A 57,671-nucleotide genomic window follows, 5' to 3' on the forward strand; every position below is an offset into this window, starting at 1 on the left:
AGATAGGCGATCAGAACGCCGTTGAAGGCACCAATGGCGAGCGCGGTGGCGATCGACGCCAGGATGCCGACCTCGATCGAGTAGCCGGCGTGCATGGTGACGGCCAGCACCATCGACGACAGGCACAGCACCGAGCCGACCGACAGGTCGATGCCGCCGGTGATGATGACGAAGGTCATGCCGAGCGCGATGATGGCGACGAAGGTGATGTTGCGGGTGATATTGTAGAGGTTCTTCGATGTCGCGAAGGCATCGGTGGCAAACGACAGGAACAGGCAGGCGAGGATGACCGCGATCACCACCCAGAAGGTCTGGCTGGCAAACAGCCTTGCCGGCAGAGATTGCTGCTTGTGTTCGATCGGCTGGTCAATTGTCAGTGCCATCGTTGGCCTTCATCTGCTGCCATGGTGAAAACGCTTGAAATCATACCTGTTCGATGGCGCCGGTGATCAGCCCGGTGACTTCCTCGGGCGAGCTCGACGCAATCGTCTTGTCGGCGACCTTGCGGCCGCGCCGCATGACGATGACGCGGTCGGCGACGGTGAAGACGTCGGGCATGCGGTGGCTGATCAGAACGACGGCGATGCCCTGGTCGCGCAAATGGCGGATCAGATTCAGCACTTCGGCGACCTGCCGCACCGAGATCGCCGCCGTCGGCTCGTCCATCAGCACGATCTTGGCTTGCGACAGCATGGTGCGGGCGATCGCCACCGCCTGCCGCTGGCCGCCTGACATCTGCTTGACGAGGTCGCGCGGACGGGTCTCGGATTTGAGCTCGGCGAAGATCTGGCCGGCGCGCTTGTACATCGAGGCGTAGTCGAGAATGCGGAACGGGCCGACGCCGCGGCGCAATTCGCGACCGAGGTAGACATTCGCCGCTGCCGTCAGATTGTTGCAGAGCGCCAGATCCTGGTGGACGATCTCGATGCCGTGCTGGCGCGCCTCGACCGGCTTGTGCAGCACCAGGTCCTTGCCGTCCATCTGCATGGTGCCATGGCTCGGGCGGAAATTGCCGGCGATCATCTTGACCAGCGTCGACTTGCCGGCGCCGTTGTCGCCCATCAGGCCGACCACCTGCCCAGGCTCGATCGACAACGAGACGTCGTTGACCGCCTGGATGGCGCCGAAATGCTTCGAGATATTGGTGAGTTCGAGAACTGCCACCAGCCTTCTTGCCTCCCCGTTTTTGCGGCCTGCTGCTGTTCCCGGCATGAATGCCGGCGCTGCTTTGGCCTCGCTCTCCCCAGCTCCTCCCGGAAACAGCGTTAGCGTTCTTTTACGCAAAAGCCGGCGCGCGTCAATCGCCGGATTATTTTAAAAATCCGTTTTGTAGGACAAATAGCATTGACGTTGGTGTCGAGCCGATATTAGCTAAGCGTCGGAGGAGATTATGCCGATCCCGGCTGGCGGTTCGCCGGGTGGAATCGGCGGAGGCTTATCGGTCGAGGATTCGGCATGCTTGAGCCGGTCTAACGCCGCATCTGGAAATGCTTATCGACCTGTCTGGCGACACGAGCGTTCGCGAAACGACCTCTGTCATTGCACATCCGGGTTGATCTGTGTGGCGGGCACGCCGTGTCCGTCTGTTTCAAGGGAGGACTGACATGAAAAAATCACTTTTGCTCGCCGCCGTCGCCATGATGGCGCTTGGCGCCGGACCGGCTTTGGCCAAGAAACAGCTCGTCATTGTCGTGAAAGGTCTCGACAATCCGTTCTTCGAAGCCATCCACCAGGGCTGCGAGAAATGGAACAAGGAAAACGCCAGCTCGGAATATGAATGCTTCTACACCGGTCCGGCGTCGACTTCGGACGAGGCCGGCGAGGCGCAGATTGTCCAGGACATGCTGAGCAAGGCCGACACCGTGGCGATGGCAATTTCGCCGTCCAACGCGCCGCTGATCGCGCAGACGATCAAGACCGCCAATCCGACGATCCCGATCATGACCGTCGATGCGGACCTCAGCAAGGAAGATGCGGCGCTGCGCAAGACCTATCTTGGCACCGACAACTATCTGATGGGCAAGAAGATCGGCGAGTACATCAAGAAGGGCAAGCCGAATGGTGGCACGATCTGCACCATCGAGGGCAATCCTGCGGCCGACAACATCCTGCGTCGTGCGCAAGGCATGCGTGACGCGCTGTCGGGCAAGGAAGGCCTCGCCGCACTTGCCGGCGAAGGTGGCTGGACCGAAGTCGCCGGCTGCCCGGTGTTCACCAATGACGACGGCGCCAAGGGCGTGCAGGCGATGACCGACATCCTCGCCGCCAACCCCAAGCTGGATGCGTTCGGCATCATGGGCGGCTGGCCGCTGTTCGGTGCCCCGCAGCCCTATCGCGATCTGTTCGGCCCGCTCAAGGACCGGATCGCCAGCAACGACTTCGTCATCGGTGCCGCCGACACGATCGGCGACGAGGTGGCGATCGCCAGGGATGGCCTGGTGACGGCTCTGGTCGGTCAGCGGCCGTTCGAAATGGGCTACAAGGCGCCATCGGTGATGATCGACCTGATCGAAGGCAAGGCCGTCGCTGATCCGGTGTTCACCGGCCTCGACGAATGCACCAAGGACACGGTCGACACCTGCATCCAGAAGTAGGGTCCTGATTTCGGGGCGCTCGGCAACGGGCGCCCCGTCAATTCCTGAACGGGACGCTGTGGTTGGGGCAACAGGCTCCGGCTTTGGCGCGTCCGTGGTCTGGATTTTTCGGCAACGAGATCGGCGCGCCGTGCAGGTTCGGACCAGTCCGGACGACAGACGGCCGACGCATTGGAACGTGGATGCCGGACGAGAAGTCAAAGAAGCAAGCCGACCGGGCCAAGGCACAAGCCAGCCGCCGTCCGGCTGTCATGCGCAGGGCTGGTGCCGCGCACTTTCCGGGAGCGAGCGTCCATGTCTCGCTGGCCAGCGAGATCGGTCTGCGGATCGTGCGCGGCGACTATCCGCCTGGCACCATCCTGCCCAACGAGGCCAAATGGGCCGAGATCTTCAATGTCAGCCGTTCAGCGGTGCGCGAAGCCATCAAGATGCTTATGGCCAAGAGCCTTCTGGCCTCGCGTCCCAAGATCGGCAGTTGGGTCGAGCCGAAAGAGCGCTGGAACCTGCTCGACCGTGACGTGCTGGCCTGGTACGCGACGGCGCCCGACCGCGAGGCCTTCCTGCGCACCGTGCAGGAGTTTCGCCATATCATCGAGCCGGAAGCGTCGGCCTTTGCCGCCATGCGGCGCAGCGACGAGGAGATGGCCGAGATCAGCCAGGCCTGCCGTGAGATGGGCGATGCCTTGAGCCTGCAGGAGCGTATCCGCGCCGACACGCGTTTTCATCTCGCCATCCTGCGCGCCTCCGGCAACGATCTTCTGGTGCCGCTCGGCGTGCTGATCGAATCGGCACTCGACCATCTCTTCGACTTCACGACGCAGCGAGTTGGTGATCAGCGGCAGGCACAGAAGCTGCATGAGGCGATCGAGAAGAACATACGCCTCCAGCGTCCGGCCGCCGCACGCAACGCCGTGCACAGGCTGCTTGAAAACACCGATGAAGGGATCGGGCGGTCAAGGCGGTGACTGGCGCATTTTATGCGCGTAACCTCCAGCCGCCCTTCGCAGGCTCAGGGCGTCCGAACTCAAAAAGCCAAGCAATTGGCTTTTCGTCCGCTGCGCGAACCGCTTCTCGCCTCAAAGCGTCTGTTTCTTGCCATCCTTCATCGGCATCAGGTCGACGCCGTTGACCTTGCCGATATGCGTCGCCAGCATTGGCACGAATTGCTCGGCCGGGCCGGTGGCGAAGGCGCCGGCGAAGGAGTTCTTGGTGGCGTTGCCGAGTGGGTTGGCGATGCCGGCCGCACCGGCCATCGATTCCAGATAGGTCAGGTCCTTGAAAGCGTTGGCGATGGAAAATTTGTGGGCGTCGCGGTCGCCTTCCAGCGTCCAGCGCATGAAGGTCTGGTAGAAGCCGCAATCCATGCGACCATTGCGGATGACGCTGTCGAAGCGCGGCGGCGAGATGCCGACCTTCTGCGCCAGCGCCAGCGCCTCGGAATAGATCGCGGCATAGCCGAGCGAGATGAAATTGTTGAGCAGTTTCATGCGGTGGCCATCGCCGGTGTCGCCGATATGGACGATGCGGCCGGCCCAGGTTTCCAGCACCGGCTTCAGCCGGGCAAAGACGGCGTCCGGCGCGCCGACCATGGCGTCGAGCGTGCCTTCCCAGGCCTCCTTCGGCGTACGGCTCAGCGGTGCGTCTACATAATCGATGCCAAGCGCCTTGAGTTCGGCTGCCAGTGCAATGGTCGAGACCGGATCGGAGGTCGAGCAGTCGACGACGACCGAGCCCTTTTTCAAGCCCTCCTTGAGGCCGCCGGGGCCGCGAACGATGGCTTCGACTTCGCGCGAGCCGGTGACGCAGATGAAGACGATGTCGGATGCCGCAGCCACATCGCGCGAGGTCGACGCTTCCCTGGCACCGCGGCCAAGCAGGTCTTCCGCCGGTTTGCGGTTCTTGCGGCCGAGAAAGGTCAGGCTGTAGCCCTTGTCGACGATATTCTTGGCGATCCCGTGTCCCATCAGGCCAAGGCCGATGAAGCCGATCTTTTCGCTCGCGGCAGTCGTGTTCATGTCTTCAAGTCCTGTTGAAATGATTGATGCCAGGCGCTGCCGTTTTTGCAGGCGAGGGTGGTTGCGGATTGCGATATTGTCTGACAATACACATAAATCCCAGAGGATGTGGAGAGCAAAATGACCAAGCGGATCATGTTCACCGGCGGCAGCGGCAAGGCCGGACGCCATGTCGTGCAGTATCTGGTGGAGCAGGGCTGTCAGGTGCTCAACATCGACACCAAGCCCCTCGACAATCCCAAGGTGCGCACCCTGATCACCGATATCACCGACAGCGGGCAGGTGTTCAACGCGCTGTCGAGCTATATGGGCCTGCACGAATTCGACCCGTCGCTGCGCGCGCAGCCGGTCGACGCCGTTGTGCATTTCGCGGCCATCCCGCGCATCATGATCACCACCGACAATGAAGTTTTCCGCATCAACGCGCTCGGCACCTACAATGTCATCGAGGCGGCGGTGAAGCTCGGCATCCCCAAGGTGGTGATCGCCTCCAGTGAGACGGCCTATGGGCTGGTGTTCGCCAATGAGCCGCGTGATCCCCGGTATTTCCCGCTCGACGAGGACTATGATGTCGATCCGATGGACAGCTACGCGCTGTCCAAGGTCGTCAACGAGAAGACGGCACGCGCCTTTGCGCAGCGCAACGGCACCGATATCTATGCCTTGCGCATCGGCAACGTCATCGAGCCGCATGAATATTCGCTGTTTCCGAAATGGTTCGCCGATCCGGGTTTTCGCAAGCGCATCGCCTGGAGCTATGTCGACGCGCGCGATCTAGGCCAGATCACCTTGCGCGCCATCGAGAAGGATGGCCTCGGCTACCAGGTGTTCAATGCTGCCAATGACGACACGTCGTCGGATCTGCCGACGGCCGAACTCTTGACGCGGTTCTATCCGGGCGTACCGGTCAAGGCCGAACTCGGCGAGTATGAGACGCTGCTCTCGAACCGCAAGGCGCGGGACGTGCTGGGTTTCCGCCCGGAGCACAGCTGGCGCAAATACGTCAAGCAGGCCTGATCCGCGGAGGCAATCGGGGCTGATCTGTGCACAGCGGCAGGCTTTGCGCCCCAAGCCGCTTGCCGCGCTTGACAGCCTCTTCAATCCGGACTTTCTGGAGCCTATGCGGGACGCGAAGCCGAACAAGGAAAAATCGCCAGCGAAAGCGGCCTCCACGGACCGCCAGGCCGGCGTTCGCCGACCTGACGCGGCGCGCATTCCAGGCTCGAGCGTTCATGCTTCGCTGGCCAGCGAGATTGGCCTGCGGATCGTGCGTGGCGACTACCCGCCCGGCACCATCCTGCCCAATGAAGCGAAATGGTCGGAGACCTTCAGCGTCAGCCGTTCGGCGGTGCGCGAAGCGATCAAGATGCTGATGGCCAAGAGCCTGCTGGCGTCGCGCCCCAAGATCGGCAGCTGGGTCGAGCCGAAGGAACGCTGGAACCTGCTCGACCGCGATGTGCTGGCCTGGTACGCGACATCACCTGATCGCGAAGTGTTCCTGAAGACCGTGCAGGAATTCCGCCACATCATTGAGCCGGAAGCAACCGCCTTTGCCGCCATGCGGCGGACCGCCGAACAGATGGCTGAAATCAGCCAGGCCTGCCGCGATATGGGTGAGGCAGCCAGCCTGCAGGAGCGCACCCGCGCCGACACCCGCTTTCACCTCGCCATCCTGCGCGCCTCCGGCAACGATCTTCTCGTGCCGCTCGGCGTGCTGATCGAATCCGCTTTCGATCATTTGTTCGCCTTCACCACCCGGGCCGTGGACGATCTCAATCATGCGCAGAAGCTGCATGAGGCGATCGAGAAGAACATCCGCCTGCAGCGGCCGGACGCGGCGCGCGCCGCGGTGCGCAAATTGTTGGCCAACACCGACAGCGTCATCCGATCGCGATAAGGGCCGACCGGGTCGCGGCTAATCGTCCGTCTCACGCCCGAAGGCGGCGCGCAGTTCGTCCTTGGCGTCCTCGAGCACCTTCTTGCGCGTGGCAGGCAGGTTCTTGCCGGCGCGGTTGATGTAGAAATTCAGCGTCGACATGGCGGACTGGAACGGCTCGGCCTTGCGCCGGTCGCTGTGATCGGCGGATCGTTTGAGCGAGGCGGCGATCTTTCTGGCGTCATCGGATTCGAAGACGTGGTCCTCGAGATCCATCGCGTCGCTGTGCTCGGTCACCTCGGCCGACCATTTCTTCTTTGCGGTCATGGCAGAACTCCTTTGCAGGGTGCGTTGCCGGGAAACTCTGCACCTTGGCATCGGTTCCCGTATTCGTCCTGGGTCTGGAGCCACGGATTTGCTTGCTGTGGCGCTGCTGCGTGCCGGGAATGCGCCGATAGTGGCGCAAACGGCAGCCGATTTTCGGGACCGCCGACAGGAAACGCCTTGACCCGAACCGACCTGAGCCGGCCGAGCCCCGGCATCGACAGTACCTATGCCTGGATGCGGCTCGCCATTTCGATGCTGCTGGCGACGATCGGCGCCGTCGGCATGTGGGCGGTTGTCGTCGTGCTGCCCGCCGTGCAGGCCGAGTTCGGCGTTGATCGCGCCGCGGCGTCCATGCCCTACACCGCGACCATGGTCGGTTTCGCCGCCGGCAACGTGCTGGTCGGCCGTGCCATCGATCGTATGGGCTACTGGATCCCGGCGCTCATCTCCTCGATTGCGCTCGCCGCCGGCCTGCTGCTCGCGGCGCTGTCGACCTCGATCTTGCAATTCACCCTTGCTCAAGGGTTGCTGATCGGTGTCGGTACATCGGTGATCTTCGGGCCGCTGATCGCCGATATCTCGCACTGGTTCAATCGCCGGCGCGGTGTCGCGGTGACGGCAGCAGCCGCCGGCAACTACCTTGCCGGAGCGATCTGGCCGACCATCATGCCGACGCTGATGAAGGCGGAAGGCTGGCGCTTCACCTATGCGGCAATCGGCATCTTCTGCCTGGTGACCATGGTGCCGCTGGTGCTGATGCTGCGGCGCGGTGCCCCGGCGGCGGCCGCCGCCGGTTCGCCCGGAAGCCGGCCGGTGCAGTCGATTTCGCTGTCGCCGGCAGCCTTGCAGGTGCTGCTGGTCGTCGCTGGTCTCGGCTGCTGCGTCGCGATGTCGATGCCGCAGGTGCATATCGTCGCCTATTGCATGGATCTCGGATACGGCATGGCGCATGGCGCCGACATGCTGTCGATCATGATGGCGGCTGGCGTCGTCAGCCGGCTGGCGTCCGGTTTTCTCGCCGACCGTATCGGCGGCGTGAAGACGCTGCTCATCGGCTCGGTGCTGCAGTGCCTGTCGCTGCTGTTCTACATCCCGTTCGACGGGCTCGCCTCGCTCTACGTCGTCTCGCTCGTGTTCGGCCTGTCGCAAGGCGGCATCGTGCCTTGCTATGCGATCATCGTGCGCGAATACATGCCGGCCAGGGAGGCTGGGCAGCGTATCGGCATCGTCATGATGGCGACGATCTTCGGCATGGCGATCGGCGGCTGGATGTCGGGCTGGATCTACGACCTGACCGGTTCCTACGCCGCGGCGTTCCTCAACGGTATCGCATGGAATTTGCTGAATATACTGGCGATCGGGTTGTTGTCGTGGAAGGCAAGGCGACGTGTTGTGGCGATGGCCTGAACGGGTGGGGCCGGTTCCCTTTGCTTGACAAGGACGACAGGCTGCGCGACGCCAGACGATGAGTGGGTGCGGCAAAGCGGGCCGGTGAGATGACGACAGCAAGGACGATCGTATCGCGACCGCGCCTTGACGGGTGCTTTTCCGAGCGGGCGCGTCCTTGATCAAGCCGCGCTCGCGCCGGGGCGGCGGCCGCCCGACCATTGCCGATGTCGCGCGCAAGGCTGGCGTCGGCGCCATTACCGTGTCGCGCGCCTTGCGCGAGCCGGAGCGTGTCTCGGAAGAGCTGCGCCGCCAGATCCAGGCCGCCGTCGACGAACTCGGTTACGTGCCGGACCCGAATGCGCGGGCACTGGCCTCGGCGCGTGCCGAGGTGTTCGGCGTGCTGGTGCCTTCGCTCACCAACAACGTCTTTGCCGAGGTGGTGCGCGGCATCTATGACAGCCTGTCGGCCAGCCCGTTCCGCATCCAGCTCGGCAACACCCATTATTCCGGCCTCGAGGAAGAGCGGCTGCTGCAGCTGTTCGGTTCGCAGCGGCCGGCAGCGCTGATCGTCGCCGGCATCGACCAGACACCAACCTCGCGAAAGCTGCTGGAAAGCGCCGGTTGCTCGGTGGTGCAGGTCATGGAAACCGGGCCCGATCCGGTGGACATGATGGTCGGCTTCTCGCATTTCGACGGCGGCAGGACGGCGACCGAGCATCTGATCGAGGCAGGCTACCGCCGCATCGGCTTCATCGGCGCGCGCATGGACCCGCGCTCGCAGCGGCGCCTGGCAGGCTATCGCGCGGCGATGGAGGCCGCCGGCCTGTTCGACCCACGCCTGGTCACCACCACGCCGGAGTTGTCCAGCGTGCCGCTCGGCCGCGAAATGCTGCGCGACGCGCTGGCCAAGGTGCCGACGCTCGACGGTGTCTTCTGCAACAATGACGACATTGCGCTCGGCGTGTTGTTCGAGTGCCATCGCGCCTCGATCGCGGTGCCGAAGACGATCGGCATTGTCGGCTTCAACGACCTCGACATGATGCAGGTGGCGTTCCCTTCGATCACCAGCATCCGCACCCACCGCTATGAGATCGGCAGGCGAGCGGTCGCCATGGCCCTGGCGGCAATCGCCGGCAACAGGCCGGAACAGCGGATCGTCGACCTCGGTTTCGAACTCAAGCGCCGCGAGAGCACCGCCCGTTGAAACACACAGAAGCGAGTGTGTAAAAGCCGGTTTACACAACGGCATGGTAGCGCTACCAATTGCCTATTGTAGAAACTCGCGGCGAAAGCCAGAGCTTGTTTATTATACATAAGCGACAGCTGATACTTGTTTATTATGTATAATATGATAGTTTTCGTCTTCGCTTGAGGGGCGACAAAGGAGGGGATCGGGTCGGCGTTCGGCCACCTGAAAGCGCGACCGGCAAAGGCGGGAGGTGCCTGGCCAGACGCGTGAATTGTACTTCAGCCGACAACAATCAGAACTGCAACTGGGAGGAATATCGATGATCAAGTCACTCGTGGGTGGCATCGTTGCCGCCACTGCATTCGTCATGCTCAACTCGGCCGCAATGGCCGCCGGCCCCGAAGTCGTGCAGGGACCAGCCGCCGAGGCGGACTGCTTCGCGCCCTGGGCCGCAGATACGCAGTTCTTCAAGTTTCCCAAAAAAGATGGTCCATACCGGATCGCGCTCGCCAATGGCTATATCGCCAACACCTGGCGCATCCAGATGATCCAGACCGCCAAGGCTTACGCAGCGCAAAAGGACGTCGCCGCCAAGCTGAAGGAATTCAAGGTGGTGTCGACCGGCGAGGACGTGCCGGCGCAGATTTCGGCGATCAACAACTTCATCGATTCCGGCTATGACGCCATTGTCGTCAACGCGCAGAACCCGACCGCTTTCGCTCCGGTCATCAAGCGCGCCAAGGAAGCCGGGGTCGTGCTGGTCGCCTTCGACAACATTCTCGATACCAAGGATGCCATTAACGTCAATGTCGATCAAAAGGGCCTCGGCGAACTTTGGGGCAAATGGCTGATCAGCCATATACCCGATGGCGGCAAGATTCTTGAAGTGCGCGGCGTCGCCGGCACGTCGGTCGACACCGATCGCCACAATGGCATCCATGAGGCTCTCGACGCTTCGGGCAAGAAATGGGACGTCACCGAAGTCGCCGGCAAGTGGGACGATCCGACAGCGCAGAAGGTCACGGCCGACGCGATCGCCACCAATGGTCCGTTCGTCGGCATCACAGGCCAGGGTGGCGACACCGGCATCGTGCAGGCGATGATCGACGCCAAGCATCCGTTCGTACCGTTCGGCGGCGAAACAGAGAACGGCTTCCGCAAGTTCTGCGCGGCCCATGCAGCGGACGGGCTGAAATGCTCGTCGGCTGGTACCGGCCCGGCCCAGGTGGCGGTTGCCATCAAGACGGCGATCTCAGCGCTTGAAGGCAATGTCGTCCCGCAGTCGGTCAAGCTGCCGCTTGCGATCGTCGAGGATCCGAACTTCAAGGCAGGTCAGGATTTCTTCCCCGATCAATCCGACAATTTCTTCGTCGGCAATTCCTTCCCGACCTGCGGCATCAACTTCACCGCGCAGGAAATCATGGGTCAGACCAAGGCGGACCAGTAGGCTGCATGTCCGGCGCCGCGGGAGATCCCGCGGCGTCGATGGCTTTCCACCTCAATCGCAAAATTGTCTCGGAGCGTCGATGGACGGTGCGGTTCCGCTCTTCCGGATGGAAGGCATATCCAAGCGCTACGGCGGCGTGCGGGCGCTGGAGAAGGCCGAGCTTTCGGTCGTATCCGGCAGCATCCACGCCATCCTCGGCGAAAACGGCGCCGGCAAATCGACGCTGATCAAGGTGATGGCGGGCGTCGTCGCGCCCGACGAAGGCCGCATGACACTAGATGGCCGCGAGGTGACGTTCGCTTCGCCGGCTGCTGCCAACCAGGCCGGCATCGTCTGCATCTTCCAGGAGCTGTCGCTGGTTCCCGAACTCAGCGTCGCCGACAACATCGTTATTTCCGACCCGCCGACGCGGTTCGGCATGATCGACCGCAAGGCACAACGCCGCATCGCGGAGGAAGCGTTGGCGCGCGCGGGCGCCGCAGACATCCATCCGCTGGCGCTGGTCAAGGACCTGCCGCTGTCGCGCCGCCAGATGGTCGAGATCGCCAAGGCGCTGGCACGCAAACCGCGCATCCTGATCCTCGACGAGGCGACCTCGGCGCTGACCGCGACGGATGTCGCCAAGATTTTCAGCGTGCTGAAGCGGCTGCGCTCGGAAGGGCTGGCACTGCTCTATATCTCGCACCGCATGAACGAGATTGCCGAACTGGCCGACCAGTGCACGGTCTTTCGCAACGGTCGCAATGTCGCCAGTTACGCGGCGGGCACAAAGAGCGACAATGAAGTCGTCGAACTGATGATCGGGCGCGAATACAGCCACATCTTTCCGCCGAAGCCGGTACGCACTTCGGTTGCCGCCGCTCCGGTGTTGGAGGCACGCCAGCTTTCATGGACCGACCGGCTCGACAATATCTCGCTCTCGGTTGGGGCAGGCGAGGTTGTCGGTCTTGGCGGCCTCGACGGTCAGGGCCAGCGCGAATTGCTGCTTGCCTTCTTCGGCGTCCTGCGCGGCCTGTCCGGTCAGATCCTGATCGACGGCAAGCCAGTCGCGATTGCCAGCCCTGCCGCTGCGCGCCATGACGGGATCGGCATGGCGCTGATCCCGGAAGATCGCAAGACGGAAGGGTTGATGCTGCCGATGACGGTGCGCGAAAACCTTTCTTTCGCAGCCCTCGACCGGCTGTCAAAAGCCGGCATCATCGACCGCGCGGCCGAGCAACGGCTGATCGACGACATGGTCGGCCTGCTGGCGATCAAGACGGCCGGCCTCGACATTCCGGTTGGCGCCCTGTCGGGCGGCAACCAGCAGAAGGTGGTCATCGCCAAATGGCTGATGCGCCAGCCGCGCATCATCCTGCTCAACGATCCGACGCGCGGCATCGATGTCGGCACCAAGCAGGAACTCTATCAGCTGATGCGCAAGCTCGCCGATGCGGGTGCGGCGATCCTGTTTTATTCGACCGACTATGACGAACTGATCGGCTGCTGCGACCGCGTGCTGGTGCTCTATGACGGCGCAGTCAAGCGCGAGCTGGTCGGCGCCGAGATCACCGAGCGGGCGCTGATCGCCAGCGCGCTCAACATCCATGGCGAGGAGAGCCCTGTGAGCCTGGGAGCAAACGCGTGAAGGATTGGCGTTACTGGCTGGCCGAACAGCGCGGAACCCTGCTGGCGCTCGGCATCTTCATCGTCATGTTCGTGATCTACACCTCGAACCATCCGGCGGGCTTCACTGCCAATGTCGTGCAGACCGCCTCGAACAAGGGCGTGCTGCTGGCCTTCGTCGCCATGGCGCAGACTCTGGTGGTGATCACCGCTGGCATCGACCTTTCCGTCGGCATGATCTTCACCCTGACCAATTGCCTCGCCTCGTGGCTGGTGATTGGCACCGGCATCGAGACCGCCTTCGGGGTGATTGCCGTGCTCGGCACCGGGCTGCTGTGCGGCGCGATCAACGGTGCCATTGTGATTTATGGGCGGCTGCAGCCGATCGTCGCCACCATCGCCACCGGCGCGGTCTACTTCGGCATCGCTCTGCTGCTTCGGCCGTTTCCCGGTGGCTCGGTCAACGAGGACCTCGCCGACGCGCTGACCGGGCGCCTGTTCGGCGTGGTGCCGGCCAGCCTGATCGTGCTGCTTGCCGTGGTGCTCATCGTCTGGGTGCCGTTCAGCCGCTCGGTACTCGGTCGTGCGGCTTACGCAGCCGGCTCGTCGGAGATGGCGGCCTATATGTCCGGCGTGCCGATCCGTCGTGGAAAATTCGCCGCCTACGCACTCGCCGGACTGCTTGCTGCGGTCGGCGGGCTGTTCCTGACCTTCTTCACCTATACGGGCGACGCGGCCTATGCCAGCGGCAACGCCTACACGCTGTTTTCGATAGCCGCCGTGGTGCTCGGCGGCGTCTCGCTGTTTGGCGGCAAGGGCAGCGTCATCGGCGCGATCTTCGGGGCGCTGGCTTTCCGCACCATCGGTGACCTGCTCTTCGTCTTCGATTTCGATCCGCTGTGGCAACCGTTGTTCCAGGGCGTTATCCTGCTGATCGCGGTCAGCCTCGGCGCCTTCGCCCTGTTCAGGGTCCGTAACCGGCTGGAGTGGTTCCTGTGAGCGAAACGACCATCGGTGGTATTGCCGGACGCATGCCGAGATTCATCCGCCGCGCCGATCCGGCGGTGCTCACGGCCTTTGCCTGCATCGTGCTGCTGCTGTTCCTCGGCAGCCTCTATTCCAGAAGCTTCCTGTCGCCGGAATATCTGCTGCAGCAACTCAAGGTGGCGTCGTTTCTGGGCGTCATCGCCACCGGCATGATGCTGGTCATCCTGCTCGGCCAGATCGACCTGTCGGTGCCATGGTCGGTGGCGGTGGGCGCCATGATGGCCAGTGCGGTGGCCGCCTCGGGGCCGGCTGGCGTCGCCTTGGCGATCCCGTTCGGCATTTTCTGCGGCGTCGCAATCGGCATCGTCAACGGCATCGGTGTCGCCTACCTGCGCATCCCCTCGATGATCATCACGCTGGCCACCAACGCCGTCGCGCAAGGGCTGATGGTGGTCTACACCGGCGGCTTCTCGCCACAGGATTCGGCGACCGGCGCCATGCGCTACCTGGCGACCGGCTTTGCCATTCCCGGCGTGCCCAACGCGGTCATCATCTGGACGCTGATCGGTGCGGCGATGGTGTTCGTGCTGACCCGCACCAGCTTCGGTCGCGCCGTCTACGGCATCGGCAACCGCGAGCGCGCGGCCTATCTCTCCGGCATCGACACGCGGCGCGTGGTGATGATCGCCTTCGCCGTCTCCGGCGGGCTTTCGGCCTTCGGCGGCGTGCTTCTGGCCGGCTATGCCTCCAAGGCGGCGCAGTCGATGGGTGACGCATATCTGTTGCCGTCGATCGCCGCGGTGGTGCTCGGCGGCACCTCGATCCTCGGCGGACGTGGGTCCTATCTCGGCACCGTTGCCGGCGTCATCCTGATCACGCTGCTGCAGTCCATCCTGTCGGTCATGCAGATGCCGGAGGCGGGGCGGCAGATCATCTATGGCGTCGTCATCGTCGCCATGCTTTTGCTCTACGGCCGCGCGCCGGCAAGCCGCTGACCGTGGACGAAAAGGCAGCACAGGCGCCAACGGGCGCTCCCGGTTCGGTGCCGGCTATCGTGGTGATGGGCGTCGCCGGCTGCGGCAAGTCGGCCGTCGGCATGGCGTTGGCGGCGGCGCTGGGTGCCCTGTTCATCGAGGGCGACAGGCTGCATCCACCCGAGAACGTCGCGCGTATGGCCAGCGGCGAGCCGCTCACCGATAAACTGCGCGAAGGCTGGCTCGACGCGATCGGCGAGCGCATCGCGGTGTCGGTGGAGCAGGGGCAGGGCGTGGTTGCCGCCTGCTCGGCGCTGAAGCGCAGCTATCGCGAGCGGCTGAGCGGCTTCTGCCCGGAGATCGTCTTCCTCTATCTGGAGATCGACCCTGCCACGGCCAGATGGCGTGTCGGCAGCCGCAAGGGCCATTTCATGCCGGCGAGCCTGGTCGACAGCCAGTTCGCCATCCTCGAGCCGCCGGCCGCGGATGAGCGGGCATTGACGCTCGACGCGACGCGCCCGGTCGGCGAACTCGTCGCTGCCGCGGCCCGCGGGATACGCGGGTCATGAGCCTGCGTTTCCGAAGCTAGATCTGCGACGTCAGTTCGACGGGAAAATCATCATTGTCGGCATCGCGCATGGCGGCGAGGCTGCGATTGTCCAGAACTTCGGCAATCGCCTGCCGCACCTCCAGCATCATATGCCGGACCTGGCAGGTCGCCTCGTCGCAGTCCTCGCAGCGCTGATACTGCGTGCGGCTGGCGCAGGGGATCGGCGCCAGCGGTCCGTCAAGCACGCGAACGACATGGCCGATCTTGATTTCGGAGGCCGGCCGGGCGAGGCGATAGCCGCCTTCCTTGCCCTTGCGGCTCTGGACGAAGCCCGCGTTGCGCAATTCGCCCAGGATGGCATCGAGGAATTTCTTCGGAATGTTGTTGGCGACCGCGATGTCGTTGACGAAGGCCAGTTGGCCGGCCGGCAGGCCGGACAGATGCACGAGGGCCTTGAGGCCGTATTTGCCTTTTTTTGTCAGCATGCCCGAGTCAACCCATAAAGCCCCAACCACCCGCATCTGGCGACTGTTTGTGTGCAAATAATGACGTTTTCGCTACGCGATGATGTTTCGCGAAAACTAGCCGCGCGGATGGCACGTTAGGCACAAACGCGTTGATTCTTTGTAACGTTTTGCATGGATGAAGCCGATAGAGCCTGATCCATCCTGATTTAGTCGGGATGGAGCTCTATCTCTTGGCTTGAGCAAGATCTCCAGCGAAAACCGGATTCCACTTTTCGGGATCATGCTTTGGTCCGCTGAAAGCCGAGGTGCCGGTGCATGAAATGAAAAAAAGCCGGCAAAGCGCCGGCTTTCTCGTTCACCTCGAAGTTGCTGCCGTCAGCGGCTGCCGTAGGTCTGGTCGAGCAGGCCGCCGGCGGCGAAATGCTCCTTCTGAACCTTGTCCCAGCCGCCGAAGACATCTTCCACCGTCAGCAGGCGGACATCGGGAAACTGCGCCTTGTATTTGGCGGCAACAGCCGCGTCACGGACGCGGTTGCCGTTCTGGGCGAGGATGTCCTGACCTTCGGGCGTGTAGAGGAAGTCGAGATAGGTCTTGGCCAGATCGCGCGTGCCATGCTCGTCGGCGACCTTGTCGACGATCGCCACCGGAAATTGGGCGAGCAGGCTGACCGAAGGCGTGACCTGCTCGAACTTGTCGTCGCCATACTCCTTGCGGATGCCGCGCGTCTCGGACTCGAAGGTGATCAGCACGTCGCCGATCTCGCGCTGCACGAAGGTGGTCGTCGCGGCGCGGCCGCCAGTGTCGAAGATCGGCACGTTGTTGAACAGCTTGGTGATGAATTCCTTCACCTTGGCGTCGTCGCCCTTGAAGGCTTCCTTGGCGTAGGCGGTGGCCGCCAGATAGGTGTAGCGCGCATTGCCCGAGGTTTTCGGGTTCGGGAAGATCACCTGGACGTCGTCGCGCACGAGATCATTCCAGTCCTTGATGTGCTTGGGATTGCCCGCGCGCACCAGGAAGGACGGCAGCGAATAGAAGGGCGAGGCGTTGTCGGGGAAATCCTTCTGCCAGTCGGGCGACACGAGGCCCTTCTTGACGAGGAATTCGATGTCGGTGACCTGATTGAAGGTCACGACATCGGCGGCAAGACCCTCGGCGATGGCGCGCGCCTGCGCCGAGGTGCCGGCGTGCGACTGGTCGACAGTCACGCCCGGATGCTGGGCGATGAAGGCCTTGTTGACCTGGACGAACAGTTCGCGGCCGACATCATAGGAAGCGTTGAGCAGTTTGTCGGCCGACCAGGCTTGGGAGGATGCGAGGAACAGGCCGGCGACGGCGGCAACGCCAAGGAAAAATCGCTTCATGAAAACAGGGCTCCGATGCAATGCGTTTATGGTCGGACCATAGCCGTGGCGCATGGTGCGCGACGAGGCACGCACGGTGGCTCCGTGCCCTTGCCGCGAGAAAAGACGTCGCCAAAACGACCGGCTGTTAGGATTTCCTTCCAGGCATCAGTCTTTTCGACCGCCTGGCCGGCACAATGACGCCGCGTGCGCGCACAATCCTTCCCTTGCCGACGGGCAGACGGGTGGATCAGACGGCCGGGAAGAGCTTCCAGCGACCGGGGCGGAAGGCCACCCGGCTTTTCTGCGCCGCGGGGTGATCGACCGGCAGTTCGATTTCGACCCGCTGGCGCTCGCCACCGATTTCGAGTTCGACGCGCCTGGTGCCGGCGACGCGGCGACTGGCGGCGACCGTGCCGGCGATGCAGCCGCTGCAGCCGTCCAGCAATTCGACATCGTGCGGACGGAAGAACAGCGTCGCATCGCCCGAGGGCTCGTGGGGCGCGGAAAGTCCGATCGGACGGTCGGCGAGCCAGATCTCGCCATTCTCGACCTTGACGGGAAGCGAGCTCGATTCACCGATGAAGCCGTAGACGAAGGGCGAGTTCGGCGTGTCGTAGATGTCGTCGGCGGTGCCGACCTGCTCGATGCGGCCCTGGCTCATCACCACGACGCGGTCGGCAAGCTCCAGTGCCTCTTCCTGATCGTGCGTGACGAAGACGGTGGTGTGGCCGGTGGCGTCATGGATTTCGCGCAGCCAGCGGCGCAATTCGCGGCGCACCTGCGCGTCGAGCGCGCCAAACGGTTCGTCGAGCAGCAGCACCTTGGGCTCGATCGCCATGGCGCGCGCCAGCGCTACGCGCTGGCGCTGGCCGCCGGAGAGCTGTGCCGGATAACGCTTTTCCAGCCCAGAAAGCTGGACGAGGTCGAGAAGCTCGGAGGCACGGCGGCGGATCTCCTGTGCCGGCGGTCGCGACGGCCCGTGCCGGACCTTGAGGCCGAAGCCGATATTGTCGGCCACCGTCATGTGCCGGAACAACGCATAGTGCTGGAAGACGAAGCCGACATTGCGCTCCTGGATCGACCTCTGCGAGGCGTCCTCGTCGCCGAAGAAGATTTTTCCCCGTGTCGGCCGCTCCAGCCCGGCGATCAGCCTGAGCAGGGTCGTCTTGCCGGAACCGGACGGCCCCAGCAGCGCGATCAGTTCGCCCGACTTGATATCGAGCGACACGTCGTGCAGCGCCGGAAACCGGTCAAACTCCTTGCGCACGTTGGCAACGCGAACTTCCATGCAAATCCCTCTGTCAGTGTCCGCGCGTCGCGGCAATCTCGGCGCCGTAGCGCATCTCGAGAAGTGTTTTCAAGACCAGCGTGACGAGCGCGAGGCCCGCAAGCAATGAAGCGACGGCAAAGGCGCCGACGGCGTTGTACTCGTTATAGAGGATTTCGACATGCAGCGGCATGGTGTTGGTCAGGCCGCGTATATGGCCCGACACCACCGAAACCGCGCCGAACTCGCCCATGGCACGTGCGTTGCACAGAAGCACGCCATAGAGCAGCCCCCATTTGACGTTGGGCAAGGTCACATACCAGAAGGTCTGCCAGCCATTGGCGCCGAGCGAAAGGGCTGCCTCCTCGTCGCCATTGCCCTGTTCCTGCATCAGCGGGATCAGTTCGCGGGCGACGAAGGGGAAGGTGACGAAGACGGTGGCCAGCACGATGCCGGGCACAGCAAACAGGATGACGATGCCATGTGCCTTCAGCCAGCCGCCGAGCAGCCCCTGGGCGCCGAACAGAAGCACATAGACCAGGCCTGATATGACCGGCGAGACCGAGAAGGGCAGGTCGATCAGCGTGGTCAGGAAGGCCTTGCCCTTGAACTCGAACTTGGCGATCGCCCAGGCGGCGGAGATGCCGAAGACGATGTTGAGCGGCACCGAGATCGCTGCGACAAGCAACGTCAGCCGGATCGCCGAGCGCGTGTCGGAATCGCTCAGCGATTGGGTGTAGGCACCGACGCCTTTCGCCAGCGCTTCGTGGAAGACGATGATCAGCGGCAGGAGCAGGAAGATGCCGAGGAAGGCGAACGCAATGGCCATCAACGCCACACGTGCCGGGCGGCTTTCCGTGACCGCCGCCGACTGGCTCTCGTGGTGCGGTTCGTAGGATTTGATCTCGGGATCAGCCATAGCGCTTGCGGCTCCATGTCTGCACGAGATTGACGACCAGCAGCATGACGAACGACAAAGCGAGCATGATCGCCGCGATCGCGGTCGCCGCCGGGTAATTGTATTCCTCCAGCCGGATGACGATCAGCAGCGGCGCGATCTCGGATTTATAGGGCAAATTGCCGGCGATGAAGATGACCGAGCCGTATTCGCCGACGCCGCGCGCGAAGGCCAGCGAAAAGCCTGTGATGATGGCCGGCGCCAGCCCCGGAAACAGGATGCGGGTGATGATCTGGAAGCGGCTCGCGCCGAGCGTTGCGGCGGCTTCTTCCACTTCCTTGTCGATCTCCTCCATGATCGGCTGCACGGTGCGCACGACGAAGGGCAGGCCGATGAAGACCAGTGCAATGACGATGCCGAGGGGCGTATAGGCGACCTTGATGCCGAGCGGCATCAGTAATTTGCCGATCCAGCCGTTCGGCGCGTAGAGCGTGGTCAGCGCGATGCCGGCCACCGCCGTCGGCAGCGCGAAGGGCAGGTCGACCATCGCATCGACGATGCGGCGGCCGGGAAAGCGGTAGCGCACCAGCACCCAGGCGACCAGCGTACCGAACACGACATTGACCGCAGATGCGATGAAGGCGGTGCCGAAGCTGATTTCAAGCGCGTTGATGGTGCGGCGATCGGTGGCGATGGCCCAGAATTCAGGCCAGCCAAGGGCGGCCGAGCGCCAGAGCAGCCCGGACAGCGGGATGAGGATGATGAGGGTGAGGTAGGCAAGCGAGAAGCCGAGCGTCAGTCCGAAACCCGGAATGACACTCGGCTGCCTGAATCGCCACCCCGCCTGCGCGGGTGCTGTGGTCATAACGTCCTGATCTAGATCTAGCTCACTGGGCCGGCTTGTAGATCTGGTCGAATATACCACCGTCGCCGAAATGATAAGGCTGTGCTTTCTTCCAGCCGCCGAAAAGCGGATCGTCGATGGAAATCAGCTTGATTTCAGGTGTTTTGGGGAGATCCTCCGGCGCCACAAGTTCGGGCTTGGCCGGACGATAGTGGTTCTTGGCGATGATCGTCTGCCCTTCCTTGGAATAGAGCCAGCCCAGATAGGCTTCGGCGACCTTGCGCGTGCCCTTGGCGTCGACATTGGCGTCGACAATCGCCACCGGCGGCTCGGCCAGGATGGATGTCGGCGGGTAGACGATCTCGAAATTGTCGGCGCCGAATTCGTCGAGTGCCAGATAGGCATCGTTTTCCCAGCCGATCAGCACGTCGCCGATGCCCTTTTGCGCGAAGGTCACGGTCGAGCCGCGCGCACCGGTGTCGAGCACCGGAGCATTGGCGTAAAGCTTGCCGACGAACTCCTTGGTCTTGGCCTCGTCGCCGCCATCATTGGCGTTGGCGTAGGCCCAGGCGGCGAGATAGTTCCAGCGTGCACCGCCGGATGTCTTGGGATTGGGCGTGATCACCTGGGTGCCGTCCTTGACCAGATCGTTCCAGTCGTGAATGCCCTTGGGATTGCCCTTGCGAACGAGAAAGATGATTGTGGACGTGTAAGGAGCTGAATTGTTTTCGAATTTGGTGCGCCAGTCGGGATTGATCTTCTTCGATTTCGAGACGATGGCGTTGATGTCGCCTTCGAGCGCCAGCGTCACCACGTCGGCGTCGAGTCCGTCGATCACGGCGCGGGCCTGGGCGCCCGATCCGCCATGCGACTGCTGGATGGTGACCGTCTCGCCGGTCTCGGCCTTCCAATGTGCCACGAAAGCTTCGTCATAGGCCTTGTAGAGCTCGCGTGTCGGATCATAGGACACGTTGAGAATGGTGGTATCGGCAAACGCGAAACCGAGCGTGCCGAACTGGACAGATGTGGCGACCAGTGCGCCGAGCAGTTTCCTGAAATGAGGTTTGGTCATTTCTGCCTCCGTTGAACCGGCGCCAAATCTACCGAATTGATAGAATTTAGATGCATTCAATGTTGCCTTTTTTGCCCCCTTGAAGAAAATTTTCGACGATATTTCGTGGTATGGAGAAATTTCTTCCTCATGGCCGCACGGAGCCAATTCCGAGCCTGCCTGACGGTTCATCTAGGCTTTGGACCGGCCGGGACAAGGACGTCGCCGGCGAGGGCCTTCGCTGTCGATGCTGATCAGCGAGGCGATGTTCGGGCTGTTGAGCGGCACCGACGAGGGGCAGCGATGGCAAGCGGCCGTGAAAGCTGAGGCCATACAGGAAGCCGGGGCAGAAGGCGATGTTCTGCTTTTCCGGTGTGCCGGGATCGATGCGGACCAGGAAGCCGCGGCCGGATCGAGCACCCACAGCGCGTCGTCATGGACGCGCGGCGAATGCGGCATCGACAAATCGTCGACCACCGCCGGCTTGGTCGCGTCACTCGGCGCTGATTGGAAAATCGAAACGCTGCTTGGCGAAGGGTTCGTGTTCCAGCGTAAAGTGCCACCATTCGCGGGCATAGTTCTTGAAACCGCCGGTGCGCATGGCATCGACAAGCATCTTGCGGTTTGCCGTAGCTTCGCCGGCGAGCCCGCGGTGGGCGGTTTCGCTCATCGGATCAAAGCAGTCGAAGCCGGTGCCGAAATCGAGGGTCTCGGCATCGACGGCGCCGCAGGCCGGTTTCGGCGCGGATGTCCTGTCGGTTCGCGCGATGGCGACATCGACGGTCGAGCCGCGAGAATGGCTGGACAGTTCGCCGACATAGCCCTTGGCGATGAGGTCGCCACGCTTGACCCGGGGATACCATTGCGGATCGGGCGGCCCATCCTCTCGCGTCCATTCGCCCATGTCGGCGACCGCACGGGCAGGGCGGTAGCAATCGAACACGACCAGCGTCAGGCCCCTGGCGGCGATCGCCTTCTGGATACCGGAGAGCGCCTTGGCCGCCTGTTCGGTGAGGATGCACACCGGCGCGTCATAGCCATTGGCTTTGCGATGGAGGAAATCGTCAGGTCCGGCGTAGCGGATGTCCTGGCGGATCGAGGGGTCGACATCGGCGAGCCGGACAAAGCCGGCGGGCAGGGCGTCGGCATGTGCCGGCAGAGCCAAAGCCACGACCATCAGCGTGCAAAAGCCAATGCGCTGAATCGGCTGGCGCATTTTATTCAAGGAACACTTTCACTCGACGAACACCTTTACACTGGCCGCACGCCCGGCGGCGTCGATCACGGTCAGCGTCGAGTAGCCGGCGCCGTCCGGCAGCCAGGTGGCGGTGCGGCGGCGGTCGATGCCGGTGAGCGGCTTGCCGTTGGCCAGCCAGCGGAACGGCGCCCGGCCACCTTGCAGCTTCAGCACCAGCGGCGAGGCATCGGCAGAGTTGGTGCCGAGATCGACGCGGGCGCCGTCCGGCGGGAAGATGATGGTCGGTGCGGGTTCGGTCGGCGCAGCCTGCACCAGGCCGTCCGAACCGGCGCCAAAGCGGGCGAGCGTCACCGGCAGGTCCTCGCGTTTGGGGCTGAACACGCCGGGCGGCTTGCCCGGCAATGGCACGGTGGCGAGGCCCGAGCGGACAAAGCCCTCGAACAGGATGGGAGCAGCCGAGACATAGCCGGACAGGCCAGGCACCGCGCCGGCATCGGGACGGCCGACCCAGACGCCCAGCACATAGCGGCCGTCGAAGCCGACCGACCAGGCGTCGCGATAGCCATAGGAGGTGCCGGTCTTGTAGGCGATGCCGCGTTGCAAGGCACCCTCGGGCGGCTTGACGCCAGACAGGATGTCGATGATCTGCCAGTTGGCCTGATTGTCGAGGATGGTGGCGGTGGTGCGCTCTGCGTTGGCCGGTTCGGTGCCGTCATGCAGCGTGTGCGTCTTGCCGCCATTGGCGAGCCCTGTGTAAAGCTGGACGAGATCGCGCAGCGTCACACCGACGCCGCCGAGGCCGATGGCCAGGCCCGGTGCCTCATTGACCGGCAGTATCGGGTTCACCCCCGCCTGGCGGAAACGCGCCATCAGCCGGGTTGGCCCGACCGCATCGAGCACGCGGATCGCCGGCACGTTGAGCGACAGCTGCAGCGCCTGGCGGATGCTGACGTCGCCCTGGTAGCCCATGTCGAAATTCTTCGGCCGGTAGCCGGAGAAATCGACGGGGCTGTCGTCGATCAGCGTTTCCTGCGCCACCAGCCCCTGCTCGAAGGCAAGCCCGTAGATGAATGGCTTCAGCGTCGAGCCGGGCGATCGGACGATCTTGGTCATGTCGATCCAGCCGGAGCGGCTGGCGTCGAAGAAATTGGCCGAGCCGACTTCGCCGAGAATATCGCCGGTGCGGGCGTCGGCGAGCACCATGGCGACGGAGAGGCGGGGTCCAAGCTTGGTGGCGGCGTCCCTGGCCACCTGCTCCAGCCCTTCCTGGACACTTTTGCGGATCGTCAACTGCAAGGGCTGGCCAGGCACGGCCTTGGGCAGCATCGCATAGGCGGTGTGCGCGGCGAGTGCCGGCAGTGTGCGGCGCAGGCCCGAGACGTCGTCAAGTGCCGCGCGCGCGGCCTCGCGCTCGCCGAGCAGGCCGGCTGACACCATGCGGGTCAGCACCCGGTCGCGGGCGGCGTGGGCAATCTGCAGGTTGCGGTCGGGCCGGCGCTTTTCCGGCAATTGCGGCAAGGCGACGAGCAGCGCGGCTTCGGAAACGGTGAGCCGCTTCGGTTCCTTGCCGAAATAGGCGAGCGAGGCGGCGCGCACGCCTTCGAGATTGCCGCCATAGGGCGCCAGCGTCAGGTAGCGTTCGAGGATCTCGCGCTTGGACAGCCGGCGCTCGATCTGGATGGCGCGCAGCATCTGCTTGAGTTTGGAGCCGAGGCTGCGGCTTTCGCGCGGCTCGATCAGCCGGGCGAGCTGCATCGACAGGGTCGAGCCGCCGGAGACGATGTGGCCGCTGGTGGCGAACTGGCCGGCGGCGCGGGCCAGCGCCAGCACGTCGACACCCTCATGGTCCCAGAAGCGCTTGTCTTCATAGGTGACCAGCATGTCGACGAACTGCTTGTCGACCTGGTCGAGCCTGGTTTCGAGCCGCCAATAGCCATCCGGCGTGGCGAAGGCCCGCAACAACTGGCCGTCGCGGTCCTGCACCTCCGTCGAGACCGTGAGTTCGGCCGGGAGTGGGGGCGGGAAGGCGCGATCGAGTTCCCAGAGGCTGGCGACAGAGAGCGACGCTAGGCCGGCAAGGGAGACGCCCGTGATGGCTGCCCGGCGCAGGAATTTTCTCGAGAGCATGGCGCTGCCCCTCATCCGCCTGCCGGCACCTTCTCCCCGTATAGTGACGGGGAGAAGGAGGCTCTCGTAAGCACATTCGCCATTTTCATGATTGCTACCATCGCCGCCTTACGGCGCCTTGATCTCCATCATGCCGGTGGCGGTGCGGGCCGAATATTGCGGCCGGTACATGTCTTCCACCGTCGCCGCCGGATGGGCGTAGGTGCCCGGCGTCACCGCGCGCACGACATAGGCGAGGGTCAGATTGTGGTCGTGGTCGCCGTCGCTCGGATTGAACGCCGCGACGAAACGGTCGTCGCGGAATTCGAGATGGGCGGCATCGGTCTGCGCCAGCCAGGAGAAGTTCGTCAACTGGGCGCTGGAGACCAGGCCCGGATTGTCGATCTCGAAGCCGGCCGGCAACAGGTCGGTGATCAGCAAGCGCGAAGGCCAGGTGTTCTGCTCGTTGACCTTGAGCACGACGACATAGCGCTCGTTCTGCGTCGCCTCGGTGACATTGGCTGCGGTGCCATCGAGCTTGTAGTAGGTGCGGTCGATGGTGAAGCCGTCGCCGCTCGCCGGCAAGGGCTGGATCGGCGACGCCACGGTGGTGACGACGGCCTGCAGCGGGGTCTTGCCGGTGTTGGCGATGGTCAGCGGGCTGTCGACCAGCTCGCTGCCGTTGATCTGGTCGGAATAGCCGCCGGCATGCTGCGCACCATTGACGGTCAGCGTGATCGTATCATTGCCTTCCTTCAGCGCGCGGGCCGCCAGCAGCATCCAGGATTCGTCCTGGGTGCTGGTCCAGCGGGCTTGCGCGCGTTCCCTGGTCACCAGCTTGATCAGCTCCGGCACGATCTTCGGCACCGGCTTCGATTCCGCCGCCAGCGCCAGCATCGCCGCGCCGTCACGCAGCGGCGAGCCATAGTCGGAGCGGTAGTAGTCGTACTCGGTGGCTGACCTGGCCAGTTGCAGGGCGGTCTGGAACGTGGACTCCGCGCGCGGGGTATCGCCGTAGAGCGCAAGGCTCGCCGCTAGCTGGGCAACCGCCATCGGGCTGGAGAAGGCTTCGAGCTGGGTGTCGGCATAGTAGCGCAGATCGCCGATCGAGGCCTTCTTGTTGCGGGCCAGAACGTAGAGGGCGTAGGCGATCTCGCTGCCACGGTCCTGTACGCTCTGGTCGTAGCCGAGCGAGTTCTGCAGATTGCTCAGCGCCTGGTTCATGGCCAGGCTCGGCACGTCGTATTTCTGCTCGCGCGCCCTGGTCAGGAAGTCCGTGACATAGGCATCGAGCCAGAGGTCGCCGGAGCCCGGACCCCACAGGCCGAAGCTGCCGGCCGAGGCCTGGTAGCTCAGGACCTTGTAGATGGCGTCCTGGATACGGCCATGCAGGTCAGGATCGCTGGCCATGCCGATGCCGGACGCCATTTCATTGACGTAGAGAAGCGGCATGGCGCGGCTGGTGGTCTGCTCGGCGCAACCGTAGGGGTAGCGGTCGAGCGTCATCAAAAGCGACGGCACGTCGAAGGCCGCGGCCTGCGAAACGCCGACGCTGACGGAAGCGCCGTCGAGCAGGCTTGCCGCCAGGAGCTCCTTGTCGACGCGCAGAGCGCCACCATTGCCCTTGAGGTCGACCACCAGGCGGGTGGTGACCGGCAATTGTGCCGGGCGCACCGGTAGATAGAGCGTCTGCTCGACCTTCGTGCCATCGGCGTGGGCGAGCTTGATGGTAAGCGAGGCGTTGCCCGCCGTCTGAGCGATCAGCGGCACGGTCAGGGTTTGGCGTTTGCCCTGAGCAAGGGTCAGCTTCTGGGGCAGGGGCTTGTCGCCCGTCGACAGGTCGCCTGTCGTTTCGATCGACAGAGCGTAGTCGCCGGCCGGGCCATCGGTGTCGGCGACATCGAGGCGCATGACGGCGGCGTCGCCAGGCGCCAGGAAGCGCGGCAGGCCGGCGGTGATCACCACCGGATCGCGCACGATGACGTCGGACTGGGCATGGCCCACCGCTTCCTTGGTCCAGGCGACAGCCATGACGCGTACGGTGCCGTTGAACTGCGGAATGTCGAAGTCGATCCGCGCCTTGCCGTCGGCATCGAGCTGCACCGGGCCGGAGAAGAAGGTGACCAGCTTTTCGGTCGGCGGGCTGCCTTGCGTCTGCATGTTGGCGCCGTCGCCGCCGGTCCTGAGCTTGCCGGTGTTACCCAGCGAGCCATCGATCAGGCGGCCGTAGAGGTCGCGGATTTCCATGCCCAGCATGCGCTGGCCGAAGAACCAGTTTTCCGGGTCCGGCGCCTTGTAGTTGGTGAGGTTGAGGATGCCGACATCGACGGCGGCAACCATGACATAGGCGTTGCTGCCCGGTTGCACGCCGGCCACGGAAACCGGGATCGACAGCTGCTGGCGCGGCATGGTCTTGTCCGGCGGCGTCAGGGTGACGGCGAGCTTCTTCGAGCCCGGGTCGACCTTCAGCCATTTCACGCCGATGGCGCGGGCCGGCATGCGCGTTTCCTGCGCATCGCCCGGCCGGAACAGGGTTGCCGTGACATAGGCGCCGGCGCCCCAGTCATCGCCGACCGGGATGTCGACGGTGCTGCCGCCGACAGGCACGGTTGCCGTGACCGTCTTCAGCAGCTTGTCGGAGCCGATGTTGATCAGAAGCTCGCCGGCAAAATGCGGCGAGACCTTGAGCTTGGCCACTTCGCCGGCGGCATAGGTGTCCTTGTCGAGGGCGATCTCGAGGCCGTCAGGCGTTTCGGTGGTGGTCGATGAGACATACCAGCCGGCATCGAACTCGTAGCTGGTCGCCGGACCCTCGGGATCCGAGGTCTCGACCTCGAGCCGGTACTGGCCCCAATCGACCGGTACGGAGACCGTTGCGTCGCCGTCGGCACTGAGGTCGACCTGGCCGTTGGCGATCGACTTGGTGAAGGTGACCGGCTCGTAGTTCCAGGAATTGTTGGAGCGGTACCACTGATAATTGCGTTCGACCTTGACCAGCGTCCACTGCGCGCCTTTCAGCGCCTCACGCTTGCCGTCCGGATCGACGGCGATCAGGCTGAACTTGGCCGTGCCGCCCTGCGGCACTTCACCGTCGGCGAAATCCGGACGGATGCCGATCATATGGCCTTGCGGGCGGATGCCGATGTTGAGCGAACGCTCGATGGCGCGGCCGCCGGTTTCGCGCATGCGCACCGTCACCTTGGCGTCGACCAGCTTGGTGGTCGAGGGCAGCTGCTCGACGGAGACCGGGAACGTCACCTTGCCGTCGTCGCCAACCACCGGCAGATCGGTGAGGGGGGTGACCGTGGGTTCGGCCGACTGCTCGTCGGCGAGGCCGAAGGAAAAGCCCTGGAAGCGGTCCCAATCGCGGGACGTCGAGAGCGTCAATTCGCCTTCGAGCGCGAGGCCCGCCGCCGGCGCGCCATAGAGAAAGCGGCCGTCAATGTTGATGTTGGCGGTTTCGCCCTGCGCGATCTCCTGCTTGTCGGCGCTCATGTCGAATTCGATGCGATCCGGCACGAAATCCTCGACCAGGAACATCTGGCTGGCCACCGCCGGCTGCTTGGGATCGGTGTAGATCGACACCGACCAGGTGCCGCGCATGGCGTTGGGCTCGAGCGGCAGGTCGACGGCATGGCCGCCGGCCGATGCGCCGTCACTGACGATGCGGCGGTCCTCGACGCCGTCGGGGCGCGAGAAGATGAAGGTCAGCGGCAGGTTCTCGACCGCCTTGGCGGCGCCATCGCGGGCAAGGGCCGCCACATGGACATCCTCGCCGGCGCGGTAGATGCCGCGCTCAGTCCAGGCATAGACGTCGAGCGCGCCGGGCGCGGGGCGTCCGGTGACGCCGCGGTCGGACAGGTCGAAGCCGGCCCTGCCCATGTCGAGGAAGACGAAGTCATTGTCTCCTTGTTTGGCCATCAGCACGGCCGGCACCATGCCGCCGTCGCCACGCGTCAGACCGGGGTTGAAGACGGCGTGGCCGTCCGCATCGGTGGTCGCGGTGCCGAGAACCTCGTTGTTCCTGGCAACCAGCGTCAGTTCGGCGCCCGATATCGGCTTGGCGCTGCCCAGCGAACGGGCAAAGACATTGAGCCCGTCCTGGCCGGTATAGGTCGACAGGCCGATGTCGGAGACGACGAACCATTGCGTGGCCATCGAGTTGTAGTCGTCGCTCTTGTCGCTGACGGCCTGGGCAGTCAGCACATAGACGCCGGGCTTGCGCTGCGGCAGCGCTTCGTCGACGGGGAAGGAGGTGGTGACCTCCTTGTTCAGATCATTGGCGATGTCGAGCTGACCTTGCCAGACCGGCTCGCCCATCTGCTCGGAAATGTTGGAGATATCGTAGCCGTCGAGCTGATGCAGGAACTGGTAGCCCGACAGCAGCTGGGCCAACGAGCGGTCGCCGATGCGGTAGAGCTTCATTTCGGCGGCGTTCATGTTGACGGTGACGACCGGAATGCCGCGGCGCGCGCCGGCCGGCAGCACGAAGCTGTCGCCGGTGAACCGGGCCGAGGGTGCCCGATCCTGCACATAGATCGACAGCACCACGGGAGCGGCAGTCACCTCGCCGATGGCGGCCGGCAGGCCGGCGCGGAAGGTGACGTCGTAATGCTGGCCATGCTCCAGCCCTTCGACGCAGATCTGCTTGTCCTTGGCCTCGACGCCCTTGGGCGGCGCGTTGTCGACGGTGACGAACTGGGCGTAGTCGACGCCGGTCTTGACCAGATCCTCGGAGAATTGCACGCAGATGCGCGGCGCGCTGGTGTCGGCATCGACGGTGTGGTCGATGACGCGGAAACCCTTGCGCGCCTTCAGATCGGCATAATCGGCCTGCACCGCCGGCGAAGGCACCAGCGCAAGGCTGGCCTCATAGGCCTGCAGCGCCGGGCGGTAGAGGTCACGCTTGTCGAGGCCGTTGCCGAGCAGGGCCAGCACTTCGGCGCGCGTCTTGGTGGTGCGCAGCAGCTTGTAGGCATTGAAAGCGGCCGAAGTGCCGTTGGCCGGCAAAGTGGAGGCTTCGGACGTGTTGGCGGCAGGCTGCACGGCCAGCGTTTCACGCGCCAGGTTGAGCCAGAATTGGCCATTGTCGGGCAGCACCGAGACCGCGGCCTCGTATTTCAGCATGGCGGAGCGATGGTCGCCGGTCAGCACGGCCTGCTCGGCAGCGTTCGTCAGCGCCGTCAGCCCTTCGGTGGGCTTGTCATATGCCGGGCCGAGCAGTTTGTTGCGGTATTGCTGGGCCTGATCGGCCATCCAGTTCGGGAAGAAGGCGAGTTCCGGCGGCGCGCCGATGTCGGGGTCGCCATCGATGTTGACGACCTTGCCGGCGACCGCGCCGTTGAAGGTTTTCAGCTGGTTGTAGTCGGATTTGAGGAAACACCATTTGGCCTTGGTGTTGTAGGTGAAGGCGCGGCAGGCCGGATCGCCAAGACATGTCGTCTTGCACTGGTCCAGCGTGACATTCTGGTCGGACCTGAGGTCAAAGCCGAAATAATCGGAATTGTCCGTTGTCGCGATTCGCCGGGCTTCGGCCGCTTGTGCGACACCTCCCCAGGCTAAGACATTGGCCCAGGCAAGAAACAGAAGAATCAGGATCGACAGACCACGAGCCGCGCGCATTGCCATAACACCCTCCCAGACACTGCTGACGTCCAGGGCATGATCAAGCATCAGTCAGGCTTGTCAACACACGGACGCGGCAGGGTTCCGCCTGCCAACGGTTTCCTTTCCGGCCGATGACCGGTAGTACCTCCATAAGACAGGGGATCACGCTTTCTTGCGGCAACGCAGAAGGTGTGAATTCCAAGCCCTGCCTATTTCAGACAATTGGATTGTGGCCCCTTTACGAGCGCTTCAGAACTTCATTCCAATTTTAGTTTTTCAATCTAGGTTGTCTTAATGCCGGCGCATGAAGAGCAGATGTCAGGAGGTACCGCGCCAGGGCGTGTGCTTCCGCGCGCCCTGCTTTTGGCCATGCTTTGCTCGACCGCACTTGTCGCCGAGGCCGGAAATGCCACCGCTTTCGAGCTTTTCGGCATCAAGCTGTGGGGGGCGTCCAAGGACGAGGACGCCGACATCGTCGACCCCATGCGCTATGCCGTGACCATCTCCGCGCCCGACGCCGACAAGGATCTCGTCAAGAAGCTGGAAAACGCCTCGACGCTGAAAAGTGACGAGGAGCGCCCGGTTTCCGGCTCGCTCGGGCTGATGGCCAAGGCGCGCAGCGACCGTGAACAGCTGATCGCCTCGCTCTATGCCGATGCCCGCTACGAAGGCGTCGTCACCATCACTATCGACGGCAAGCCGCTGGATGACTTGCCGCCGGATGCGGAATTCAAGGGTCCGCAGCCGGTTCCGGTGGCCATCGATATTGCCAGTGGGCCGAAATTCACTCTCGGCAATGTCCGGCTGGAGGGCGACGCGGCGGGGCTGATGAGCGCCGATTATGGCCTGATCGCCGGCGGCGACGCCGGTTCCGGCGCCGTGCTCAAGGCCGAGGCGCTGGTCGTGCGGACACTGAAAGAGCAGGGCAGGCCGCTGGCCAAGGTGACAGACCGCCAGATCGTCGCCGACCATGCCACCTCGACGCTCGACGTGACGCTGACGGTCGCCGCCGGGCCGGTCGCCGGCTATGGCGACACCACGGTGGAAGGCACCGAGAAGGTCGATCGCGACTTCACCGAATACATGACCGGCCTCAAGCGTGGCCGGCAATACTCGCCGCAAGAGATCAGCGACGCGCGCGACCGGTTGCTGGCGCTTGAGGTCTTCAACAGCGTGACGTTCAAGGAAGCCGACAAGCTCGATGCCGACGGCAACATTCCGATCGGCGTCCAGGTCAGCGAGCGCAAGCCGCGCTATTTCGGCGTCGGCGGCACGTTCTCCAACACCGAGGGCCTCGGCCTGGAAGGCTATTGGGGCCACCGCAACCTGTTTGGCCACGCCGAAAAACTACGCATCGACGGCGCCATCAGCGGCATCGGCAGCAATGACCTCAGCCAGCTCAACTATAATGCCGGCATCATGTTCGAAAAGCCCGGCGTGATCGGGCCGGCATCGAAATTCTTCGCCAGCGTCAAGACCGTGCTCGAGCATCCGGACGCCTACGATCATTTCTCGATCAAGGGCAGCACCGGCCTGTCCTACGAACTTACCAAGAAGCAGACGGTGTCGGCGGAAGTCTCGCTCGACTATTCGCGGATCCACGACGCTTTCGGCAAGCACAAATACCTGATCGCCAGTATCCCGCTGCAATATGTCTACGACAACAGGGACAACCGGCTGAATCCGACCAGCGGCTTCCGGGTGCTGGCCTATGCGGAGCCCAGCTACGACATTCTGAGCGGCGCGGCGTTCCTCAAGCTGAAAGGCGAGGGATCGGCCTATCAGTCACTGGATTCGGCCTCGAAGTTCGTGCTGGCCGAACGCGTAGCGGTTGGCTCTATCGTCGGCACCGGGCTTCAGAATGTGCCGGCCGACCGGCGCTTCTATTCCGGCGGCGGCGGCTCGGTGCGCGGCTACGCCTATCAGGGCATCGGCCCGAAGGATCCTACCGGACAGCCGATCGGCGGCCTGTCGTTCTTCGAGACCTCGGTCGAAATGCGCATTGGCATCACCGACACGATCGGCATCGTGCCGTTCATCGATGCCGGCACGGTGTCGACCAGGTCGGTTCCCAACTTCTCCGACGTCAAGATGGGCGCCGGCGTCGGCCTGCGCTATGTCACGCCGTTCGGGCCGCTGCGCATCGACGCCGCCGTGCCGCTCAACCGCGACCCCGGCGATCCGCATTTCGGCATCTATGCCGGCATCGGACAGGCGTTCTAAGCCATGAAGACATTCAGGCGCATCCTTCGCATCGTCCTCTACACGTTGCTCATCGTGATCGCCGGAGCGATCGGCGCGTTGGTGGTGCTGACCAAGACCGAGCGCGGACGCGACAATCTCGCCGGTATCATTTCGCGGCTGGCATCGAGCGATGACAGCAAGATCACCGTCAGCGGCATCGACGGCATCTGGTCGGGCGCGCTCAGTGTCGACCATGTGGTGCTGGAGGACCGCGAGGGCGCCTGGCTGGTGGCGCGCAAGGTCGCCGTCGACTGGTCGCCGCTGGCGCTGCTGTCGAAAAGCTTCAGCGCCGAGCGCATCGCGGCCGAGCGCATCGAACTGGCGCGGTTGCCAGTGGCGAGCACGCAACCAGCGCAGAGCGGCGGCACGACGACGCTGCCGGTCTCGCTCGACATCAAGCAGATAGACCTGCCCGAAATCGCACTCGGCCAGGACCTGGCCGGCAGCGGCATTGCCGAACTTGCCGCCAAGGGGATGCTCAAGGCCGATGCCGCGCCGCTGGCGGTCGAGACGACGCTCAACGTCACCCGCCATGACGGCAAGCAGGGCAATGTCGACGCCAATATCCACTTTGCGCCAGCAGATAACAGGCTCGACCTTGACCTCAAGGCCTCGGAGCCGGCAGGCGGCATCATCGCCAATCTGCTCAAACTGCCCGATACCCCGCCGGTCGACATAACCGTCTCGGGCACGGGTCCGCTCGCCAACTGGAACGGCATCGGCACATTCACAGTCGATGGCAAGATCGTCACGCAACTGACGGGCCGCCACCAGTCGACCGACAAGGGCAGCCATGTCGAGGCCAAGGGCGACGGTGAGTTCGAGCGTTTCCTGCCCGAAAATCTGAAGCCGCTGTTTGCCGGCAAGACCAGCTTCGATGTCGCGGGAACGGCGATTGCCGCTGGCGGCGTCGATATCGAGCATGCCAGCATCGAAAGCTATGCCATGCACGGAACGGCCGCCGGCATGGTCGATCCGAAAGGTGGCAGCGACCTGTCGGTTGAACTCGCCGCCAAAGGCGCGCCTGTGGTGATCAGTGTCGGCAGCACGGCGCAGCCGATCGCGCTGGCGATCAAGAGCGCCACCGCCCGTGCGTTCGGTGACGGCAAGACGCCGATCATCGACATCGGCGCCTCCTTCGTTTCGATCGTCGCCGGCGGAACGCGGCTGGACGATCTGGCGGCGCAGATCCATTCCGACGGCTTCGACATCCAGAATCGCGCCGGGCCGGTTACCGTCAAGCTGGAGGCGGGCGGCCTGAAAACCGACGTGGCGACACTGGCGCCACTGATCACCGGCAAGGTCAACGTCGATCTGGCCGGATCGATCAGCAAGGACGCCATTGCCATCGACCAGGGCACCTTGCGCTCCGACGCGGTCAACGCCTCGCTGACGGCGACGGTGGCGCTTGCCGATCTGTCAATGCAGCTCAAGATGAATGCCGATGCGGTGGCGACGGCCTTGCCGCCGCAGATCGCCTCGGTGCTCGGCGCCCGGGTGAAGTTCTCGGCCGCGGCGACCCGCGATCCGCAGGGATCTTTCGCCGCCAACTCGATCTCGTTCACCTCCGGCACGCTCAGCGCCAGCGGCACCGCCAGCGCGCAAGGCAGCGACATCCAGGCCGACATCAAGGGCAGGCTGGGCGACGTTTCTGTGTTGTCGCCGATGGTTGGCGTGCCGGTTGCCGGCGGCATCGATTTCGCGCTGTCGGCAAGCGGGGCCAGGACGGCGCCGGATTTCACCGTCTCCGCCGACAGCGACAGCCTGACGGCTTCGGGCCGCACCGTGAAGACCATCAAGCTGACGGCAAGCGGCAAGGCCGACATCGCCAGTCCCGCCGCCAATGTCTCGCTGACCGGCTCCGTCAACGACCAGCCGCTCGACATCAAGGCGGCGCTGGTGACGAGCGAGGGCAAGCGTTCGATCGATGGCTTCCTGGTCTCGCTGGGCGACAACAAGGTCTCGGGCGACCTCGCGCTGGATGAAAAATTCATGCCCTTGGGCACGCTGACGCTCGACGCGCCCGCCATTGACCAATTGGCCGCGCTCGCCGGCCAAGCGGTGACGGGCGACATCGACGGCACCATCCGCTTCGCTAGGGATGGCGACGCGCCCTCGGTCGCCATCGACGCGAAGAGCACGTCGATTGCGCGCGGCGAGGTGACGGCCAAGGCCATCACCGTCGATGCGCTGATTGCCAACTATCTCAAGGCGCCGGCGATCTCCGGTTCGATCAAGGCCGACAGCGTCACCTCCGGAACCACCGAAATCGGCGGCATCGGCGTCGACCTGAAGCGCGACGGCGACTGGACCAATTTTACCGGCGGCGCCACCATTGCGGGCATCCCGGCAACAGCTGCCGGCCGGGTCAAGATCGCCGACGGCACGACCAGCGTCGAAATTGCTTCTGGCGAAGCCACGGTTCGCGGCATCAAGGCCGCGATCGCGGCGCCCTCTACTGTTTCCATCGCCAATGGCACGACCAGCATCGAGAAGCTGGCGCTCGATGTCGGCGGCGGTTCGGTGACGCTGTCCGGCACCGCGGGTCAGGCGCTCGACCTGGCAGCGGAATTCTCGGCACTGCCGGCAGCCCTTGCCAATGCTTTTTCACCCGGTCTCGATGCCGTGGGTACGCTGGGCGGTACTGCGCAAGTGACCGGGTCGCCATCTGTGCCCGAGGTTCGGTTCAACGCGCAATTGGCTGGCGTCGAAACCAGCCAGACCCGCCAGGCCGGGCTCGGGCCGCTGGCTGTCGACGCGGCCGGCAGCTACACCATGGCGGGCGGCGTCGCTCTCGACCATGCGACGCTTATCGGTGACAAGATTTCCGGCAAGGCGACGGGCACCCTCAATCCGAATGGCGCCAGCGATTTCGTCCTCGATCTCACATCCTCCGGTCCGAGCCTGCCGCTGACGCTGGGCAGTGCTGAAAGCCCGATCAAGCTCGAACTGCAGGCGCTTTCGGTGAAAGCTGCCGGGCAGGGCACGCAGCCGCGGCTCGATATTTCGGCGACGCTGCCCTCGGTCGCAACCAATCTGACCAAGGTCGAGGGCGTCGCGGTCGCTTTGCATTCCGATGCCTTCGATCTGAAGACCCGGACGGGACCGATTTCCGGCACCGTTTCGGCCGACACGATCGGCCTCGACAATCCTACCATCGCGCCGCTGATTGCCGGCAAGGTGACGGCCAAGGTCGCCGGCAGCCTCGCCACGGACGCCGTCACCATCGACAGCGGCTCGGTGACGAGCGATGCGCTGAACAGCGGTTTTAGCGGTCGGGTATCGTTGGCCGACGGCGCCATCGACCTCAATCTGAAAGCCGACGCCGCTTCCGCGGCACTGCCGGCCGCGGTGCGCGGTGTGCTTGCCGAACGCGCGCAACTGAGCGCGGTGCTGAAGCGCGATGCTGCCGGCAATGTCAATGTCGATGGATTGAAGCTGGCCTCGGGCGCGCTGACCGCCGAGGGCCAAGCCAGCCTCGCCGACAACAAGGTCGCCGCCGACATCAAGGGCGCTCTGAGCGATATTTCATTGCTGTCTAAGGACGCCAAGGGCGCCATTGCCTTCGCCCTGAATGCGCAGGGACCGGCCACCGCACCGGATCTGTCGCTGACGGTCGATAGTGACCGGCTTCTGGTGGCAGCGCGCGAGATCACCGGGCTGAAGCTCACCGCCTCCGGCAAGGCCGATGCCGCCAATCCGGCGGCGAACGTGCAACTGACCGGCAATGTCGCCGGCCAGGCGCTGCAAGGCAGTGCGGTGCTGGCGACGGCTGACGGCAAGAGCGCCATCAATGGCCTGCTGCTGTCGCTCGGCAAGAACAGGATTTCCGGCGACCTGGCGTTGGACGAGAAGTTCGTGCCGGTCGGCACCATCGCGCTCGACCTGCCAGACATCGGTCCGCTGGCGGCGCTTGCGCTGGAAAAGGCCGAGGGCGATGTGCGCGGCACCATTGCTTTCTCGAAGAACGGCACCGCACCCCAAGTGGCGATCAAGGCTGCGACGGCATCGATCTCGCGCGGCGACCTCCAGGCAAAGGCCGTTTCCATCGATGCGCTGATCGCAAACTATCTCGCGGCACCGGTGATCTCCGGAAAGATCCGTGCCGACACCGTCACCTCCGGCGGCACCGTGATCAGCGGCATCGATGTCGACCTAAAGCGCGACGGCGACTGGACCGGCTTCTCCGGCGGCGCCACCGTCAAGGGCATCCCGGCCAAGGCTACGGGCCGGGTGAAAGTGGTCAATGGCACGACCACCATCGAGCTCGCGTCCGGCCAGGCGACGGTCCAGGGCATCAAGGCAGCCATCGCACAGGCCTCGACCATCAGCATTGCCAATGGCACGACGACGCTGGACCGTCTGGTGCTCAACCTCGGCGGCGGCACGGCGACGGTGACCGGCAAGGTCGCCAAGGCACTCGACATCAATGCGACCCTGGCGCGGGTGCCGATGTCGCTGGCCAACAGTTTCTCGCCGGGGCTCGATGCCGCCGGTTCAATCTCGGGCACGGTGAAGGTGACGGGTGCGCCGGCGACCCCCGCTGTTGCCTTCAACATCGACGCCGGCGTGCAGACGTCGCAGACCCGCGGCGCCGGTATCGGCGCGGTGGGTGTTTCTTCTTCCGGCACCTTCGCCGCCAACAAGCTGACCTTCAACGCCAATGTCAGCGATGGAGCCGGCCTTGGCATCAAGGGCGGCGGCACCGTGACGACGGCAGGCACGCCGGCGCTGGTGCTCGACTTCAATGGCGCCGTGCCCTTCGGGCTGCTCAGCCAGAAGCTCGCCGCGCAAGGGCTGTCGCTGTCTGGAACCGCCAATGTCAACGTGCAGGTTCGGGGTCCCGCGACATCGCCTGTCATCGGCGGCAGCGTCAGCGCCTCGGGAGCGCGGTTGCTCGATGCGCGCTCGGGCCTCGCGGTCAACGATCTCGCCGTCGATGTGTCGATCAGCGGCGGCGTTGCCAGGATCAACCGGCTGACCGGCACGCTGTCGACGCGCGGCAGCCTGTCGGCCAGCGGCACCGTCGGCATCAATCCGGCGCAAGGGTTTCCGGCCGATCTGTCGATCAAGCTCGTTGACGGCCGCTATACTGACGGCCGGGTGGTGACCGCCAATCTCGGCGGCGACTTGACGATCAAGGGGCCACTGACATCCGCACCGGTGATTGCCGGCACCGTCAATCTCGCCAAGACGGTGATCACGGTTCCTGACAAGCTGCCCGGCTCGCTTTCGGCGCTCGACGTCAAGCACAAGAATGCGCCAGGCGCCGTGCGGGCGCAGGACAAGGCGCTGCGTCCGCCGACGACCAGCGGCGGTGGCGGCGGCAGCGGCCTCACCCTCGATGTCACGGTCAATGCGCCGAACCAGATCTTCATCCAGGGCAGGGGCGTCGATGCCGAACTCGGCGGCTCGCTCAGGCTGACCGGGCCGGCATCGTCGCCGCAAGCGGTCGGTACCTTCACGCTGCAGCGCGGACGGCTGTCGATCTTGGGCAAGCGCCTGACCTTCACCGAAGGCACGGTAGGTTTCTCCGGCTCGCTGGTGCCTTACCTCAATTTGACGGCGACAACGACGACGACCAGCACAACCGTGACCATCGTGGTGTCGGGCGAGGCGACCAATCCGAAATTCACCTTCTCCTCGGTGCCGGCGCTGCCCGAGGACGAGGTGCTGGCGCAGCTGATCTTCGGCCGCTCGATGTCGAACCTGTCCCCGCTGCAGATCGCCCAGCTCGCCGAGGCGGCCGGGCAACTGGCCGGCGTCGGCGGTTCGACGTCGCTGCTTGAAAACCTGCGCAGCGCCATCGGCGTCGACGATCTGGATGTCACCACCGACGACAAGGGCGGCACGGCGGTTTCGGCCGGCAAGTATCTCAACGATCGCACCTATGTGACGATCCAGAAAGGTGACAAGCCGGGTTCTGGCAAGGCGACCATCGACCTCAATGTCGGGCGCGGCGTCAAATTGCGCGGCGAGGCCAACGATGCCGGCGAGGCCAAGGGCGGCATTTTCTACGAGAAGGAATACTGACGTAAGGTTGATATTCAGGTGATGCCGGCCTGCAAACGACGGCCTTCTGCGCTTCCGGTGCTCACGGACCCGAATGTCCGCTCCGGTTCTCGAAAGCCACCGTTTTCGGCTCGGCCTGGCCTGAATCTCAATACACCTTAAGCCCGGCTTTTGGCCCCATGGTAGCTCCAGGCTGGTGCTGTCCGCCCTTCAGTAAATGTCTCAGTTTAATGGACTATCGAGATTCCTGAGGAATCCGTCGGGCAGTAGCAATTTTGCGCCAAGACTGTCGTTATCACGCGAACCGCTCCCCCTCCAAAGTTGCACATTCCTGTACATGTTCCCAATCCATGCCGTCTTTGACATCATGGCCCGGATGCGGAATGTTAAAAGGCGGAAAGCCAACAATGGGAGTTAAGTCATGACAATTTACAAGAGTAACGGCGATCGCGTTCCCGACCACATCCTGGCGATGGCTGAAGAAGCCAAGGCCGGCAAGGTGGATCGCCGTGAATTCCTGGCGCTGGCCAGCGTCTTCGGCGCGTCGACGGCGATGGCCTACGGCATGCTCGGTCTTGCCGTGCCGACCGAGGCGCGCGCGGAAGATGCCCCCAAGAAGGGTGGCATCCTGAAGGTCGCACAGTGGGTCAAGGATCCAAAGGATCCGCGCAAGTCCGACTGGTCGGAAATCGCCAATGCCGAGCGTCAGGCGCTCGAGCCGCTGGTCAAATACACCACCGAATATACGTTCCGCCCCTATCTGCTCGAGAGCTGGGATGTGAATGACGACGCCACCGAATACGTGCTGCATGTGCGCAAAGGCGTTACCTGGCACAACGGCGATGCGTTCACCGCCGACGATGTGGTGCACAACTTCAACCGCTGGGGCGAGAAGGCTGCCGAAGGCAATTCCATGCCCGGCCGCCTCGGCACCCTGTTCGACGACAAGACCGGAAAGCTGCGTGAAGGCGCGGTGACCAAGGTCGACGACATGACCGTCAAGCTGTCGCTGACCAAGCCCGACATCTCGATCATCCCCGGCATTTGCGACTATGTCGCGCTCGTCGTCCACAAGACCTTCGATGAAAAGGGCGGCGATTTCAAAGCCTGCCCGATCGGCACCGGCCCGTTCGAGCTCGTCTCCTACGATGTCGGCCAAAAGGTGGTCTACAAGCGCCGCGCCGACAACAAATGGTGGGACGGTGACGTCTATCTCGACGGTGTCGAGTTCATCGACTACGGCACCGATCCGGCTGCCATGGTCAGCGCCTTCGAGGCGGGTGAGGTTCACACCAATTTCGAGACATCGGCCGACTACGTGTCGATCCTCGACGGCATGGACCTGGTCAAGTCCGAAGTCGTCACCGCTTCGACCATCGTCTGCCGCACCAACGTCAACAACAAGCCTTACGACAACGAGAAGGTGCGCAAGGCACTGCAGCTCGGCGTCGACAACAATGTCGTCCTCCAGCTCGGTTACGGCAATGCCGGCTCGGTCGCCGAGAACCACCATGTCTGCCCGATCCATCCGGAATATTACGAGCTGCCGAAGCTCACCCGCGATCCCGCCAAGGCGAAAGCCTTGATGGCGGAAGCCGGCCAGGCCGACTTCGAACACGACTTGATCACGGTCGACGAGGACTGGCACAAGAACACCGGTGATTCCATCGCCGCGCAGTTGCGCGACGCTGGCATCAAGGTGAAGCGCACGGTGCTGCCGGGCTCGACATTCTGGAACGACTGGCTGAAGTATCCGCTGTCGATGACAAACTGGAACATGCGGCCGCTCGGCGTCCAGGTTCTGGCGCTTGCCTACCGCACCGGTGAAGCCTGGAACGAATGTGCATGGTCGAACCCTGACTGGGACGCCAAGCTCAACGCCGCGCTTTCGGTTGCCGACGCGACCAAGCGCAAGGAGATGATGAAGGATATCGAGCAGATCCTGCAGGATTCCGGCATCATCATCCAGCCCTACTGGCGCAAGCTCTACAGCCACTCGGTTGCCGCTGTTAAGAACTACAAGATGCATCCGACGTTCGAGCGCGACTACGGCAAGATCTGGCTCGACCAGGCCTGATCGGGCGATCGGGGAAAGGGGCGATCTGCCCCTTTCCCTGCGCTCTTGCATGGTTCCAAAATCGGAAGTCGGCGCAGCAAGAAAGTTGCGGACTCTTCGGACATGGTCATGCAATAAAACAGAGTTGATCGCATTCGAGGGCCTGTTTGACAGCCAGTTCTGCCGTCGCGGCGGAGGTGGTTTCCAGCAGGCTTCAACCCCAACCAGACCGGCAGGGGACCGCCATGCTTTCTTTCGTTATCAGGCGTCTCGGCACCATGGCATTGACGATGCTGTGCCTGACGATGGTCGTCTTCTTCCTGATCAATCTCGATCCGAACCTGAAGAAGCTGGCGATCAGCCAGACCGAAATGCATACCTCCGCCGAGCAGCTGGAAAGCTGGCTGGCCGAACATGGCTATCGCCAGAATTTCTTTGTCAGGTACGGTCAATGGCTCGGCCTTATGCCCAAGCAGCCGGTGACCGATCCCGCGACGGGCAAGCCGGCGCAGCGTTTTTCCTTCTGCAACGATCCGCTCGTGCCGACCTTCTCCGGCATTCTGCAGGGCGATTTCGGCTGCTCGACCAAGTTCAAGACCACTGTGGCGTCGAAGCTGTTTCCGGCGCTTAGCGCCACCGGCATCCTGATGCTCTGCGTCCTGCTGGTTATGGTGCCGGTCTCGCTGGTGATCGGTATCCTTGCCGGTATGCGCGAAGGGTCACGAACCGACCGGGTGCTATCGGTCGCCTCGATTGCGTCGACGGCGACACCCGAATATGTGTCGGGCGTCATCTTCACTGTCATCTTCGCCTCGTGGCTCGGTTGGCTGAACGGCTCGGCGGCCTCGGCCAGCCAGGGCATCACCTTCTACAATTTCACTTTGCCGGTCATGACGTTGGCGATCTATGGCATCGGCTACATCGCCCGCATGACCCGCGCTTCGATGGTCGAGGTGATGACGCAGCAATATATCCGGACCGCCCGATTGAAGGGCCTTTCCTTCGGCAACGTCGTGGTCAAGCACGCACTGCGCAATGCGCTGATCGCGCCATTCACGGTCATCATGCTGCAATTCCCCTGGCTGCTCACCGGCGTCGTCATCGTCGAGGTGATGTTCCGCTACCAGGGGTTCGGCTACACGCTGGTCGAGGCTGCCGGCAACAACGACATCGACCTTTTGCTGGGCTGTTCGCTGGTCTCGGTGTTCATCGTCCTGATCACCCAGCTTATTTCCGATGTCGGCTACGCGTTTCTCAATCCGCGTATCAGAGTTCAGTAGGAGAACGGGCGGATGCAGGTCGAATATATCGGCGCCTTCAATGTCGTGCTTGGCGTGCTTGCGCGTTTCTGGCCGGTCTGGATCGCTCTCGTCCTGGTGATGGGGGCGAGCTTCACCTACAAGAAGAAGCTTGGCCTTTACGGCCAGCTCTTCGACAGTGGTGTCGGCATCGTCGGCGTCGGCATCTGCCTGTTCTGGCTGTTCACGGCGATCTTCGCGTCGACCATCTCGCCCTTCGATCCGCTTGCCCAGATCCCGATCATGAAGGACACGCTGCCGGGCGCGATCGAGCCGGCGTCGAGGCTCGTCTACTACTTCGGCGGCGACAAGCTGGCCCGCGACGTGTTTTCGCGCATGGTCTATGGCAGCCAGATCGTGCTGATCATCGCACCTGCCGCGACGGGCTTCGCGCTGATGGTCGGCATCACGCTCGGCCTGCCGGCCGGCTACTATGGCGGCAAGATCGACACCGTGCTGTCGTTCCTCGCCAATCTGGTGCTGGCCTTCCCGGTGATCCTATTGTTCTACCTGCTGGTGACGCCTGGCATCATGGACACGCCGATCCCCTACGCCATGGCCGGCGTGTTCTTCCTGTTTCCGATCATCTTCTTCAGCGTGCTGTTCTGGACACGCTATAAGAACCGGCCCGACCGGCTCTACATCCTGCTCGGCATCACCCTGATCCTCGGCGGCTGGATTTACCTTGGCCTCGTGTTCGACGCCGATCCGCTGAAGATCGTGCATATCGACCCCAACCAGCTCAACATCTTCGTGGCGGTGGTGTTCGCCTCCAGCCCCGGCGTGTTCCGCATCGTGCGCGGCCTGGTGATGGACATCAAGACGCGCGATTATGTGGCGGCGGCGCAGACGCGCGGTGAATCGCCCTGGTACATCATGCTGTGGGAGATTCTGCCCAATGCGCGCGGGCCGCTGATCGTCGATGCCTGCCTGCGCATCGGCTACACCACCATCCTGCTCGGCACGCTCGGCTATTTCGGCCTCGGCCTGGCGCCGGAAAGCCCGGACTGGGGCACCGCGATCAAGGACGCCAGCCGCCTGCTGCGCTCCTTCATCCACCCGGCGCTGCCGCCGACGATCGCACTGATGTCGTTCGTGCTGGGGCTCAATTTGCTCGCCGACTCGTTGCGCGAACAATCGATGAAAGACTGATCTGGGGTTTCGACCCGACGCGAATAGCACGTGCCTGAAAAACCAAGGATTGGAGCGACCCATGAATGAGGCAGTTCGAAATCCCGGCAAAACGACCCCTGGGCCGATCATCGAGATCGAGAACCTGTCGATCTCCTTCTTCACCCGCAAGGGCGAGATCCCGGCTGTCATGGATTTTTCCTGCACGGTCATGCCGGGCGAGGCGATGGGCATTGTCGGCGAATCCGGCTGCGGTAAGTCGACCGTGTCGCTGGGCATCATGCGCGACCTCTCCAACATCGGAAAGATCGTCGGCGGCAAGATCAAGTTCCAGGGCAAGGACATGGGCGAGCTCTCCGACGAGGAACTGCGCGCCATCCGCGGCAACAAGATCGCCATGATCTACCAGGAGCCGATGGCGAGCCTCAATCCCGCGATGAAGGTCGGCCAGCAGTTGATGGAAGTGCCGCTGATCCACGACAAGGTGTCGAAGGAAGAGGCTTACAAACGCGCCCTCGACATGGTGCGCTCGGTCAAGCTGCCCGACCCCGAGCGCATGATGCGCTCCTATCCGCATCAGCTGTCGGGCGGCCAGCAGCAGCGCATCGTCATTGCTATGGCGCTGCTGTCGAAGCCGGCGCTGCTTCTGCTCGACGAGCCGACGACGGCGCTTGATGTGACGGTGGAGGCGGGCATCGTCGACCTGGTCAAGGGGCTCGGCGAGAAGTTCGGCACGTCGATGATTTTCGTCTCGCACAATCTCGGCCTGATCCTGGAGACCTGCGACCGCATCACGGTGATGTATTCGGGCGAGGCGGTGGAGACCGGCAAGATCAAGGACGTGTTCGACCGGATGCGGCATCCCTATACGCAAGGGCTGTTCCGCTCGATCCCGCTCCCCGGCGCCGACAAGAATTCACGGCCGCTGATCTCCATCCCCGGGCAATTGCCACTGCCGCACGAGCGGCCGAAAGGCTGCAATTTCGGACCGCGTTGCCACCATTTCGTCGAGGGCGTCTGCAACGCCGCCGAAATCCCGATGATCGAGGTCGCGGGTCATGAAGGTCATTTCTCGCGCTGCGTGCGCTTCAACGAGATCGACTGGGAGGCACTGCCGCCCGGCGCCAAGAAGGTCAATGAACGCGTCGTGCCCGGCGCGCCGGTGCTCAAGGTCGAGGATCTGAGAAAATACTACAAGGTCGGCGGCAGCGAGGTGTTCGGCTCGAGCGAAGGCCGCGTCGTCAAGGCCAACGAGACGATCTCATTCATGGCGCGCGAATCCGAGACGGTCGCCATCGTCGGCGAATCCGGCTGCGGAAAGTCGACGCTGGCCAAGGTGCTGCTCGGGCTGGAGACGGCAAGTGCCGGCACTGTGACGCTGGGCAACAAGGAAATCCAGTCGACCGGCATCGAGAACCGCAGTGTCGAAACCGTATCGTCGATCCAGATGGTGTTCCAGAACCCGTTCGACACGCTCAACCCCAGCCATTCGGTAGGATCGCAGATCATCCGCACGCTGGAGAAATTCAATGTCGGCAAGACGGTCGCCGACCGCCGCAAGCGCATGCTGGAACTGCTCGACCTGGTGAAGCTGCCGCGGGCATTCGAGACCCGCAAGCCGCGTCAACTGTCAGGCGGCCAGAAGCAGCGCATCGGCGTGGCGCGCGCCTTTGCCGGCGACGCCAAGGTGGTGGTGGCCGACGAGCCGGTATCGGCACTCGACGTGTCGGTACAGGCGGCGGTGACCGAACTGCTGATGGACATCCAGCGCAAGAACAAGACGACGATGCTGTTCATCAGCCACGATCTGTCCGTCGTGCGCTACATCGCCGACCGCGTCGTCGTCATGTATCTCGGCTATATCGTCGAGCAGGGCACGACCGACCAGATCTTCGCGCCACCCTATCACCCCTATACCGAGGCGCTGCTGTCGGCGATCCCGATCGCCGACACCAGTGTGGTGAAGCGGCACATCGTGCTGGAAGGCGACATTCCTTCGGCGATGAATCCGCCGTCGGGCTGTCCGTTCCAGACCCGCTGCGGCTACAAGAAACTGGTGCCGGACAATCTGTGCGAGACCAAGGTGCCGCCGGTCAAGCATCTCGGCGATGGCCATATGAGCCTGTGCTGGCTGGCCGACGACGTGCTGGCCAAGATGGAGCCGGTGATCAAGTTCGACAAGGAGCATGCCGCGCATGAGGGCGTGCCGGAAGACGCGCCGCCTGTTCCGGGGGTGTCCACTGCAACGCCCAAGCCTCCACGCGGCAAGAAGCCGAGCTGACGGCGGAAGCGCAGTCAGCGCAGCGGCGTGATCAGTTGCCGCACTGGCTCAACTGCTGCGCATAATCCCGCGCCATCTTTTCGGTGGCCCGGGCATAGCCCTGGACGCCGGCATCGCCGCGGTTGCCGCGGCCATAGGCGGTCCAGCCGAGATAGTAGGCGAGATAGAGATTGTAGGTGTCGTTGCGGGCGACGCCATACGTGTCTGCCGTCTTGGAGTGATACCAGCCGACGAAATCGACAGCGTCGGCAAACTTTGTCCGCCGCGCCGCCCAGTTGCCGGTCTCCCTCTGATATTGCGACCAGGTGCCGTCCAGCGCCTGCGAAAAGCCGGTGGCCGACGAGACGTGTTTCCACGGAATGAAGCCGAGCAGCTTGGTGCGCGGCGGGCGGGCGTTGCTCTTGAAGCCGGACTCCTTGCGCACCGTCGCCATCAGCACGGGAACCGGCACGCCGTATTTCTGCTGCGTGCGCTCGGCGGCCGACTGCCAGTTGTCGAACCAGCCGTCATTCTGGTCGAAGACGGCGCAGACATTGTTGATATGACTGGGCGCCGTCGCGCAGGCCGAAAGGGCCAGCAGCACGCAAACCGCACCAATTTTACTAAAACTCGAGCTACGCATTGGAGGAGCAATAGGCCGAAAACATAAAAGGAATCTTGCTGCGTTCGTTAACGCTTGATCGGCGCATTCATCTCAGAAAGCACCATATTAATAATCCGACATGTTTCGTCGCTTTTCCTAAATGGATATTGCAGAAATGCCGCCGTGGCTAAAATCACGCCCGCAAACGGCGTATTTCTGACAGCTTGCCTGGTTCGCCGGGGCTTTGATATCAGGCATGAACGAACCAAGACGCAAACGCGGCGCCGAGCGCACCAGCAACAGGGGGCCGTCGGCTATCCCGCAATTGCCGCTCAGGCGGGTGACCAATCCCTATCCGCCGATGGCAATGCTCTCGCCTGAGCAGATCGAGCAGATTCACCAGGCGTCGATACACATATTGGAGAATTTCGGCATCGAGGTGATGAGCCCGCGTGCGCTGTCGCTGTTCGAGAAGGCAGGCGCCAAAGTCGATCATGCGACGGCGAATGTCCGCATTGATCGCGGCATGATCGCCGAGGCGTTGAAGACCACGCAGTCCAATTATACGCTGACGCCGCGCAACCCGGCTAATGCCGTTCATCTCGGCGGCAACACCATCAATTTCACGCTCGTTGCCGGGCCGCCAAACGTGCACGACATGGAGCGCGGCCGCCGCGCCGGCAATCTGCGCGACTACTCGGACCTCACCCGGCTGGCGCAGCATTTCAACTGCATCCACATGCTCGGCAACCAGGTCTGCGCGCCGGTGGAGCTGCCGGCCAACTCCCGCCATCTCGACACCTACTTCACCAATCTGACACTCACCGACAAGAGTTTCCATGTCTCGGCGATCGGCCGGGGCAGGGCGCTGGACGGCATCGAGATGATGGCCATCGCGCGTAGGCTGACACTGGACCAGATGCGCGACGATCCCGGCATCACCACCATCATCTCGGTCAACTCGCCGCGCCGCTTCGACGAGATGATGGCCGAGGGGCTGATGACGATGGCCGAATTCGGCCAGTCGGTGGCGGTGACGCCGTTCACGCTGATGGGGGCGATGAGCCCTGTGACGCTGGCCGGCGCGCTGGCGCAGCAGAATGCCGAGGCGCTGTTCGGCGTGGTGTTGACGCAGCTCGTGCGACCGGGCGCGCCGGTGATGTATGGCGCCTTCACCTCCAATGTCGACATGAAGTCGGGCGCACCGGCCTTCGGCACGCCGGAGAACACCAAGGCCAACATCGCTTCCGGGCAATTGGCGCGTCGCTACAATCTGCCCTATCGCACGACGCCAGGCTCGGCCTCCAACGCCGCCGATGCGCAGGGTGCGTATGAGACGCTGATGGCGCTGTGGGGCGCGGTGCTCGGCCATGGCAATCTCGTCTATCACGCTGCCGGCTGGCAGGAGGGCGGGCTGACGGCGTCGTTCGAGAAGCTCATCATCGATGTCGAGATGATCCAACACATGATGGAGTTCCTGCGCCCGATCGTGGTCGATGAGGCCGAGCTTGCCGTCGAGGCTTTGGGCGCGGTGCCGACCGGCGGCCATTTCTTCGGCGAACCGCACACGCTCGAACGCTACGCGACCGCCTTCTACCAGCCGATGCTGTCCAACTGGCAAAATTACGAAGCCTGGCAGGAGGCCGGCGGGCTCGACGCCACGGCGCGCGCGACGCGGCTGTGGAAGAAGGCACTGGAGGACTACGTCGAGCCGGTGATGGACATCGCCGTGCGCGAAGAACTCGAGGCTTACATGGCCAGGCGCAAGCAAGCGATCGGGCAGGGCGAACCGTGATGCCTCCCATCCTGATTCCACTCCCCCATCCAACTCACTGATATCAGAGAAAAATCCATGAAATCGCATGCAAAGGTCGTGGTCATTGGCGGCGGTGTCGTCGGGTGCTCGGTGCTGTTCCATCTTGCCCGGCATGGCTGGACCGACGTCGTGCTTCTGGAGCGCGACGAACTCACGTCGGGCTCGACCTGGCACGCGGCCGGCGGCATGCACACGATCAATGGCGATCCCAACGTCGCCAAGCTGCAGAAATACACGATCAACCTCTACAAGGAGATCGAGGAGCTTTCCGGCCAGGCAACCGGCGTGCACCTGACCTGCGGCGTGCTTCTGGCGGCGACCGAGGCGCGGCTGGACTGGCTGCGCGGGGTCGTCGCCAAGGGCCGCTATCTCGGCATCGAGCTTGAGGAGATCTCCCCCAAAGAAGCGGCCGAACTGATGCCGCTGCTCGATCCCAAGCAGTTCGTAGGCGCTGTCAGAAACAAGGAGGATGGCCATCTCGATCCCTCCGGCGTCACCCACGCCTATGCAAAGGCCGCGCGAAAGCTGGGCGCGGAGGTCGAGCGCTTCACCAAGGTGGAGGACATCGTGCGGCGCGCCGATGGGATGTGGCGCGTCATCACCAACAAGGGCGAGGTGGTGGCCGAGCATGTCGTCAATGCCGGCGGCCTTTGGGCGCGCGAGGTCGGCCGCATGGTTGGCCTCGAACTGCCGGTGCTGGCGATGGAGCACATGTATCTGATCACCGAGGACATGCCCGAGGTCGCCGCCTGGAACGCCAAGACCGGCACCGAGATCATCCACGCGGTCGATTTCGACGGTGAGCTCTATCTACGGCAGGAGCGCGGCGGCATGCTGATGGGCACCTATGAGAAGGCCAACAAACCGTGGTCAGAGTTCCAGACGCCGTGGAATTTTGGCCATGAATTGCTGGCGCCGGACATCGACCGCATCGCGCCGTCGCTGGAGGTCGGGTTCCGGCATTTCCCCGCCTTCCAGAACACCGGCATCAAGCAGATCATCAATGGACCCTTCACCTTCGCGCCCGACGGCAACCCGCTGGTCGGCCCGGTGCGCGGCCTGCCGGGCTTCTGGGTGGCTTGCGGCGTCATGGCCGGCTTCAGCCAAGGCGGCGGCGTCGGGCTGGCGTTGTCCAACTGGATGATCGAGGGCGACCCCGGTGCCGACATCTGGGCGATGGATGTTGCGCGCTATGGCGACTGGGCGACGATGGCCTACACCAACGCCAAGGTGCGCGAGAACTATTCCAGGCGGTTTTCGATCCGCTTCCCCAATGAGGAACTGCCCGCCGGACGGCCGCTCAAGACGACTCCGGTCTATGATCTGCTGTCGGCCAAGGGCGCGCAATGGGGCGTCGCCTATGGGCTGGAGGTGCCGCTGTGGTATGCGCCGGAAGGCGTGAAGGACGAGTTCTCGTGGCGCCGCTCGAGCGATTTCACCCAGGTCGCCAAGGAGGTCGCAACCGTTCGCGACGGTGTCGGCCTGTCGGAGATTTCGAGCTTCGCCAAATACAAGGTGACGGGCGAGGGCGCGGCCGCCTGGCTCGACCGGATGCTCGCCTGCAAACTGCCGAAGCCCGGCCGCATGACGCTGGCGCCGATGCTGAAGGACGACGGCAAGCTGATCGGCGACTTCACGCTCGCCAATCTCGACTGCGAAGGCTGGTTCCTCGCCGGCTCCGGCATTGCCGAGCAGTATCATATGCGCTGGTTCGAAAAGCACCTGCCTGACGACGGTTCGGTCCGTATCGAGGCACTGGGCGCCAAGCTGACCGGCCTGTCGGTTGCCGGGCCTAAGGCGCGCGACGTGCTGGCAAAAGCCACGCGTGCGGATGTGTCTAATGCCGCGGTTCCGTTCATGGCCATAGGCAGGATGGATATCGGCATGGCGCCGTGCCTGGTCGGCCGCGTCAGCTACACCGGCGATCTTGGCTACGAAATGTGGGTAGCGCCGGAGTATCAGCGCGCCGCATTCCAGACCCTGATGGCGGCCGGCGAGGAATTCGGCATCGGCCTTTTCGGTTCGCGCGCGCTCAACGCGCTGCGGCTGGAAAAGAATTACGGCTCATGGGCGCGCGAGTACCGGCCGATCTACGGGCCGCTGGAAGCCGGCCTCGACCGTTTCGTTGCTTACAGCAAGGATGCGGATTTCATCGGCAAGGCCGCGGCACTCGCCGAGCGCAAGCAGGGCGGCAGGCTGCGCCTGCGCGCCTTCATCGTCGATGCCGACGACGCTGATGTCATCGGCGACGAGCCGATCTGGTTCGACGGCGCGGTGCGCGGCTGGGTGACTTCGGGCGGCTACGCGCATCACTCGAAGAAGTCCGTCGCTGTCGGCTATGTGCCGAAGGAGATCGCTGATGAAAGCGACGGTTTCGAGATCGAGCTCTTGGGCAAGCGTCATGCGGCGCGCATGCAGGCGGCGGCACTGTTCGATGCCAATTTCGAGCGGATGCGCGCCTGAAGCGCTTCGGCTTCGCCGATACGCTTCAGATTCTTTCTGTGCTGTCCCAAAACCGCAGAGCACTTTTAGGCGACATGCAGCGTGCGCTTCGGCTTCGCCGATGCGCTTCAGATTCTCTCCGTGCATGTCGTTGTCCCAAACCGCCGGGCACCTTTGGACGACATGCATTGGGCACGGCCGGTTGAGCGTCAGGCGCTGCGGCGGTTGTCCAGCGCGAAGGCACCGGCACCGGCAAACACCAGATAGAGGAAGATGAAGCAGAACGAGATTGCCGAATCGCCGCCGTTGTTGACCGGGAAGAAGTCGCGCGGCATGTGCGCCATGAAATAGGCGATCGCCATCTCGCCGGCCAGAAGGAACGCGACCGGGCGGGTGAACAGGCCCAGCGCCAGCAGGATGCCGCCGGCGAATTCGAGGATGCCGGCAGCGAGTGTCAGCCCGGTGAGAGCATGGGGTTGGTCGCTGACGGGAAAATTGAACAATTTCTGGCTGCCGTGTTCGATGAACTGCAGCGCCGTCATGATGCGCAGCGCGCCCAGGGCCTGCGGCTGGTATCTGGCAAGGCTCTCGAAAAGCTTCATAAATGACTCCATTTAGATTTAGCTTCCGGACCGGCCATAGATTATCGCCCGGCAATGGACCACTCACGTCCCCACGGCATGCCATCAACAATCGGTGATTGGAAATGTTCCCCAGTTTGACATTTCATATTGTTCTCGCAAGGGTTGCATTCCTATCGCTATGGTTGTATTAATATGGACATTCCAAACAGGTGGGTTCCCTTTGTTATGAAAAAAATCGTCATCAGCCTATTCGCAATCCTTGCAGGGACCAGCTTCGCCATGGCCGAGGATGCCGGCTGCGAAGCCTTCAAATGGCCGGTGACGCGGGAACAGGCGCTTTTTGCCGCAGCGCCTGCAACGCCGTCTGGAGCGACGCTGGCGGTGGGTGCTGCTGCGGATCTGGCACTGGTGCCGGCGGAGAAAGCCGGTTTCACGCTGCCGCCCGAGCGTGCCCCGGCATCAGGCACATTTGGCGCCGTCGCCAGCCTGGAGGTGCCGACCGAGGGGGCCATTCAGATAAGTCTGTCAGGCGAGGCCTGGATCGATGTCATTCAGGACGGCCACGCCATCAAGTCGGTGGGCTATAGCGGCGTGAAAACCTGCCCTGGCATCCGCAAGAGCGTGCGCTTCAAGCTTGCCGCCGGTCCGGCCACAGTCCAGTTCAGCGGCGCGAAAAAGGCAGAGCTGAAGGTCGCGGTGCTGACGCCGGAATAGGTTGGCGCCAAAAGCTGGGAATACGGCCTTCCATCGGCGATGCGTGCGATGAAAGGCCGACTCTTTGTGGCCGTGTTGAACGCTGTCAGCGCACCGGCGCCATCAAGGCGAAATGGGCGCCTTGCGTATCCTGGCACTGGACGATCCAGCTGCCTCCGGGTACCTCCATCGGTCCCATCAGGATCTTGCCGCCATTGTCGGTCACCCGCTGGGCCGCGGCGTCGATGGCCGGTACATTGAAGTAGAACTGCCACACCGGCACCGGGATCTGCTGCGGCTTGTTCATGATGCCGCCGCCGGATTCGGGGCCAGCCGTAAAGGTCTGGTAGGTGCCCATCGGGCCCATGTCGAAATCGCCGGCATTGGCCCAGCCGAACTGGTCGGAATAGAAATCGAACGCGGCCTTCCAATCCGATGTGTAAAGCTCGTGCCAGCCGATATGGCCGGGCGTGCTGGCCGGCACGATGGGCTGGTCCGGACCGTTCGGCTGCAGGAACATGAACGTCGCGCCCTGCGGATCGGCGACGACGGCAAAGCGGCCAACGCCCGGAATATCGTCGGGCTGGCGGTGAACAGCACCGCCGGCTTTCTGCAGCGATGCCGTCGCGGCATCAACATCTTTTGTATGGATGTAGCCGAGCCAAGCGGGAGGCATGCCCATCTTGGCAGCGTCCTCGGGGATCGTCATCAGCCCGCCGACGCCACGCTCGCCGACATTCATGACGATATAGCGCGGCATGCCAAGGGTCGTCTCGAAAGGCTGCGCCGTCCAGCCGACCACCTTGGTGTAGAACGCCTCGGCGGCGTCGAGATCGGTGGTCATCAATTCGTACCAGAAGAAGGGCATCGGGGATTTTGGCATGGTCGGTCTCCTCACCGGTTTGCATCGATCGTCGGTCGATCCATCCTAGGACGATCTTCACGACGAAAATCCGACGACGCCCAAATAAAAGATCGGTCCATGACAACCGTTCCCGGGTTGCGCGCCCGGCGGTTTTCGATTTCTCTGCGATGGGGAGGGTTGTCATTTCTTGCGCCGGATGTCGCTCACGCCTGAGCTAGTCGCACTGTGCCATCGGGAAGAGGCCGATCCTGGCCCTGACCCGAGCTGGACGGAGTTGAAGGACGAGGATTTCCGGCCCCTTGCCTTGCGGCTGTCCGATGAAGCCGACGAGGGGCCGCTATGGGTGTTCGCCTATGGATCGCTGATCTGGAAGCCGGAGTTTGAATCGGTCGAGCAGCAGCTCGCCACGGCCTTTGGCTGGCACCGCTCCTTCTGCCTCGACATGGTGCGGTGGCGCGGCAGCGCCGCACAGCCGGGGCTGATGATGGCGCTCGAACGAGGTGGACGGTGCAACGGCGTCATCTATCGCTTGCCGGAAGGCGAAAAACCGGCCCAGATCGAACGGCTGCTGCGGCGCGAGATCAGCGACCACGAAAGTATCGACACGGTCAGGTGGCTGCCGGTGCATACGGCACAAGGGTCGCTGCGCGCGCTTGGCTTCTGGGTCGGCGTGAAGGGCAGGGGAACGTCGCTGAAGCAGCCGCTGGACAGGGTGGCGAGCGTGCTGGCCAGAGCCTGCGGGCACATCGGATCCGGCGCCGAATATCTCTACAACACGGTTAGTCATCTCGAAGCGTTCGGCATCCACGACCGCAACCTGTGGCGGTTGCAGGAGCTGGTGGCGGACGAGGTCCGGGCGATCCACGGCCATGCTGTCGAGCCCAGCCATTCGCTCGCACTACAGACACCATAACATGAGTAAAAAGATCATGTTTTATCCAGCCTTTTCAGCACCTTGCTGCGAAAATTGACCAATTGATAAAAAAATAAAACGTGCTAGCCTTCCCCAAAACAAAACATGGGGAACTGACGATGCCAGAAGGCCAGTTCAAGGAAGGTATTGCCGGTGGCCGGCTTGCCGCCGACCAGTATGCGGATAATTTTTCCGACCTGCACCCGCCGCTCGATCATCACGAGGCGCTGGTCGAATCCGACCGCTGCTACTTCTGCTACGACGCGCCGTGCATGAATGCATGCCCGACCTCGATCGACATTCCGCTGTTCATTCGCCAGATATCGACCGGCAATCCGATCGGCTCGGCCAAGACCATCTTCGACCAGAACATTCTGGGCGGCATGTGCGCCCGCGTCTGCCCGACCGAGACGCTGTGCGAGGAGGTCTGCGTGCGCGAGGTGGCCGAAGGCAAGCCGGTGCAGATCGGCCGCCTGCAGCGCTACGCTACCGATGTCGCGATGAGTGAGAGCAAGCAATTTTACCAACGCGCCACTGCCACCGGCAAGACGGTTGCCGTGGTCGGGGCAGGGCCGGCCGGCCTTGCCGCGGCGCACCGGCTCGCCCGCCATGGCCATGACGTGACCATCCTGGAGGCGCGTCCGAAGGCCGGCGGCCTCAACGAATACGGCATCGCCGCCTACAAGAGCGTCGACAATTTCGCCCAGGCGGAAGTCGACTACGTCACCGCCATCGGTGGCATCGACATCCAGAACGGCAAAGCACTTGGCCGCGACTATCAGCTGTCCGATCTGATCCGGAACTATGACGCGGTGTTTCTCGGCATGGGGCTTGGCGGCGTCAATGCGCTGCGCGCCGATGGCGAGGATGCCGACGGCGTCACCAATGCGGTCGAGTTCATTGCCGAGTTGCGTCAGGCCAGTGACCTCGCCAGTCTGCCGGTTGGTCGGCGCGTCGTCGTCATCGGCGGCGGCATGACGGCGATCGACGCGGCGGTGCAGTCGAAGTTGCTCGGCGCCGAGGAGGTGACGATCTGCTACCGGCGCGGCCAGGAGCACATGAACGCTTCCGAGTTCGAGCAGGATCTGGCCGCCGCCAATGGCGTCACCATTCGCCATTGGCTGCAGCCGAAGCGGGTGATTGCCGAAGGCGGCAAGGTGTCGGCTATCGAAGTCGAGTACACCGCCATGAACGGCGACAGGCTTGCCGGCACCGGCGAGACGCTGACGCTCATTGCAGACCAGGTGTTCAAGGCCATAGGCCAGAGTTTTGTCCCGGCAGCGCTCAATGGCAGCGGTGCTGCGATCGAACTCGAAGCCGGCCGCATCAAGGTCGATGCGGAAGGTCGCACGTCGCTCGCCAAGGTCTGGGCCGGCGGCGACTGCATCTTTGGCGGCGACGACCTCACCGTCTCGGCGGTGGCGCAAGGCCGCGACGCCGCGGAGAGCATCCACAGGAGCCTCGCTCAGGGATAGGATCATGGCCACGGTGGAACCGGGCATCGCCCGTCACTACGACATATCGGGCCTGGAGGAGCGGATCATAGCCGCGCTCGCAGATAGCGGCGTGGACCTTGCCAATCTGCGTGCAAGCGATCTCGAAGCGGTCGACGAATTTCACATTGGTGGCGTGGCCGCCACCAAGGCACTCGTCGGGCAGATGGGGCTGAACCCGGGGACAATGCTTCTCGACATCGGGTCTGGCGTTGGCGGGCCGGCCCGCTTTGTTGCAAGCAACGTTGGCGCTGACGTTACCGGCATTGATCTGACGCAGAGCTACGTCGATATCGCGACCAGACTGTCGAAGCGAACCGGGATGGCCGGCAAGACGCGGTTCGTGCAAGGCAGCGCGCTGGATATGCCATTCGCGGATGCGAGCTTCGATGCGGCTATGATCCTGCATGTCGGCATGAACCTTCCCGACAAGCCGAGACTGATGAATGAGGCTGCCCGCGTGCTGCGGCCGGGCAGCGTTTTCGCCGTCTACGATGTGATGCGGCTGAAGTACGGTGCGCTGACGTATCCGCTGCCTTGGGCGTCTGATGAAACCATGTCCTTCGTTGGCACCCCGGACGACTATCGCTCGGCGGCCGTCGCTGCGGGGTTCTCTGTGATCGCCGAGCGGCCGCGCGGCGCCTTTGCCATCGAGTTCTTTGCCACGATGCGTGCGCGCCTGGCAGCCGCGCAAGCGGAAGGCAACAAGCCGCCGCCCGGCGTCGGCCTCATCATGGGCGAGGACGCCCGCACCAAGATCGCCAATATCACCGCCGCGCTTGAAGGCGGCATTCTTGCACCCGTCGAACTGCTCCTTCGTCTCGGTTGAAAGGGACCTGTCATGGCAGACATCCGCAACAATTTCGTCGGCATCAAATCGCCCAATCCGTTCTGGCTGGCCTCGGCGCCGCCGACCGACAAGGCCTACAACGTCATCCGCGCCTTCAAGGCCGGCTGGGGCGGCGTCGTCTGGAAGACGCTGGGCGAGGAAGGCCCGCCGGTGGTCAACGTCAACGGCCCGCGCTACGGCGCGATCTGGGGCGCCGACCGGCGATTGCTCGGCCTCAACAACATCGAGCTGATCACCGACCGCGACCTGCAGGTCAATCTGCGCGAGATCAAGCAGGTCAAGAAGGACTGGCCCGACCGCGCCATTGTCGTCTCGCTGATGGTTCCGTGCGTCGAGGAAAGCTGGAAGGCGATCCTGCCGGTGGTCGAGGAGACTGAGGCCGACGGCATCGAGCTCAATTTCGGCTGCCCGCACGGCATGTCGGAGCGCGGCATGGGTGCCGCCGTCGGCCAGGTGCCGGAATACATCGAAATGGTGGTGCGCTGGTGCAAGGCCAACACCCGTATGCCTGTCATCACCAAGCTGACGCCCAACATCACCGATGTGCGCAAGCCGGCGCGCGCCGCCCTTGCCGGCGGCACCGACGCGGTGTCGCTGATCAACACCATCAACTCGATCACCGGCGTCGACCTCGACAGTTTCGCGCCACAGCCGACCATCGACGGCAAGGGTTCGCATGGCGGCTATTGCGGCCCGGCGGTGAAGCCGATCGCCATGAACATGGTGGCCGAGATCGCGCGCGATCCCGAAACCCACGGCCTGCCGATCTCCGGCATCGGCGGCATCACCACCTGGCGTGACGCGGCCGAGTTCATGGCGCTCGGCGCCGGCAATGTGCAGGTCTGCACGGCGGCGATGACCTACGGCTTCAAGATCGTGCAGGAGATGATTGCCGGTCTCGAAAACTGGATGGACGAGAAGGGCCATGCCTCGCTCGACGACATTGTCGGCCGCGCCACGCCCAACGTCACTGACTGGCAGTACCTCAACCTCAACTACATCGCCAAGGCACGTATCGACCAGGACGCCTGCATCAAATGCGGCCGCTGCCACATCGCCTGCGAGGACACCTCGCATCAGGCAATCACCAGCATGGTCGACGGCGTCAGGCACTTCGAGGTGATCGAGGCCGAATGCGTCGGGTGCAATTTGTGCGTCAATGTCTGCCCGGTCGAGAACTGCATCACCATGGAACCGTTGGCGGCAGGGGTGATGGACGAGCGCACCGGCAAGCCGGTGTCGCCGATCTACGCCAACTGGACGACGCACCCGAACAATCCGATGGCCAAGGTGGCGGCGGAGTAGGGGAGCCCTTCACCGAAAAAAACGGCGCCTTCGGGCGCCGTTTTTCATTTTCCTATTGCAGATAGAAAATATCCAAGATAAGAACTATCCATGAATAGGAGATCGAAACCATGAAGCTGGGCGAGGGCGTCGAGGCAGCGATCCACTGCGCGGCCATGCTGGCCGGCGTGGAGGGCGAAGCGACCATTCCCGGCGCCGCCATGGCGGAAGCCTTTGGCCTGTCGCCGAGCTATCTCCTGAAACATCTCAACATGCTGAGCGCGGCGGGCATCCTGGAATCGGTCTCGGGACCGGCGGGCGGCTACCGGCTGGCGCGGCCGGCCGAGCGCATTACGCTGCTTGATATCGTGCTGGCCGTCGAAGGGCGCGAGCCGGCCTTTCGTTGTGGCGAGATCCGCCGCAACGGTCCGGTCAGGCTCGATGTCTCGGCTTATGTGAAGCCATGCGGCATCAACGCCGCGATGCTGAAGGCCGAGCGCGCCTACCGCACTGCGCTCGCCGAGGCAAAGCTATCCGACATCGTCGCGGAATACATGACCGATGCCGATCCGCGTTCGGTCGCCGCCGGCTGCGCCTTCGTGGCGCGCCATCAGCGGCCGCAGAAATCCAGTTCAACCAAGCAGACGTGAAAGGACATGAGGATGAAACAGAGGCTCCAGTTCTTCGCCATGGCGCCGGAAATCATGAAGGCGGTGTCGGCGCTCAACAAGGCGGTGGACGAATGCGGGCTTGAGGAAAGCCTGCTGCATCTGATCAAACTGCGGGCGTCGCAGATCAATGGCTGCTCGTTCTGCGTCGAGATGCACAGCCGCGAGGCCAGGCGCGATGGCGAGACCGAGCAAAGGCTCTATCTGGTGTCGGCGTGGAAGGAATCGCCGCTGTTTTCCGCGCGCGAACGCGCCGCCTTCGCCTGGACCGAGGCCGTCACTCTGATCGCCAACAATGGCGTGTCGGACGAACTCTATGGGAAGACGCTCGAGCATTTCTCGGAAGAGGAGCTCGTCAAGCTCTCCGTCGCGCTCGGCATGATCAACACCTGGAACCGGCTTTGCATCCCATTCCAGGCAATCCATCCGATGCCGGCGGCCAAGGCTGCCTGATTAACCGATGTGTCTTGGAGCGCCGTCGAGGGAGGCGGCGCTCCAACCGTTTTTAAAGGGAGAATTTGATGCCTGTCGATTTGCCTTCGACCCTGTTGTTTCTCGGCCGCCTGTTGCTCGGTGGCGTGTTCCTCTTCGCCGGCCTGCGCAACATCCAGAACGCCGCCTTCCTGACCCAGCTGATGGCCGCGCGCGGAGTGCCGCAAGCGCGGTTGGCGCTGTGGGTCGGCATTGTCTTGCAGATCGTTGCCGGCGCCTTGGTGATCGTAG

Annotated in this window: 43 protein-coding genes (2 of these 43 only partly in view); 27 read left to right on the top strand and 16 right to left on the bottom strand. The window is 63.6% G+C overall.

Annotated features, from left to right (window positions below; genetic code table 11):
• Both AC1D10_RS18695 and AC1D10_RS18700 read right to left on the bottom strand, forming a co-directional pair.
• Positions 1 to 383, bottom strand: the beginning of a protein-coding gene (locus AC1D10_RS18695; RefSeq protein ID WP_477274373.1) for an ABC transporter permease. The gene continues 616 nt to the left of window position 1, outside the view; 383 of the gene's 999 nt are visible here — the first part of the coding sequence; it begins with the start codon at positions 381 to 383; the stop codon falls past the left edge of the window.
• 40 nt (positions 384 to 423) lie between these two features.
• Positions 424 to 1,164 (bottom strand): ATP-binding cassette domain-containing protein, encoded by a 741-nt coding sequence (locus AC1D10_RS18700; protein WP_477274375.1) that lies wholly within the window; start codon positions 1,162 to 1,164, stop codon positions 424 to 426.
• A 440-nt stretch (positions 1,165 to 1,604) separates the two neighbouring features.
• On the opposite strand from AC1D10_RS18700, the gene AC1D10_RS18705 reads away from it, so the two are divergent.
• Both AC1D10_RS18705 and AC1D10_RS18710 read left to right on the top strand, forming a co-directional pair.
• Positions 1,605 to 2,594 (top strand): sugar-binding protein, encoded by a 990-nt coding sequence (locus AC1D10_RS18705; protein WP_477274377.1) that lies wholly within the window; start codon positions 1,605 to 1,607, stop codon positions 2,592 to 2,594.
• 182 nt (positions 2,595 to 2,776) lie between these two features.
• Positions 2,777 to 3,559 carry a FadR/GntR family transcriptional regulator gene (locus AC1D10_RS18710; protein WP_477274379.1) on the top strand — a complete coding sequence of 261 codons (783 nt, stop codon included), beginning with the start codon at positions 2,777 to 2,779 and terminating at the stop codon, positions 3,557 to 3,559.
• A 111-nt stretch (positions 3,560 to 3,670) separates the two neighbouring features.
• On the opposite strand, the gene AC1D10_RS18715 is transcribed toward AC1D10_RS18710, so the two are convergent.
• Positions 3,671 to 4,609 carry an NAD(P)-dependent oxidoreductase gene (locus AC1D10_RS18715; RefSeq protein ID WP_477274381.1) on the bottom strand — a complete coding sequence of 313 codons (939 nt, stop codon included), beginning with the start codon at positions 4,607 to 4,609 and terminating at the stop codon, positions 3,671 to 3,673.
• A gap of 120 nt (positions 4,610 to 4,729) precedes the next feature.
• Between AC1D10_RS18715 and AC1D10_RS18720 the strand changes: the two genes are divergently transcribed.
• On the top strand, positions 4,730 to 5,626 hold the full coding sequence (locus AC1D10_RS18720; protein ID WP_477274383.1) for an NAD-dependent epimerase/dehydratase family protein: 897 nt from the start codon (positions 4,730 to 4,732) through the stop codon (positions 5,624 to 5,626).
• A gap of 103 nt (positions 5,627 to 5,729) precedes the next feature.
• Entirely contained in the window at positions 5,730 to 6,506 is a 777-nt protein-coding gene (locus tag AC1D10_RS18725) for a FadR/GntR family transcriptional regulator (RefSeq protein WP_477274385.1), read from the top strand.
• 18 nt (positions 6,507 to 6,524) lie between these two features.
• On the opposite strand, the gene AC1D10_RS18730 is transcribed toward AC1D10_RS18725, so the two are convergent.
• Complete coding sequence (locus tag AC1D10_RS18730) at positions 6,525 to 6,812, bottom strand: DUF3175 domain-containing protein (RefSeq protein WP_477274387.1); 288 nt, start codon at positions 6,810 to 6,812, stop codon at positions 6,525 to 6,527.
• Between the two features lie 177 nt (positions 6,813 to 6,989).
• Between AC1D10_RS18730 and AC1D10_RS18735 the strand changes: the two genes are divergently transcribed.
• The 7 genes from AC1D10_RS18735 to AC1D10_RS18765 all read left to right on the top strand — a co-directional run bounded on the left by AC1D10_RS18735 (position 6,990) and on the right by AC1D10_RS18765 (position 14,972).
• Positions 6,990 to 8,219 (top strand): MFS transporter, encoded by a 1,230-nt coding sequence (locus AC1D10_RS18735; RefSeq protein ID WP_477274389.1) that lies wholly within the window; start codon positions 6,990 to 6,992, stop codon positions 8,217 to 8,219.
• A gap of 157 nt (positions 8,220 to 8,376) precedes the next feature.
• A complete protein-coding gene (gene gntR / locus AC1D10_RS18740; protein WP_477274391.1) occupies positions 8,377 to 9,405 on the top strand; it encodes an HTH-type transcriptional regulator GntR in 1,029 nt (342 codons plus the stop codon).
• Positions 9,406 to 9,709: 304 nt separating this feature from the next.
• A complete protein-coding gene (locus AC1D10_RS18745) occupies positions 9,710 to 10,837 on the top strand; it encodes a sugar ABC transporter substrate-binding protein (RefSeq protein WP_477274393.1) in 1,128 nt (375 codons plus the stop codon).
• Positions 10,838 to 10,916: 79 nt separating this feature from the next.
• Positions 10,917 to 12,464, top strand: a complete 1,548-nt coding sequence (locus tag AC1D10_RS18750) for a sugar ABC transporter ATP-binding protein (RefSeq protein ID WP_477274395.1) — start codon at positions 10,917 to 10,919, stop codon at positions 12,462 to 12,464.
• A complete protein-coding gene (locus AC1D10_RS18755) occupies positions 12,461 to 13,441 on the top strand; it encodes an ABC transporter permease (RefSeq protein WP_379103611.1) in 981 nt (326 codons plus the stop codon). The genes AC1D10_RS18750 and AC1D10_RS18755 overlap by 4 nt, the downstream gene beginning before the upstream one ends.
• Complete coding sequence (locus AC1D10_RS18760) at positions 13,438 to 14,424, top strand: ABC transporter permease (RefSeq protein ID WP_477274398.1); 987 nt, start codon at positions 13,438 to 13,440, stop codon at positions 14,422 to 14,424. The genes AC1D10_RS18755 and AC1D10_RS18760 overlap by 4 nt, the downstream gene beginning before the upstream one ends.
• A 2-nt stretch (positions 14,425 to 14,426) precedes the next feature.
• Complete coding sequence (locus AC1D10_RS18765; RefSeq protein ID WP_477274400.1) at positions 14,427 to 14,972, top strand: gluconokinase; 546 nt, start codon at positions 14,427 to 14,429, stop codon at positions 14,970 to 14,972.
• Positions 14,973 to 14,988: 16 nt separating this feature from the next.
• On the opposite strand, the gene AC1D10_RS18770 is transcribed toward AC1D10_RS18765, so the two are convergent.
• The 9 genes from AC1D10_RS18770 to AC1D10_RS18810 all read right to left on the bottom strand — a co-directional run bounded on the left by AC1D10_RS18770 (position 14,989) and on the right by AC1D10_RS18810 (position 29,756).
• The gene (locus AC1D10_RS18770; RefSeq protein WP_013530871.1) at positions 14,989 to 15,438 is read right to left on the bottom strand and encodes an RrF2 family transcriptional regulator; all 450 of its coding nucleotides are present in this window, start codon (positions 15,436 to 15,438) and stop codon (positions 14,989 to 14,991) included.
• 357 nt (positions 15,439 to 15,795) lie between these two features.
• The gene (locus tag AC1D10_RS18775; RefSeq protein ID WP_477274402.1) at positions 15,796 to 16,782 is read right to left on the bottom strand and encodes a sulfate ABC transporter substrate-binding protein; all 987 of its coding nucleotides are present in this window, start codon (positions 16,780 to 16,782) and stop codon (positions 15,796 to 15,798) included.
• A 229-nt stretch (positions 16,783 to 17,011) separates the two neighbouring features.
• The gene (locus AC1D10_RS18780) at positions 17,012 to 18,052 is read right to left on the bottom strand and encodes a sulfate/molybdate ABC transporter ATP-binding protein (RefSeq protein WP_477274404.1); all 1,041 of its coding nucleotides are present in this window, start codon (positions 18,050 to 18,052) and stop codon (positions 17,012 to 17,014) included.
• 13 nt (positions 18,053 to 18,065) lie between these two features.
• On the bottom strand, positions 18,066 to 18,950 hold the full coding sequence (gene cysW / locus AC1D10_RS18785; RefSeq protein WP_477274406.1) for a sulfate ABC transporter permease subunit CysW: 885 nt from the start codon (positions 18,948 to 18,950) through the stop codon (positions 18,066 to 18,068).
• Positions 18,943 to 19,794: a sulfate ABC transporter permease subunit CysT gene (cysT, locus tag AC1D10_RS18790; RefSeq protein ID WP_477274408.1), complete on the bottom strand. Its 852-nt coding sequence runs from the start codon at positions 19,792 to 19,794 to the stop codon at positions 18,943 to 18,945. Before cysT ends, cysW begins: the two co-directional genes overlap by 8 nt.
• 22 nt (positions 19,795 to 19,816) lie before the next feature.
• Positions 19,817 to 20,845 carry a sulfate ABC transporter substrate-binding protein gene (locus tag AC1D10_RS18795; protein WP_477274410.1) on the bottom strand — a complete coding sequence of 343 codons (1,029 nt, stop codon included), beginning with the start codon at positions 20,843 to 20,845 and terminating at the stop codon, positions 19,817 to 19,819.
• Positions 20,846 to 21,317: 472 nt separating this feature from the next.
• Positions 21,318 to 22,040: a M15 family metallopeptidase gene (locus AC1D10_RS18800; protein ID WP_477274412.1), complete on the bottom strand. Its 723-nt coding sequence runs from the start codon at positions 22,038 to 22,040 to the stop codon at positions 21,318 to 21,320.
• An 18-nt stretch (positions 22,041 to 22,058) separates the two neighbouring features.
• Positions 22,059 to 24,149, bottom strand: coding sequence for a penicillin-binding protein 1C (pbpC, locus tag AC1D10_RS18805; protein ID WP_477274414.1), 2,091 nt, complete (start codon positions 24,147 to 24,149; stop codon positions 22,059 to 22,061).
• A gap of 108 nt (positions 24,150 to 24,257) precedes the next feature.
• Positions 24,258 to 29,756, bottom strand: a complete 5,499-nt coding sequence (locus AC1D10_RS18810) for an alpha-2-macroglobulin family protein (RefSeq protein ID WP_477274416.1) — start codon at positions 29,754 to 29,756, stop codon at positions 24,258 to 24,260.
• 273 nt (positions 29,757 to 30,029) lie between these two features.
• Between AC1D10_RS18810 and AC1D10_RS18815 the strand changes: the two genes are divergently transcribed.
• The 6 genes from AC1D10_RS18815 to AC1D10_RS18840 all read left to right on the top strand — a co-directional run bounded on the left by AC1D10_RS18815 (position 30,030) and on the right by AC1D10_RS18840 (position 44,757).
• Positions 30,030 to 31,958 carry an autotransporter assembly complex protein TamA gene (locus tag AC1D10_RS18815; RefSeq protein ID WP_477274418.1) on the top strand — a complete coding sequence of 643 codons (1,929 nt, stop codon included), beginning with the start codon at positions 30,030 to 30,032 and terminating at the stop codon, positions 31,956 to 31,958.
• A 3-nt stretch (positions 31,959 to 31,961) separates the two neighbouring features.
• On the top strand, positions 31,962 to 38,012 hold the full coding sequence (locus AC1D10_RS18820; protein WP_477274420.1) for a translocation/assembly module TamB domain-containing protein: 6,051 nt from the start codon (positions 31,962 to 31,964) through the stop codon (positions 38,010 to 38,012).
• A 400-nt stretch (positions 38,013 to 38,412) separates the two neighbouring features.
• Positions 38,413 to 40,068: an ABC transporter substrate-binding protein gene (locus tag AC1D10_RS18825; RefSeq protein ID WP_477274422.1), complete on the top strand. Its 1,656-nt coding sequence runs from the start codon at positions 38,413 to 38,415 to the stop codon at positions 40,066 to 40,068.
• 224 nt (positions 40,069 to 40,292) lie between these two features.
• A complete protein-coding gene (locus tag AC1D10_RS18830; RefSeq protein ID WP_477274424.1) occupies positions 40,293 to 41,327 on the top strand; it encodes an ABC transporter permease in 1,035 nt (344 codons plus the stop codon).
• Between the two features lie 12 nt (positions 41,328 to 41,339).
• Positions 41,340 to 42,497: an ABC transporter permease gene (locus AC1D10_RS18835; RefSeq protein WP_477274427.1), complete on the top strand. Its 1,158-nt coding sequence runs from the start codon at positions 41,340 to 41,342 to the stop codon at positions 42,495 to 42,497.
• Positions 42,498 to 42,558: 61 nt separating this feature from the next.
• On the top strand, positions 42,559 to 44,757 hold the full coding sequence (locus tag AC1D10_RS18840; protein ID WP_477274429.1) for a dipeptide ABC transporter ATP-binding protein: 2,199 nt from the start codon (positions 42,559 to 42,561) through the stop codon (positions 44,755 to 44,757).
• A 31-nt stretch (positions 44,758 to 44,788) separates the two neighbouring features.
• Here the strand turns inward: AC1D10_RS18840 and AC1D10_RS18845 are convergent, their stop codons facing one another.
• Complete coding sequence (locus AC1D10_RS18845; RefSeq protein WP_379103573.1) at positions 44,789 to 45,379, bottom strand: transglycosylase SLT domain-containing protein; 591 nt, start codon at positions 45,377 to 45,379, stop codon at positions 44,789 to 44,791.
• Positions 45,380 to 45,596: 217 nt separating this feature from the next.
• On the opposite strand from AC1D10_RS18845, the gene AC1D10_RS18850 reads away from it, so the two are divergent.
• Entirely contained in the window at positions 45,597 to 47,135 is a 1,539-nt protein-coding gene (locus AC1D10_RS18850) for a trimethylamine methyltransferase family protein (protein ID WP_477274431.1), read from the top strand.
• A gap of 57 nt (positions 47,136 to 47,192) precedes the next feature.
• A complete protein-coding gene (locus AC1D10_RS18855) occupies positions 47,193 to 49,619 on the top strand; it encodes a GcvT family protein (protein ID WP_477274433.1) in 2,427 nt (808 codons plus the stop codon).
• 188 nt (positions 49,620 to 49,807) lie between these two features.
• Here AC1D10_RS18855 and AC1D10_RS18860 read toward each other — a convergent pair whose 3' ends face one another.
• Positions 49,808 to 50,200: a DoxX family protein gene (locus AC1D10_RS18860; RefSeq protein ID WP_477274435.1), complete on the bottom strand. Its 393-nt coding sequence runs from the start codon at positions 50,198 to 50,200 to the stop codon at positions 49,808 to 49,810.
• Between the two features lie 207 nt (positions 50,201 to 50,407).
• Here AC1D10_RS18860 and AC1D10_RS18865 point away from each other — a divergent pair, with 207 nt between their 5' ends.
• Positions 50,408 to 50,896, top strand: coding sequence for a hypothetical protein (locus tag AC1D10_RS18865; RefSeq protein ID WP_477275003.1), 489 nt, complete (start codon positions 50,408 to 50,410; stop codon positions 50,894 to 50,896).
• A gap of 85 nt (positions 50,897 to 50,981) precedes the next feature.
• Here the strand turns inward: AC1D10_RS18865 and AC1D10_RS18870 are convergent, their stop codons facing one another.
• Positions 50,982 to 51,758 carry a VOC family protein gene (locus AC1D10_RS18870; RefSeq protein ID WP_477274437.1) on the bottom strand — a complete coding sequence of 259 codons (777 nt, stop codon included), beginning with the start codon at positions 51,756 to 51,758 and terminating at the stop codon, positions 50,982 to 50,984.
• 169 nt (positions 51,759 to 51,927) lie between these two features.
• Here AC1D10_RS18870 and AC1D10_RS18875 point away from each other — a divergent pair, with 169 nt between their 5' ends.
• From AC1D10_RS18875 to AC1D10_RS18905, 7 genes are all read left to right on the top strand, one after another.
• Positions 51,928 to 52,653, top strand: coding sequence for a gamma-glutamylcyclotransferase (locus tag AC1D10_RS18875; RefSeq protein WP_477274439.1), 726 nt, complete (start codon positions 51,928 to 51,930; stop codon positions 52,651 to 52,653).
• Between the two features lie 119 nt (positions 52,654 to 52,772).
• A complete protein-coding gene (locus AC1D10_RS18880) occupies positions 52,773 to 54,128 on the top strand; it encodes an NAD(P)-dependent oxidoreductase (protein WP_477274441.1) in 1,356 nt (451 codons plus the stop codon).
• Between the two features lie 4 nt (positions 54,129 to 54,132).
• Complete coding sequence (locus tag AC1D10_RS18885; RefSeq protein ID WP_477274443.1) at positions 54,133 to 54,975, top strand: class I SAM-dependent methyltransferase; 843 nt, start codon at positions 54,133 to 54,135, stop codon at positions 54,973 to 54,975.
• A gap of 12 nt (positions 54,976 to 54,987) precedes the next feature.
• Positions 54,988 to 56,301 (top strand): NAD-dependent dihydropyrimidine dehydrogenase subunit PreA, encoded by a 1,314-nt coding sequence (gene preA, locus AC1D10_RS18890; RefSeq protein ID WP_477274445.1) that lies wholly within the window; start codon positions 54,988 to 54,990, stop codon positions 56,299 to 56,301.
• A gap of 110 nt (positions 56,302 to 56,411) precedes the next feature.
• Entirely contained in the window at positions 56,412 to 56,930 is a 519-nt protein-coding gene (locus tag AC1D10_RS18895) for an RrF2 family transcriptional regulator (RefSeq protein ID WP_477274447.1), read from the top strand.
• Positions 56,931 to 56,942: 12 nt separating this feature from the next.
• Complete coding sequence (locus AC1D10_RS18900; RefSeq protein ID WP_477274449.1) at positions 56,943 to 57,401, top strand: carboxymuconolactone decarboxylase family protein; 459 nt, start codon at positions 56,943 to 56,945, stop codon at positions 57,399 to 57,401.
• A 68-nt stretch (positions 57,402 to 57,469) separates the two neighbouring features.
• Positions 57,470 to 57,671: the 5' portion of a DoxX family protein gene (locus AC1D10_RS18905; RefSeq protein ID WP_477274451.1), read on the top strand. Its footprint extends 176 nt past the window's final position; only the first 202 of its 378 coding nucleotides appear in the window; its start codon is at positions 57,470 to 57,472; its stop codon lies beyond the right edge, outside the window.

The organism is Mesorhizobium sp. P2_A8, from assembly GCF_056404935.1.

What these genes read in the sequence shown, in the direction of transcription:
- AC1D10_RS18835 (WP_477274427.1), top strand. Translation starts at nt 41,340, where the DNA reads ATGCAGGTCGAATATATCGGCGCCTTCAATGTCGTGCTTGGCGTGCTT.
- pbpC (WP_477274414.1), bottom strand. Translation starts at nt 24,149, where the DNA reads ATGCTCTCGAGAAAATTCCTGCGCCGGGCAGCCATCACGGGCGTCTCC.
- cysT (WP_477274408.1), bottom strand. Translation starts at nt 19,794, where the DNA reads ATGACCACAGCACCCGCGCAGGCGGGGTGGCGATTCAGGCAGCCGAGT.
- AC1D10_RS18710 (WP_477274379.1), top strand. Translation starts at nt 2,777, where the DNA reads ATGCCGGACGAGAAGTCAAAGAAGCAAGCCGACCGGGCCAAGGCACAA.
- AC1D10_RS18820 (WP_477274420.1), top strand. Translation starts at nt 31,962, where the DNA reads ATGAAGACATTCAGGCGCATCCTTCGCATCGTCCTCTACACGTTGCTC.
- AC1D10_RS18845 (WP_379103573.1), bottom strand. Translation starts at nt 45,379, where the DNA reads ATGCGTAGCTCGAGTTTTAGTAAAATTGGTGCGGTTTGCGTGCTGCTG.
- AC1D10_RS18720 (WP_477274383.1), top strand. Translation starts at nt 4,730, where the DNA reads ATGACCAAGCGGATCATGTTCACCGGCGGCAGCGGCAAGGCCGGACGC.
- AC1D10_RS18730 (WP_477274387.1), bottom strand. Translation starts at nt 6,812, where the DNA reads ATGACCGCAAAGAAGAAATGGTCGGCCGAGGTGACCGAGCACAGCGAC.
- AC1D10_RS18825 (WP_477274422.1), top strand. Translation starts at nt 38,413, where the DNA reads ATGACAATTTACAAGAGTAACGGCGATCGCGTTCCCGACCACATCCTG.
- AC1D10_RS18840 (WP_477274429.1), top strand. Translation starts at nt 42,559, where the DNA reads ATGAATGAGGCAGTTCGAAATCCCGGCAAAACGACCCCTGGGCCGATC.
- preA (WP_477274445.1), top strand. Translation starts at nt 54,988, where the DNA reads ATGGCAGACATCCGCAACAATTTCGTCGGCATCAAATCGCCCAATCCG.
- AC1D10_RS18775 (WP_477274402.1), bottom strand. Translation starts at nt 16,782, where the DNA reads ATGAAGCGATTTTTCCTTGGCGTTGCCGCCGTCGCCGGCCTGTTCCTC.
- AC1D10_RS18770 (WP_013530871.1), bottom strand. Translation starts at nt 15,438, where the DNA reads ATGCTGACAAAAAAAGGCAAATACGGCCTCAAGGCCCTCGTGCATCTG.
- AC1D10_RS18715 (WP_477274381.1), bottom strand. Translation starts at nt 4,609, where the DNA reads ATGAACACGACTGCCGCGAGCGAAAAGATCGGCTTCATCGGCCTTGGC.
- AC1D10_RS18725 (WP_477274385.1), top strand. Translation starts at nt 5,730, where the DNA reads ATGCGGGACGCGAAGCCGAACAAGGAAAAATCGCCAGCGAAAGCGGCC.
- AC1D10_RS18815 (WP_477274418.1), top strand. Translation starts at nt 30,030, where the DNA reads ATGCCGGCGCATGAAGAGCAGATGTCAGGAGGTACCGCGCCAGGGCGT.
- AC1D10_RS18885 (WP_477274443.1), top strand. Translation starts at nt 54,133, where the DNA reads ATGGCCACGGTGGAACCGGGCATCGCCCGTCACTACGACATATCGGGC.
- AC1D10_RS18855 (WP_477274433.1), top strand. Translation starts at nt 47,193, where the DNA reads ATGAAATCGCATGCAAAGGTCGTGGTCATTGGCGGCGGTGTCGTCGGG.
- AC1D10_RS18865 (WP_477275003.1), top strand. Translation starts at nt 50,408, where the DNA reads ATGAAAAAAATCGTCATCAGCCTATTCGCAATCCTTGCAGGGACCAGC.
- AC1D10_RS18810 (WP_477274416.1), bottom strand. Translation starts at nt 29,756, where the DNA reads ATGGCAATGCGCGCGGCTCGTGGTCTGTCGATCCTGATTCTTCTGTTT.
- AC1D10_RS18860 (WP_477274435.1), bottom strand. Translation starts at nt 50,200, where the DNA reads ATGAAGCTTTTCGAGAGCCTTGCCAGATACCAGCCGCAGGCCCTGGGC.
- AC1D10_RS18870 (WP_477274437.1), bottom strand. Translation starts at nt 51,758, where the DNA reads ATGCCAAAATCCCCGATGCCCTTCTTCTGGTACGAATTGATGACCACC.
- AC1D10_RS18895 (WP_477274447.1), top strand. Translation starts at nt 56,412, where the DNA reads ATGAAGCTGGGCGAGGGCGTCGAGGCAGCGATCCACTGCGCGGCCATG.
- cysW (WP_477274406.1), bottom strand. Translation starts at nt 18,950, where the DNA reads ATGGCTGATCCCGAGATCAAATCCTACGAACCGCACCACGAGAGCCAG.
- AC1D10_RS18850 (WP_477274431.1), top strand. Translation starts at nt 45,597, where the DNA reads ATGAACGAACCAAGACGCAAACGCGGCGCCGAGCGCACCAGCAACAGG.
- AC1D10_RS18745 (WP_477274393.1), top strand. Translation starts at nt 9,710, where the DNA reads ATGATCAAGTCACTCGTGGGTGGCATCGTTGCCGCCACTGCATTCGTC.
- AC1D10_RS18780 (WP_477274404.1), bottom strand. Translation starts at nt 18,052, where the DNA reads ATGGAAGTTCGCGTTGCCAACGTGCGCAAGGAGTTTGACCGGTTTCCG.
- AC1D10_RS18795 (WP_477274410.1), bottom strand. Translation starts at nt 20,845, where the DNA reads ATGACCAAACCTCATTTCAGGAAACTGCTCGGCGCACTGGTCGCCACA.
- AC1D10_RS18705 (WP_477274377.1), top strand. Translation starts at nt 1,605, where the DNA reads ATGAAAAAATCACTTTTGCTCGCCGCCGTCGCCATGATGGCGCTTGGC.
- AC1D10_RS18900 (WP_477274449.1), top strand. Translation starts at nt 56,943, where the DNA reads ATGAAACAGAGGCTCCAGTTCTTCGCCATGGCGCCGGAAATCATGAAG.
- AC1D10_RS18800 (WP_477274412.1), bottom strand. Translation starts at nt 22,040, where the DNA reads ATGCGCCAGCCGATTCAGCGCATTGGCTTTTGCACGCTGATGGTCGTG.
- AC1D10_RS18750 (WP_477274395.1), top strand. Translation starts at nt 10,917, where the DNA reads ATGGACGGTGCGGTTCCGCTCTTCCGGATGGAAGGCATATCCAAGCGC.
- AC1D10_RS18830 (WP_477274424.1), top strand. Translation starts at nt 40,293, where the DNA reads ATGCTTTCTTTCGTTATCAGGCGTCTCGGCACCATGGCATTGACGATG.
- AC1D10_RS18880 (WP_477274441.1), top strand. Translation starts at nt 52,773, where the DNA reads ATGCCAGAAGGCCAGTTCAAGGAAGGTATTGCCGGTGGCCGGCTTGCC.